This window comes from Psychrobacter sp. PSP (assembly GCF_024085615.1).
Classification (GTDB): domain Bacteria; phylum Pseudomonadota; class Gammaproteobacteria; order Pseudomonadales; family Moraxellaceae; genus Psychrobacter; species Psychrobacter pacificensis.
The window spans coordinates 1-40569 of sequence record NZ_JABLTF010000011.1; the positions used below are offsets into that span (position 1 = coordinate 1).

General features: G+C 40.6%; 33 protein-coding genes. 14 read left to right on the forward strand and 19 right to left on the reverse strand.

Annotated elements, in window-relative coordinates; all coding sequences use genetic code 11:
- The coding region (locus HL061_RS02725) for an IS30 family transposase (RefSeq protein WP_252962484.1) at positions 1 to 198 on the forward strand (198 nt) is incomplete at its 5' end.
- Positions 199 to 784: 586 nt separating this feature from the next.
- Here the strand turns inward: HL061_RS02725 and HL061_RS02730 are convergent.
- The 17 genes from HL061_RS02730 to HL061_RS02810 form a co-directional block, all read right to left on the reverse strand.
- Positions 785 to 2908, reverse strand: coding sequence for a DUF3987 domain-containing protein (locus HL061_RS02730; RefSeq protein ID WP_252962485.1), 2124 nt, complete (start codon positions 2906 to 2908; stop codon positions 785 to 787).
- A gap of 106 nt (positions 2909 to 3014) precedes the next feature.
- Complete coding sequence (locus tag HL061_RS02735; RefSeq protein WP_252962486.1) at positions 3015 to 3245, reverse strand: hypothetical protein; 231 nt, start codon at positions 3243 to 3245, stop codon at positions 3015 to 3017.
- A 4-nt stretch (positions 3246 to 3249) separates the two neighbouring features.
- Complete coding sequence (locus tag HL061_RS02740) at positions 3250 to 3822, reverse strand: hypothetical protein (RefSeq protein WP_252962487.1); 573 nt, start codon at positions 3820 to 3822, stop codon at positions 3250 to 3252.
- A complete protein-coding gene (locus HL061_RS02745; RefSeq protein ID WP_252962488.1) occupies positions 3815 to 4420 on the reverse strand; it encodes a hypothetical protein in 606 nt (201 codons plus the stop codon). Before HL061_RS02745 ends, HL061_RS02740 begins: the two co-directional genes overlap by 8 nt.
- On the reverse strand, positions 4407 to 4688 hold the full coding sequence (locus tag HL061_RS02750) for a hypothetical protein (RefSeq protein WP_252962489.1): 282 nt from the start codon (positions 4686 to 4688) through the stop codon (positions 4407 to 4409). Before HL061_RS02750 ends, HL061_RS02745 begins: the two co-directional genes overlap by 14 nt.
- A complete protein-coding gene (locus HL061_RS02755; RefSeq protein WP_240365799.1) occupies positions 4681 to 4956 on the reverse strand; it encodes a hypothetical protein in 276 nt (91 codons plus the stop codon). Before HL061_RS02755 ends, HL061_RS02750 begins: the two co-directional genes overlap by 8 nt.
- A complete protein-coding gene (locus tag HL061_RS02760) occupies positions 4953 to 5237 on the reverse strand; it encodes a helix-turn-helix domain-containing protein (RefSeq protein WP_240365798.1) in 285 nt (94 codons plus the stop codon). The genes HL061_RS02755 and HL061_RS02760 overlap by 4 nt, the downstream gene beginning before the upstream one ends.
- Before the next feature lie 2 nt (positions 5238 to 5239).
- Complete coding sequence (locus HL061_RS02765) at positions 5240 to 5470, reverse strand: helix-turn-helix domain-containing protein (RefSeq protein ID WP_240365797.1); 231 nt, start codon at positions 5468 to 5470, stop codon at positions 5240 to 5242.
- A gap of 198 nt (positions 5471 to 5668) precedes the next feature.
- Positions 5669 to 6223 carry a hypothetical protein gene (locus HL061_RS02770; RefSeq protein WP_240365796.1) on the reverse strand — a complete coding sequence of 185 codons (555 nt, stop codon included), beginning with the start codon at positions 6221 to 6223 and terminating at the stop codon, positions 5669 to 5671.
- A 148-nt stretch (positions 6224 to 6371) separates the two neighbouring features.
- A complete protein-coding gene (locus tag HL061_RS02775; RefSeq protein WP_252962490.1) occupies positions 6372 to 8348 on the reverse strand; it encodes a hypothetical protein in 1977 nt (658 codons plus the stop codon).
- Positions 8349 to 8744: 396 nt separating this feature from the next.
- The gene (locus HL061_RS02780) at positions 8745 to 9590 is read right to left on the reverse strand and encodes a hypothetical protein (RefSeq protein WP_252962491.1); all 846 of its coding nucleotides are present in this window, start codon (positions 9588 to 9590) and stop codon (positions 8745 to 8747) included.
- Positions 9583 to 11745, reverse strand: coding sequence for a hypothetical protein (locus HL061_RS02785; protein WP_156770956.1), 2163 nt, complete (start codon positions 11743 to 11745; stop codon positions 9583 to 9585). Before HL061_RS02785 ends, HL061_RS02780 begins: the two co-directional genes overlap by 8 nt.
- Before the next feature lie 161 nt (positions 11746 to 11906).
- A complete protein-coding gene (locus tag HL061_RS02790; protein ID WP_071001753.1) occupies positions 11907 to 12467 on the reverse strand; it encodes a hypothetical protein in 561 nt (186 codons plus the stop codon).
- A 233-nt stretch (positions 12468 to 12700) separates the two neighbouring features.
- Positions 12701 to 14326 (reverse strand): long-chain-fatty-acid--CoA ligase, encoded by a 1626-nt coding sequence (locus HL061_RS02795; RefSeq protein ID WP_071001754.1) that lies wholly within the window; start codon positions 14324 to 14326, stop codon positions 12701 to 12703.
- A gap of 198 nt (positions 14327 to 14524) precedes the next feature.
- Entirely contained in the window at positions 14525 to 16492 is a 1968-nt protein-coding gene (locus HL061_RS02800) for an alkyl sulfatase dimerization domain-containing protein (RefSeq protein ID WP_071001755.1), read from the reverse strand.
- Positions 16492 to 18252 (reverse strand): GMC oxidoreductase, encoded by a 1761-nt coding sequence (locus HL061_RS02805; protein ID WP_071001756.1) that lies wholly within the window; start codon positions 18250 to 18252, stop codon positions 16492 to 16494. The genes HL061_RS02800 and HL061_RS02805 overlap by 1 nt, the downstream gene beginning before the upstream one ends.
- A 109-nt stretch (positions 18253 to 18361) precedes the next feature.
- Entirely contained in the window at positions 18362 to 19795 is a 1434-nt protein-coding gene (locus tag HL061_RS02810) for a coniferyl aldehyde dehydrogenase (protein ID WP_252962492.1), read from the reverse strand.
- A 174-nt stretch (positions 19796 to 19969) separates the two neighbouring features.
- Here HL061_RS02810 and HL061_RS02815 point away from each other — a divergent pair, with 174 nt between their 5' ends.
- The 3 genes from HL061_RS02815 to HL061_RS02825 all read left to right on the forward strand — a co-directional run bounded on the left by HL061_RS02815 (position 19970) and on the right by HL061_RS02825 (position 22921).
- Entirely contained in the window at positions 19970 to 20989 is a 1020-nt protein-coding gene (locus HL061_RS02815; protein ID WP_252962493.1) for an AraC family transcriptional regulator, read from the forward strand.
- A gap of 810 nt (positions 20990 to 21799) precedes the next feature.
- A complete protein-coding gene (locus HL061_RS02820; RefSeq protein WP_252962494.1) occupies positions 21800 to 22285 on the forward strand; it encodes a hypothetical protein in 486 nt (161 codons plus the stop codon).
- 69 nt (positions 22286 to 22354) lie between these two features.
- The gene (locus HL061_RS02825) at positions 22355 to 22921 is read left to right on the forward strand and encodes a hypothetical protein (RefSeq protein WP_252962495.1); all 567 of its coding nucleotides are present in this window, start codon (positions 22355 to 22357) and stop codon (positions 22919 to 22921) included.
- A gap of 478 nt (positions 22922 to 23399) precedes the next feature.
- On the opposite strand, the gene HL061_RS02830 is transcribed toward HL061_RS02825, so the two are convergent.
- Positions 23400 to 23936, reverse strand: a complete 537-nt coding sequence (locus HL061_RS02830) for a hypothetical protein (RefSeq protein ID WP_223334636.1) — start codon at positions 23934 to 23936, stop codon at positions 23400 to 23402.
- Positions 23937 to 24102: 166 nt separating this feature from the next.
- On the opposite strand from HL061_RS02830, the gene HL061_RS02835 reads away from it, so the two are divergent.
- From HL061_RS02835 to HL061_RS14015, 9 genes are all read left to right on the forward strand, one after another.
- The gene (locus HL061_RS02835; protein ID WP_252962496.1) at positions 24103 to 26889 is read left to right on the forward strand and encodes a DNA methyltransferase; all 2787 of its coding nucleotides are present in this window, start codon (positions 24103 to 24105) and stop codon (positions 26887 to 26889) included.
- A gap of 56 nt (positions 26890 to 26945) precedes the next feature.
- On the forward strand, positions 26946 to 27560 hold the full coding sequence (locus HL061_RS02840) for a hypothetical protein (protein WP_252962497.1): 615 nt from the start codon (positions 26946 to 26948) through the stop codon (positions 27558 to 27560).
- An 83-nt stretch (positions 27561 to 27643) separates the two neighbouring features.
- Positions 27644 to 29845, forward strand: coding sequence for a DNA helicase (locus HL061_RS02845; RefSeq protein ID WP_252962498.1), 2202 nt, complete (start codon positions 27644 to 27646; stop codon positions 29843 to 29845).
- Entirely contained in the window at positions 29799 to 31190 is a 1392-nt protein-coding gene (locus HL061_RS02850; protein ID WP_252962499.1) for a GIY-YIG nuclease family protein, read from the forward strand. Before HL061_RS02845 ends, HL061_RS02850 begins: the two co-directional genes overlap by 47 nt.
- Positions 31191 to 31498: 308 nt before the next feature.
- Positions 31499 to 32959 (forward strand): DUF3375 domain-containing protein, encoded by a 1461-nt coding sequence (locus HL061_RS02855; RefSeq protein WP_252962500.1) that lies wholly within the window; start codon positions 31499 to 31501, stop codon positions 32957 to 32959.
- Positions 32960 to 33024: 65 nt separating this feature from the next.
- On the forward strand, positions 33025 to 34002 hold the full coding sequence (locus HL061_RS02860; protein WP_252962501.1) for a DUF4194 domain-containing protein: 978 nt from the start codon (positions 33025 to 33027) through the stop codon (positions 34000 to 34002).
- A gap of 11 nt (positions 34003 to 34013) precedes the next feature.
- The gene (locus HL061_RS02865; RefSeq protein WP_071001766.1) at positions 34014 to 37403 is read left to right on the forward strand and encodes an ATP-binding protein; all 3390 of its coding nucleotides are present in this window, start codon (positions 34014 to 34016) and stop codon (positions 37401 to 37403) included.
- Positions 37396 to 38682 carry a DUF3322 and DUF2220 domain-containing protein gene (locus HL061_RS02870; RefSeq protein WP_252962502.1) on the forward strand — a complete coding sequence of 429 codons (1287 nt, stop codon included), beginning with the start codon at positions 37396 to 37398 and terminating at the stop codon, positions 38680 to 38682. The genes HL061_RS02865 and HL061_RS02870 overlap by 8 nt, the downstream gene beginning before the upstream one ends.
- 381 nt (positions 38683 to 39063) lie before the next feature.
- Positions 39064 to 39282: a helix-turn-helix domain-containing protein gene (locus tag HL061_RS14015; protein ID WP_156770958.1), complete on the forward strand. Its 219-nt coding sequence runs from the start codon at positions 39064 to 39066 to the stop codon at positions 39280 to 39282.
- A 180-nt stretch (positions 39283 to 39462) separates the two neighbouring features.
- Here HL061_RS14015 and HL061_RS02875 read toward each other — a convergent pair whose 3' ends face one another.
- Positions 39463 to 40092, reverse strand: coding sequence for a hypothetical protein (locus HL061_RS02875; protein ID WP_252962503.1), 630 nt, complete (start codon positions 40090 to 40092; stop codon positions 39463 to 39465).
- A 315-nt stretch (positions 40093 to 40407) separates the two neighbouring features.
- On the opposite strand from HL061_RS02875, the gene HL061_RS02880 reads away from it, so the two are divergent.
- Positions 40408 to 40569: transposase (locus tag HL061_RS02880; RefSeq protein WP_252962504.1), on the forward strand; the 162-nt coding region annotated here is incomplete at its 3' end.

The following is a 40569-nucleotide window of genomic DNA, read 5'->3' on the forward strand; positions in this document are numbered from 1 at the left end:
GCCGATGCTTATGCGTCATGGCAGCGAGGAACCAACGAGAATACCAATGGCCTTATCAGAGAGTACTTGCCTAAGGGTTGTGACTTTAGACAAGTCTCTGATAATGAAATACAGGACATTGAGAACAAACTAAACAACAGACCAAGAAAACGATTAGGGTTTAAAACGCCTATGCAGGCGTTCTATAATATTAATTAGCGTTGCACTTGGTGTGTTAATCTAAGGGTTCTAACGTGTCCGAAAACTAGCCTTTGCATGAGATAGGCTCAAAACTGGGCGCATCTAAAACCTTAGGGTTTCCTTAGGTTGTTGAGCATTATAAAAAGGGCTTGGTATTGATCGCCTAACGTGTCCGAAAACCTAGATAAACCTTAACATTTATTAACATGCTGGCAGTCGGAAAACTGATTTGTCACAGATATTTGAGCCATTGGCGCGGGCTGTCATGGGTAGATGGTCGGATTTGAAATCTAAGCAAGGGTGTATCTTTACACTATAAAAAAGGCAGACGCTAAACGCCTGCCAATATAGTTTTATACCTGTAAAAAGTCGCTAAAGTTGCTAAAGTTCCCGTAAGCCTTATCAGCTATAGCCTGTAGCTTAGATTGCACCTGCTAAGGTGCTGCTAAAGTTGCTATAGTTCCGCTAAAGTTAGCCATTCTTAGCTAAAGTTTAGCAAGTTTAGCAATGCTTAGCAGCGCCCTACCTAAAGTTAAGCCCTTGACTGGCAAGGGCTAGATGAAGTTTAGCAAGTTTAGCAGCTTTTTAGGGTAGCTAAGGTTAGCTATTCATCAATAATTAGCTTTGGATTAATTAAAACTAAGCGCCTGCGCCCGTCATTCTCTAACCTAATATGCCCCATGCTTTCGAGATCATCAAGCAAGCCGTTAAGCTTCTTACCTCTTAGGGCATTGGGTGCATTCTGCGACACAAACGACTTATTCAAGATAGGCGGCTTCTTACCCCTCGCTTTATCCACTAGCCAGCTGCTTAGCTTCTCACTGTCGTTCTGCTCACCTGTAGGCGTTGCATCAAGGTAGCGTAGGCGCTCGCTGGTTGAGTATTCTACAAGCATAAAAGCGCGGGCAATATCATCAGTAGTGATCTCCTTGCGCCCCTCAAAGAATGCCATTAATGACGCTATACGGCTCGCATTCTCTGCCATACGTGAGGCATACGCTTTTAGATACTCTAATGCCTGCCCCTGTGCTTGGCGGTTCTCTATCGTCTGCATGTGCTTATAAAAGGTCTGCTCTGCACCCTCTGCCCATTGCATTTTTATGCGCTGTGGTGTGCCTGTGCTGTCGTTTGGTAGATGGGCTGGCAATGGGTCAAGTAAGCTCTGACAGCGTGACCAGTAGGCGATTAAATCAGGATTATCATACGGGCTGTCATTCCTGCGCTTTTCATCGTCCCATACTCGATGACCGCGCAAGTCCTCAGGGCAAGCAATCAAGGCACGGGCTAAAAAGCCTTGCCCATTCATTAAAGGATCAGTTAGTGCCTTCTCTAATATAATGCGTTGCCCCTGTAGTAATAGAGTCATACGCACGTTATGGGCATCTGTTTGCGGTGTGGCATAGGCGGACTTTTGCGATCTTAACCTTGATACTTCACCATCACTATATAGCTTAGTGATTGCAGATAGGGCACTGCCTGCGGTGTCACCCGTCATAGTATGACCGTTAAAGTATTGACCTGCTTCATCAGTGGATAGACTAGCGTTGCTCATTTCTCCAGCGACAAACCTATCTAGTATTGGCTCAATGGTTGCATCGTCAAACATAGTCTTAGGATTGTAGGGCTTTGGGTTGTCATCTAAAAACTCTGATAACTCCTTGCCCTTCAAACTAGCCTTGTCACTTTCCCATGCTGCCACATCGTCTAAGTAGCTGGCATATTGTTGGCGCTCATACTCTTTGATCTTGAAGTGAGTTAAACCCATTGCTTGCGTTTTGCCGCTACCGCTTTCGCCCTCTGTGATTAGAATAAGACTGGCGGGCATGTGACCGTGCCCCATCGGTGCATCAATGAAGCGTTGCCCCATGTGTGCCAGTGCGCCTAAAACGCATTGCCCTGCCATGGCAAGCGGTACTTGTGCATAATATGCCACTAACTCAATAACCCGTCTTAGCAGTCCTGTGAATGCGTTAATAGGGTATGGTGTCGGCTTGCTTGGATCATTGGCTAAGGGTTCAGGCTCGCCCCATATCTCAGCTTGTAGATCGAGTATGGTTGTATCATCAAGGGTTAATATCTCTCTATAGCTAAGCTCGCCATATTCTAAATGCTCTAAGAGAGTTCTAGCGCCAGTAATAACCCCTTTGACGTTTGCACCTTTAAACGGGTGACACGCTTTGTCTTTCTCGTCTAAGGTGGTAAAGATAGTCACGGGATAGGCTTCGGCAAAATGGCTGACAATGCCATTAAATAGCAGCTTATCAAGGCTCACCAGTAGCGTGACGTTATCCGCCATAAGATAATAAGCAAGCGTGACAGCATCATTTAAGTTATCAATCGCTATAATCTCTTTGCTACTGTCTAACGTACCAATGATGAAAGCTGACGGCTGCATACGATCAATGATAATCGGCTTTTGAGTGCTGTTAGGTGTGACACTGGCAAGCGTGACGGGTTGATCTTGATTGTTGTTTAATACTAGCCCTATCGTGTTCTCTGTCAGCTCTCTCTTACCTGTATCAATGCCTGTGGTTATGGTAATATCACTATCAAGGTGCAATAGCCTGTCTTGTATGCCTAACTGCTCACATAGGTTATAAAGATTAAGCAATATATTGTCATCTGCCAGCCCTTGCCGTGTGGCTGCATTAAAACGACCTATCATGTCTAAGCCTGCGCTCAATGCGCGGGCTTTTTCATGGGTGTTTGTTTGTAGTGTGGTGGTCATCTAGCCCCCCTTGCCTGCGTGTGGTTCGGCTGGCGCGTGGCTCTGTACTTCTTGTAGTAGCTTTTGCGCTTAGCGTGCTTACGGCTTTGCTTCGGTGGGTAAGTCTTCATAAACCCTCCTTTTCAGCAATTAGGCCAGCCAGCTCATCTTCAGAATAATGCTGAAAGTCTTGTGCTAAATATTGCCCTATGTCTGCAAGTTTTTGCGCTTTGTGAATATCACCACTTCTAAGATCATCTTTGATAGTAGTGAATAAAGCATCGAACCAATCTAAGTGGGTTTGTTCGCCCATTTTGCTATCGATATATTCTTGTCTTAACTGATTGATAGTTTTCATAGTCTTAACCCTCTACCTTGCCAAAACCAGTTTGTTCTAATGGCTTGTTGAGCGCATCAAGTCGGTAGTTAAGAATGCTATACCATCTATCGGTAGTGTCGTGTACAAGGCGCGCCATTGACTTAACTTGATTAGAGGAGATGTTCTCGTTGTAAATTAAGTAGAGTAGCTGACCAATATCGTGCATGACCTCAGCAGCGCCAGAAACGTCACAAGCGGTATCGGACAACATGCAAGACGACATTAAGATAACTTCGTTATCGTCTGCATCGGTGCAATCTATTGTTTTTATGCTGTGCTGGCTGCCATACAGCGCGTTAATGGCTTGGCGGTTGGCTGGCGTGTCATGGAATAATGACGGGGCGGCATCATTGCGGCTTACTTTGCCGTCATTGCGGTAATGGTATGTTTTGCCGTTGGTGGTAAAGCCTAAACAGCCGTATTCTTTATCATTGAATAGCTGATAAGTGCCATTGCCTACAGATGGGCATAGAACGCTGTCACCTGCCTTGAATGTGGCTGGTGTGCTGTTAGTAGGGGTTTGAGTGTTTGAGGTCGTACGGATTGAATTAGGCATGATTATGCCCTCCTATTAGATTAGTTAGTTTGTTGTCACCCATAAAAATAGGGTGACGGGTCTTAACTACCGCTAATAGACGGTTGAGCTTATTTACCGTAAAGGCTTTTGTATTAGGCTCTATCAACCCGTCATAGATGTTCGCACCAGTGACGGCGCTAAATATATGACGTGCCTGTATAAAGACAGACGTATTTTTATTCATGCCCGTAGTAGCTTGCTGATTAGTAGTCAGGCAAGTTTTAGGCACAAAAATAGCCAATGAATGACGGCTTGGCTTAACCGCTATTAGTTTAGTAGTGTGGTTATGATAACCGCTGTTATCATCAGTTGCAACGGCTTGTTTCATAAAAAAATGGGTAATCGCCCCTGTTACATCCTTTTTTTTATGACTCAATCTGCGTCGATATTTAGCGAGTTTTTCTGATTTAGCGGACATATTCATAACACTGCCATTAACACTCGAATTCCTGTCATTTAGGCTCAAATTTTGGCTATTTACACTCAAATTCGTATGATAAAGGCTCAAATTCGTGCCATTCTGGCTATCGTACTCCACGTCACAGAATGTTAGGTCGTTTTTGTTATCTTTGCTCATCTCTTACCCCTTCCACGTTGAACGCTATTTCTGCTATGCGTTTGGATAGCCCTTTGAGTGAGTCCACTTGTCTGCTACCTGTAGGTAGTGAACCGCGTAGAGCTAGCATTTTATTTTCTACTTCTACCATCTTAGTCAGACTATTAATGGCGGTCACATTGGCATGTAAAGTAATGATTAACTGATCTATAAATTCATCAGCTATCATCAAAAATCCTTCACCTTTTAACCTGTCCATAACTTCATTCACTAGGTCGTTATCACTCATGGTCTGTTACCTCCAGCTCAGGCAGTAAGATAAGCCCGTCCATCTGCTCGCTTAGAATGGTTGCCAGTTCACTGTTAGCGAGTAAGGCAGCCCGTATAGCGACTATTACGCCACGGCTTGCATCATCATCGGTGCTGATCGCGCTAAGTGCCATTGATAGGCTCTCAGCATCATTTGATAGGTCTTGTATGCGGTCATTAATGACAGACAAGTAATAGCTATCCACTGCTACTAGGCGCGGTTCTAATACATCGTTTGACTGGCTCATGGGTTCACCTCGCTGTTAGATAGTTCGCTTTCAAGTAATGTCTGTTCATCAAGCCAATAGACTGAAAAACGCTTGTCATTGTGCGTGACTATTTCGCTTTGAATAATTAGCCCTGCAGTTCTTAGATCATGAATGCGCTGCGCTAGGCATGTGATTTGATAAAGCCGGTAAGCATCCCAAGTAGTGATTGTTGCCCCTGTCATCAGGTGCGCTCTAACAGTGTCAATCTGTGTTTTAGGTGCTGGCTGGTTGGTCACTGGGGCGGTGGCTGTAGTAGTCATGATTAAGCCCCCTTGCTAGCTGAGTGTTGGCGTTCAAGCCATGCTAGTAGATCGGCGTTTCTAAATAATAGAATGCCGTTGATATCAATCGGTCTTGGGAACTTGTCAGCTTTCCACCATCGGCGAAGTGTCTGATGATGAACACCTACTAAGGATGCCGCTGTCTTAATGCGCGTCTGCCCTTGCGGATGTAACTGGGTTGAGCTTTGCGGATTGTTTGATACATTTAGCATATTGCTAACTCCTGTGTCATGCCGTTACTTGGCGTTGATTTGAGTTATCAGTATGCTAAAAGCTTAGCGGGCTGCCATCCTAGTTGGGGTGAGTTCGCATCCTAACTAGGGTGCCAGTTGATCGATTAGGAGAACATATAATTGAAAAAACCCACCGATTAGCGGGTGGGTTTTGGTTCTTAGGGTGCGGTTGATTCATTAGTAATCAATGCCGGCTATCGTTGCCATTTCATCAATACTCATATCTTCCCTAATTGCACACCGAAAGGCTTCGCCTATTTTGTCGTTACGATCTGCTATTTCTACGAGTATATTCAATCCAACAACACCTTGATTTTCTAAGTTTCTAGCTATCTGCTGCACATCAGCTTTCTTTGGTTTGTCCTCTTCAGTGTAGTAGCAATCTGTAAAGTCATGGCGGTAGGTACTTTCTGTAAGTATTTCGCTGTAAAAATCAATATCACTACCAGCTTCAAGTTTTTGATTATCTTGATAGGTAAGATATAGCTTAGTTATAACGCCGCTTATTACTACCAATGCCAAGCTAGTAGCAATACCAATAGCAAAAGACCTTCTAGTAATACCGCCTTTATTGTTAGGTACTATGCTGCCATCGAATAGGGCCCTAGGATCAAGAGTAGCAAAAAGTAAGTATTGAATTACTGCAAAGAAAATGAGCCATACACATGCACCGAACACCGCGGCCGGCAATTCATTGTAGGATGCAATATTGGCAAAAATACCACCTAACACAACTGCGAATCCAATAATCCATAGGACTTGAAATAGTCTTACTAAAAATGACTTCAATCTATTCTCCAGCGTAGTAGTTAAAATATAATGCCTGAAAAGCACTATAACCAAACTAAAGTGCTTTAAGCAATTTATATCTAACAAGTAATTAGAACGATGTTAACGGTGCATTATTGGCAATTTTCGTGCCTGCTACACTGTTATTAGCTTCTTGACCTGTCTTGGCACCTGCCGCCGCTGACAGTTTAGCTGCCATCTTTAGTAGATTATCCAATGCAACTTGTTTGTTTTCCGGTAGTTTGTTAGCTGCTAGCAGTAGGTTTTTGCCTGCGTTGGTGGTTAGTAGCGTTTTAGCTAGTGCTGCCATCCCTGCAATTTTTGCGGTTCCTATTGGATTGGACATAACACCACCAACCATAGCAATATCAGTCAGTCTTACTCCTGTTGGTGGATTTTCTTTGTACTGACCTGCTCGCTCGATATGACGCATGAGCTTAACAAGTCCGTCCATTTGTTTCTTATCATCGCCTTTAAATATATTGCTATACGGATCGCTCAATCGCTCAAACTCTTTTGCGAAGTTAGCAGGGCTAAAACTACCTGTGCTTTCATTCGTGGCTTTATTGATAGCCTCATCTGCCATAGCAAAGCGTAACGCTGCTTGTCCTTTTGGGTCTAATGCTTGATAGAAGTTGTTAGCTCTATCGCCTTGACCTGTTTTAATAAATGCTTTGTAAATCTCATCAGGCTTATTACTATCCATTGCATTGGCAATAGCCTTGTCCGCACGCTTCATAGCGTTTTTGTAGAACTTGTCTGCGCGTTGATATGCCTTCTTGATAGCCGTGTTGCCTGAGTTTAGTGCAAACTCTGCAATATCGTCATCAACTGCTTGGCGTAAATCCCCCATAGTTTTTGATGCCGCGCCTTTGCCGCTTATCCCTAGCTCACTTGAGAGACTACCAAGTCTTGATCGTAATTGACGCATATTGGCAAAATTTTTAGGTTTTGAAGTATCAGCAAGATTCCTTTGAATGTCTGTAAGCTCTCGAACAATAACATCATCAGGCGATAAGGATGCCGCTTGTTTATCAAGCGTTTTTGTTAGTGCTGACTGCGTATTGGTAGGCGTAACAATATCATTACCACTCGCTGCGACCGCTTCATCAACCTTGTCGTAAAGTTTTGATGCAATCTTGCTCTCACGGAATGCGCGAACCTCTGCGCTCGCCTGTAGTACGCGCCCTGTGTCGTCACCTGCTGTCTCAACGATGTTCAGCACACGCGCTGCGTTTCTATCACCTGCTGCGGCTGCTTGTCTGATAGTTGGCAATGCTTTGTAGTCTGTGTCAGCCATAACAGCTTTAAGTTTACCGGTGATTTTACGTGATGCAGCCTTCGCTTGACTGTGTTGCCCCTCTCTAAACTTGCCCATACCTACTATTGGTATGCGCTCGAGATGCGTTTCTGTGTTCTTAATAACGCCGCCACCCTTGATATCACCCACTGACGTTCTAACATCAAACTGCTTGCCGAGATCGTCAATTTCTTTGTAAGCTGGGGCAAGATTGCCACGTTTGGCGTTAACAGCCTTCGTTACACCCTTGCCTACTGCTCCAGCGACCTTTTCACCGACACCTTGCCCGATAGCGCCACCTGCTGCACCTACGCCCATATTTAACAACCTGTCGTCTGTGTTTTCTGCATATTGAGCTGCACCAACCGCTGCACCTCTCACACCCTGGTCGGCCATTCGAGCGCCGATCGTAGCACCTCGACCTGCCGCATAGATTGGCAATGTTGCTGCAATCTCAGCGCCGCCGCGCACCCAGTCACCGCCAGTGCGACCTGCAACCGAACGCGCACCGTCTGTGGCTAAATTTGCTTGCTGATACTGTTTGTTATACCGCTCTGCTGCGTTGGTATCAAGGTTTGTTCCAAGCACGCTATTAGCGACGCTGTTAGCCTTATCACCAAATTGCTTGTTCATTTGCCAAATACCAGAATAAGAATCTGCCAATCCCATTGCTGCGCTGGTTGCGTACGAGCTTAGCTTATCGCCTATTGAGGCGTTTGGGTTTGATTGACCTGCAACACGGCTGCCGGGTGCACGACTAGGGTTCAAATCAAATATCCCCATAACATCTTCAAGGGGTGTTTGCGACCCTGCCTCTTGATACCTTTCAATTGCTGTTTGCAGATTTTTACCTATATTGTCTTTGCGCTTTAGTAGCTTAATAGCGATTTGCTGGTCTCCAAGACCTTGCTCTCGGTACTTACTGAGCTATGCTGAAGAAACCGTAGAGGTAAACTTGGTAAACTAAGCGTATTAATCGGAGTTTACCATGACCAAGAAAGTAAGAACCTACAGTGACGAATTTAAAGCAGAAGCCGTTAAGAAGATAGCCTTAGATGTGTATAGCTCATGGTTGCAATCTCACTTTGGTCGGTGGATAAAAACTTTGATGCTAGCGCATCTAGGTCTTTTTTTCACCTTGCATTTGGTATTGCACTTCATGTGTTAATCTAAGATTAACTGTGATAAATGCGGTTTACTTTTATCTTTATTTTGTAGTTTTAGCTTCTTACAAATATCACTGATAATGGTTTCAAACGACTTCACATTTTCTTTTTTTAACTTTTTATCTTTTAGCGCGTATAAAAAGCAAAGTGTCATATCATCAGGTATGTACTCTACATAGCGCTGTAAGCTTGTAGCAGATACATCCTCTGAGGTATGACTTTGCGTATAAGAACAACCGTAATTGTCATCATCAATACTGAGCAAGATTAGCGCCAAACTCTCGCTGCTGACACCTGAATCTGGTAATTCATCAGTTGCTGGTAGCTGCAATTGATATATGTCACGTTCGCCTAGGAGCCATTGATACAGTGCTTTTAACACATCTATGTCATTCAATCCCCCATACATCACGCTACAGTAGAGCACTGACTCAATCAAATCATTGTTTGAGAACCTTCTTTTCCGTTGCCATATCTCAATTATTTGCTGGCTAGCAAGGCTTACTTGAGCACCACTTACCATCCAATCATAGGATATTGTTAAATGATCACGCTCTGCTATGACTGGCACAACTGGTTCATCCATACTCAGTTCATGAGCTTTGTTATAACTCCGTATGTATTCTAAAAATCCTTGTCTGGCTAAGTGATAGCTATGCGCAGTATCAAAATGCACCTCAAGTATGCTACCAATGGTTTGATAGTATTCAGTTAGGTCTGTTCCTGTGGGTATGTGATTGTCATCAACATAAGACGCTATCAAAACTTTCGCCTCATTTTTGATACTCTCATGACTTTTGCTTTTATTTTCTTCTCTTAACTGATGAGCAACGGCATTATCCATATATATTCACCTCAACTTGTCGTAGATTAAGCTCAACTGCAACTTTCTCTAAGTCAGCGGATAACGCTTTTAGCTCATTAATGGATAATGACGACATGGGATGCATAGCCTCCTGATCTGGATGTTCATGACCATATAGGGCGCAGATCAAATGCTCAGGAGACTTATTCGTTAGTAGTGAGCGTAATTGATGTCTAAGCCAATTATCTTGATGACTAAAAAAGTGTTTTATCTGATAGCGAACCTTACTAGGCGTAATACCGGTAAAGCCTTTTGGATTTTGGCTAAATAGCTGAATGAGTGGCTGACTAGAGTTCAAAATGTTATTTATAGGAAATTGATCATTGGGATATATAGAATTATGCATGACCGCAAATTGCTTGATATATTCAATATAATTTTGAATCGCTATGATTAAGAAATCACTAAGAGGAATAAGCCTTCCCTGCCCTTGTCCCTGACGTTCTTCTTTATCCGATACCCATAACAGCCGCTGCCTAAAGTCAAACTGATTTAAAAGCCCAGGTGCGTGCTTTACGGGTCTAATCCCAGTCTGAATAAAGATGATATGCCATAGCCAGATACCATAAGCATTGAACTGCTCAATATAACGGTCCTGCCTTATGCTTACGTTCCGCTTTAATCGACCGTTATAACTCTCAGTTGCTTCAGCAAGCTCATCAAAAAATCTTTGGCAGATATCAATATTTAAAGTCATGTCACTACCAATATATTTTTTATAACGATTGCTTTTCGTGCTAGACATACTAAGCTGTCGCAGCTCACCTTGGCTGTCCGCAGTACAGTATTCGGTCAATAGTTGTATGGCGCTGTAGTAAGTCTTCTCTAAGCTTATTGTCTCAATACTGGTGTAGTACAAGGGCGAGCTGTGTTTCACATCAACTCCAGTAATCATGTCGGCATGTAATGACTCTTGCAGCTCATTCTTTATAACTGTATATAAACAAGCGTCAATATGCTGATTTGATAACACCGGTAGCTCTAGTTGCACTTTCAAGCTTGCCAGCACTTCAGACACTTCATCGCCATCCACCGAAAACTTATTTTCAATAACTGCTTGTAGCCTCGCTGGCAGAGGTAATTTAAATTCATTATCATGGCTTTGACGATGTGGCAATAAGTGGCTTCTACGATTTGAAGTTACGTTAATAGTATTACTCATAGCATAACTATCAGCAGCCGAACCGCTCTCATGACTCAACCACTTGCGCTGACTTTTATCCAACGCCAGCTCATAAATCACGTCTTGGACCTTCCGACCACTTAGCATTGATAGTAATATAACGGCATAAACCCGACGCTGTTTATAGCTGACAACGCCAAAAATCTGCCACACCCGAGCAAATAACATCTGATAGCTCAGTAGACTTAGCTGACGTAAATTAGTAGGAAAATAAAACTGGTTACGGCGGGCATGTCGATAGTTGTTTTTTAGCTTCCATTGCTGTAATTCTGAGGATTTAGCGGTTGTCCTGGAAGGCTTAAAGTCATTGTCTAGAAGCGCAGGCGGGTCATCATCAGCAGTATTTTCAGCGTCCGCCACGTTATCATTTTTATGGGGTTTGCCGAATACTGTTGCTCTTAATGGTTCATCAGTACAATCAAGGTATCGCTTATTAGTGTGTTCTTTGCTAAATTTATTGTTTTGTGAGTTGGTATAGGTTTTACCCACAAACGCTTTATTATCTGCAATCACTTCATAGGCAAGTCTTATTTGACCAATTTTACCCGCCAACTTTTGATTAACCACTTTGCCTGACTCTTCATCACTTCTTATCTTAGCTTCATATACGCGTAATGCTTCTAGTGCATTCTTCAGTGAAGCACGTTGAGCATGGATATCAAACAGTTTTTTAACAATCTCAGACTGTGGGTTATTGTCCTTTAACCCCATCCTTAGACGCACACTTAGCTGACTGACTTTGGCAGAGTGCTCATCCTTACGTATAGCAATCATTATAATTATCTGCAGATATGCACTCATAAACTGCCATGCTTCATCATCCCTACGTGCTTGGCCATACATCTGGTAAAACAAGACCAGCATATAAGTGACTGCCCAAGCCTCGATCTTTTTCTCTTTGACGACTTCCCTGGCAATAGCTTCACATTCAGACGATGCAAATACTGGCATATCTATGTTGGCCTGCTTACCAATATGTAGGCAGAAGCCTGGATTAATATAAAGAGTATTAATAATCAAGGTTTGTACTTTTATACAGTACGGTGAATCAAGTGGCACTAGATGATCTAAAACCCTCTGTAATTCGCTGTTATCAAACTGCTTTATATTCATTAGGGTGCACCACTCAACCAGCTCATACTTTGAGGAATACCTAGAACACGCTCTTCTAGTGCAAACTTACATTGGCGATATTCATAACTACTCTGGCTAATACCTGCAAAATGGCAATACTCCCTTACAGTCAGTTGCCTAACCCCCATAAGCTGACATATTACACTTTGAGGTGCAGTGCTTTTAAGCGCTTTAAACAAATCAGGATGATGAATGCCTTTCAAGAACATCAAGTCTATGACCTCCATCCATGCGAGCTGCTGAACGTCTTTAATACTTTCAGGGATTATCAAGCATGGATAATCCCTATTATTCTCGAACCTTAAGACCTGATCGACTCTTTGGAAATCATTAAAGAAATAGAAAGTACCGCTTCCTCCATCAACCAAGCGCAGTGGTGGACGGTAGAAGTTATCCAAAAACTTCGTATTGATATAAGTCGTTTTAGGTCTCAATCTCTGCCAAACACATAACGCGGCTCTAGCATACGGATGTACATACAAATCATCCTTACTAGGATTGGCAAGCTTTTGCCCAACCTTAAGTTTATTATTTTTCATCTTTTTTACAAAAATAGTGAATATAATTCATGTTATCTAATGAACACTTAGGTGTCAAACGCTTTATTATTGCGGTCTTAATATCATAAAATAATTAGTATTATTAAGTAGTTAGTATTATTTTAGGCATAAAAAAACCTCTTGAAACTATAAAGAATATAGCTTTAAGAGGTTGTTGATTTTTATACTTTTATTAGCTGAGAAGGTTAAACTTGGAGTTTCATGCCTCTTAGCTATTCAAATAAAATTCGACTATACTTCTCACGTAAATCCTTTTTTACCATTTTTCCAGTACCGCTAATTGGAATTTCATCAACAAAGATAACCTTGTCAGGTATCTGCCATTTAGCAATTTTTCCCTGATAAACCTGCAGAACGCATTCTTCTGTAGCTTGATTCTCGCTATGTTTTTTTACAATTAAAACTGGGCGTTCATCCCATTTCGGATGCACAGCAGCAATTACAGCTGCCATCGCAACTCCTGGATGTTCTAATGCAATATTTTCAAGTTCAGCAGATGAAATCCACTCACCTCCTGATTTGATTAAGTCTTTGGCACGATCACTTAAACTGAGATAACCATCACTATCGATTGAAGCGATATCGCCTGTATCAAACCAACCGTCTTCAGTTAGTAAGGCCATATCTTTGTTATAATAATGCTCAATAATCCAATGTCCTTTAATCTGTAGGTGTCCTGTCTGTCGTCCATCCTCAGCTAAACGATTAGTTCCATTTTCTTCGTCTGTAATACGGATAGAAACACCAAAAGGTGGGCGCCCTTGAGATAAACGGATCTTAAGCTGTTCATCTTCAGACAATTCACCATGCTTTGCCTTCAACTGATTAATCGTACCTAGCGGACTTGTTTCAGTCATTCCCCATGCATGAATAGTGTCACAAGCATAGCGATCCTTAAATTCTGAAATAATTGATGGTGGACAAGAAGAACCACCCACGACAGTTCTTGTTAAACTCTTAAGCTTGGTAGCTGAAGTTCGAGCATATGTTAAAAGCCCTTGCCAAATCGTTGGTACACCCAAAGCCATAGTAATGTCATAACGATCAATGAGTTCAACTAAGCTTTTGCCATCTAAATCTGGCCCTGGTAGTACTAAGCTACATCCAACCATTGCAGATGCATAGGGAATACCCCATGCATTTACATGGAACATCGGAACTACGGGAAGGACAATTTCGCGTGAAGATAAACTAATAGTATCAGGGAAGCAGGTTACAAAACTATGTAGAACCGTTGATCGATGTGAATATAAAATTCCTTTTGGGTTCCCTGTAGTTCCAGAGGTATAACATAATGAACTTGCTGTATTTTCATCAAACTCAGGCCACTCAAAACTTGCTTTTTGTGCTGCAACTAACTCATCATAGAATTTTACGCCTGGCAAAACCTTAGTGATCTCAGGATCTGCTTCGCTCATACAAACAAAGTGTTGGACGTTTGGAATCTCTTCTTGGATAGATGCAATTAAAGCCACAAATGTCTTATCAAACATTAAAACCTTATCATTCGCGTCATTAATAATATACGTCAATTGCTCAGGAAATAGGCGTGGGTTAATAGTATGACATATCATACCTGAGCCAGAAATTGCATACCAAGATTCTAGATGACGATGGTTGTTCCATGCTATTGTAGCTACTCTATCATTCGGTTGTAGGTTTAGACTTTTTAATGCATTTGCATACCTTTTTGCATTTTTAGAAATTTCTAGCCATGTGGTTTCAACGATGTGACCATCCACCTCTTTAGAAAAAATCTTTGTATCGCCATGGTAGTGTGCAGCATGTTCAATTAAACTGCTAATCAGCAGCGGTTTAAACATCATATTTCCTAACATATAAAATATCCTTATTTCAAATAACAATCAGCCATTTGATATTATCTGCTGTAATAAAGTGCTTCGCTCAATACTACAAAGCAGTTTAAAAAACAGCTATGAACATACCCATGAAAAGCTGATAAATATCACTTTACGAAAACCATTACTATGAACTATCTAAATTTTATTAGTGAACTTAAGTTATTTTTCACCTTATTAAGGTGTTGCCAGATTAAACCCATACTCAAAGTCATCTAGCATAGAGAAAAACTGCTGAACCAATTTTAAATCACCTTGGTGCTGTACTTTCCCCTGTGCCACTAACGTCTCAAAAGAGGCTGTTTTTATTAACAATTTATTAAAATCTTCACGATTTAAAGTGAGAGTCAAATCAGCATCAGGTGCTTGAGTATTAGCCATCACATTTAAATGTGAATTCTTTAATTCTAAGGCGATCTTTTCATTGCGATCTGGCAGTACAAAGTTGATTTTAAACGCTTGGTCTAGCGCACGCTCAGCATTTAAGCGCACACCCATGTAGTCAAATACCAACTCTGTATCCATCGCTATTACGAGGTCTGGACCAACTTGAGTCGTTTTGACCTCTTTAGGCACACCATGACGTAATTCATAAGCTGCCGATAGATAAGCATTTCGCCATCCTGCACTTTCAGCCTGATAGCCTAGTTGTTCCAAAGTGTCTGCTTGTAAGGATTTTGCTTTTATGTTGTCAGGCTCTGCAAATACTAAATGATTCATCAGTTCTGCAACCCAGCGATACTCACCACGGTCAAAAGCCACTTTCGCTTTTCTTAATAACGCTTCACCACCACCCGCCAAAGCCACATAGTTCTTACCTGCCTCTTCTGGACTGAGTTTGTTTAGGGTAGCTGGATTACCGTCGTAATAACCTATATATTTATTGACTACACCTCGCACATTATGACTGACTGAACCGTGATAACCGCGGTTATACCACTCTTGGTCCAAAGCTTTAGGCATCTTAAATTCGTTATGAATTTCGTTAATTGTTACCCCACTATTTGCTAAATGTAGGCTCTGATCATGCAAATAACCATACATGTCACGTTGCTTTTCCATGTACTTCACAATATTTTCTTTACCCCAACGCGGCCAATGATGGGAAGCCATTAACACATCCGCCTTCACCCCAAATTTTTGTAATGCAACGTTGATGCTTTTACTCCACATAGAGGCATCCCGAGCTGCTGCGCCACGTATGGTGTACAAGTTATGCATACCTGCGACGGTGTTTTCTGCCATCCATAAGGTTTTAAACTGAGGGAACCATGTATTCATCTCTGATGGGGACTCTGTATTTGGTGTATTTTGGAACACCATTTCTACACCATCAATATTTAAAGTTTCTTGATCTTTTTCTACGATATAAGTTGGCGCAATCAAACCCACCAAACCAGTAGGCACTCCTTTACCTAAAGCTGCATCCACCACGCCATATTGATTTTTAGGTATCATGATGCCGTATTGATATGAGCCACGCCGCGCCATAGCATTGCCTGCAAGTACACTTTCCTTAACGACATGCTCCATAAAATCACGTGGTGCAATGACTTGCACCTCGCCTTTATCTACCTGATTTTTGCTGATAATGCCTTCCACTCCACCAAAATGATCCACATGAGCATGACTATAAACGACGGCTTTAATTGGCCGATCTCCTAAATGCTTGGTCACCAAAGCATGTGCGGCTTTTGCTGTTTCTGGAACGGTTAGTGGGTCAAAAACAATCCAACCTGTATCACCTTGAATGTATGTAATATTGGTCAGGTCAAAACCACGAACTTGATAAATTCGATCGGTTACCTTGAAGAGACCATAGTTCATATTGAGCTTGGCTTGACGTTGTAGACTTGGATTGATTGAAGCCATGAACTTACCTTGATCCAAAAAATCAAATTGCGCTAGATCCCAGACAACCTCTCCTTTTGCGTTTTTTATTTGCTTCGACTCAGGCTTTGCAATTAGTCCTTTAGCAGCAAATTCAAAATCCTGTTTGTCATTAAATGGCAATTGTGATAATACGGCATAGTTTTGCTGCATAGTAAATTTACTTGCAGGTTTACTACTCAAACTATCGTCTGCTTGTGCAGCCCCTATTATTAATGTGCCCGAAATTGCGGCTACTAAAATTTTCTTAATCATTATACGAACTCCTTTTCTTTTACTCGGTTTAAGTCACTTGCTAAATCTCCTATCCCTTTGATATGAGAGGTTTGTCCTACAAGCGGTTCACTGAATTGAATACGTTTAACCTTAGAAGCTTTTTCTTCCGAAAACACAGGAATCTGACTCATGGCAAACTCTGAGAGGGCGGTAATGGTCAAAGATGGGTTAACTCCTAGGTTTCCTGGAATGATCGATCCATCGAGCACTCGCAAATTTTTATAACCGAAAACCTCCCCTGAAAAATCTACGACACCATTGGAAGCGTCGGTTCCCATTGAAACCCCACTCATGATGTGCGCTGTCGTTGGTGTTCCTAGTAGGACTTCACTCAATGACGATCCTGGTTCCCCGCCTAGTTTTTCAGCATATAATCGAGTTGCTTTTTCAGCTGATGGAAAAGAGACTGTCAACGGGGTGTCATTGGCTTTTTGTACAGCAGTAATGCCATTTTTAAAAAAGCGATACCATTTGCGTCGCCACTCTAAATGAATAAAAGCCTCAGATTTTTGCATCACCAAAAACAAAATAGAACTACGAGCTTTGCCTTTTGGACGCAGCATTCTGCCAGTCTTTAACGGATGAATTAAACTATTAATCAAGAACTTCACAATCCTTATAAACCTAGGTCCTGTGACCATCGGCACGTAAGGCACATATAGCCAAGTACCATCTGAGCCTTCTCGGAATCGATTGACTTCCATATTGGTATTTTCATCGACAGATATAAATGAGCTAATAGCGACTCCATCGTCCACTTTTTCACGGGTGTCATTGGCAGTGGTTAAGGTTTCAGAGTTAGTGCGAATCTCCTGTCCTAATTCGGATGAGATGTTTGGCAGCGTTTTATATTTATCCCGCATTTTGAGTAACAACGGCACTGTGCCCATGACGCCGCCAGATACCACAACCCCTCGGCTACGTAATTTATACTGGCGCACTTTTTTACCAAGCGTTTCTTTCACAATAAGCTCATAGCCATCACTACCATCGTAATTTAACGGAATGATTTTGACGACTTCAGAACTAGGGCGTATCTCAACGCCATTACGCTCGGCAAAATACAAATAATTCTTCATTAAGGTATTTTTAGAGTTATATCGACAGCCAATAATGCAGTTGCCACAATACTGACAGGTTCGACGATCTGGACCGTCGCCATTGAAATAAGGGTCTTTTACAATCTTGCCTCTCTCACCGTCTGGTAGCGGGAAGAATACTCCAGTGTTGACCGTTTTGTAGCTGTCACCGTACCCCATCTCTTGGCCGACTTGTTGTAAGGTATCATCAGCGATGTTGGTATAGGTATTTTTGGCAGTGCCAAGCATCCGCTGTGCTAAGCCATAATATGGTAACAGCGTCTCTTTCCAATCGCTACGCAGCCGCGTCCAAGCCTTAGACTTAAAGACTTCATCATCAGGGATAAGATGTACATTGGCATATATCTGCGATCCACCGCCAACGCCTACACCATGCACGACAGTGACTTTGTTGGTAAAACTCATCTGCAAGGTACCTTGCATACCTAATTCAGGTACCCATAGGTAGTTTTTGGTATCTAAGTTGGTTTTGGGAAAATCCTGATCTTCTCGGCGCAATCCTTTTTCAAGGACTAACACGCTATTACCTTTTTCACTTAGGCGTAATGCACTGACAGAACCGCCGAACCCTGAACCAATAATGATTTGATCAAAATCAAAATGTGGCTCTGACTGTGGTTTAACATCCTTATTTAACATGCTATTAACTCCTTTAATAGTTTGCGTTTTGTCACTTAGTTGATACAGATAGTTTTTCGATAATTTAAAGATTGAAGTGTAGGATTGTATTTGAGTATGGCTCTCTACACTAAGATTTGGCATGGGTCAAAAACTTCAGAACTCGATCGGCAAGGTTACCGTAGGGCGGTGCCAAAAACTTTAAGCTTGAAAAGCTAGCTTGATAAAATACAGGTCGCATCTTTGAGAAGTTTAAAAATCCTTCGTAACCGTGATAATGGCCCATACCGCTAGCGCCAACTCCGCCAAACGGCAAGTCATGTTGACCGACATGAAATAAAGCATCATTTACCGATACGCCGCCAGACATCACGTTATTGATATAAAAGTTAACTAGAGCTTTATCTTGGCTAAACGGATAAAAGGCTAACGGACGATCGCGCTGAGCGATGTAAGTGACGACCTCTTCAGGCTGAAGATAAGTCTTAACCATCAGAATCGGACCAAAGGTCTCTCTAGTATCAATTTCCATCTCATCAGTACTATCAAAAATCAAAGTCAGTGGAAATTTACGCGCTGAGCTATCTGCTTGTTGATTATTTAAGTTGATGACTGTAGCGCCCTTATTTTCTGCTTCCTCCACACAGTGGCACAAACGCTGAAAGGCGCGATCATCAATAATTGAGGTATAGTCTTTATGATGAATATCAGGGACATGCTTTCCTACCCACTCACTAGCCGCTTGGATAAAGTGATCTTTTTGTGACTTATGTACAAATAAATAATCGATAGTGGTACAGATTTGCCCAGCATTGAATTGTTTGACGAACATGAGGCGCTCAACTGCTTTTGTCAAAGGATAATTGGGATCAATGACCGCAGGTGATTTACCGCCTAGCTCTAAAGTGACTGCTGTTAAATTCTCTGCCGCCGCTGCCATAACCTTTTTGCCTGTAGCGCCAGAACCGGTAAATATAAGATGATCAAAAGGTAGCTTAGAGAAAGCAACACCTACCCCGCCCGTTTCGTCAAAAATCTGTAGTTTTTCAGGTTCGAAATACTGCGGAATCAGTTGAATCAATAAAGCAGCTAAGTGACGCGAGTTCTCCGATAGTTTGACCATTGCTTTATTGCCAGCAGCAAAAACGGCTGAAAGCTGAGAAAATAGTAAATTAATAGGAAAATTCCATGGCACTATTAAGCCAACAACGCCTAAAGGTTGCGGGATCAGGCGATTTTTTGCACCAAAGTACATGCTCAAGTCCACTTTGCGCTTTTGTACCTTGGTCCATTTTTTTAAATGTTTAATACTGCTATTAATGTCATCTGTTGCCGTAATAATTTCAGCTAGCAAAGTCTCATGTCTTGAACGATTACCATAGTCCTGATTGACGGCTTCAATTAATGCTTCACGGTGATCATTAATAATTGCCTTTAAACTTAATAAATGCGCTTTTCTGACTGCAATGCTTTCGATACCTTCTATAGTTGCACAGTTCTTTTGCTGTTGTAGGCAATCGTGTAATTGACTTTCTAGGTCAATAGAATCGAAGTTGGCTTTCATAAAAACTTCCTTTTACAGCCGGTATGAGGTTGATTCAATGAGGTTTTAATGGATAAGTTGAATCTTTATTCATTTACTGTAGCAAAACCTACTTATCACTTCTTGACATTTTAGGACAAAAAATTGATTATATAGGACATTAAATTAACTACTTGAGACAAAATAGAGGGTGATATGGGTAGCTACATCAGAGCGGCAGGTCTAAACGGTTTTGAAGAATTGGTTCGCAGCTATGGAAAAGACCCTACAAATATCTTTGATAGGATAGGCTTAATACCTTCTGTGATACGCGAACCAAATTCTCTGATTGATCATGATAAATATATTAATTTATTAGAGCTGGCAGCGATTGTCTGTAACGAGGAATGTTTTGGTTTAAAGCTTGGCGCCAAGCAGAGTATCCAGACGATAGGGTTGATTGGCGTCTACATGTCTAAACAAACTGACATAGCCAAAGCATTACTTGTGGCACAAAAATATATTTATAGTCATGCTGAAAGTTTTGTTTTCCAGATCAATGAGGTCTCTGATAAATTATGCGAGCTTGATGTAGTGCGTCAAAATACACAGAACATAGATAGAGCACAGAAATCACAGCTATCTATATGCTTAATTTATAATATTTTAAAAGATTTAATTGGTCCAAAATGGCGTCCAGAAAAAGTAAGATTAAAACAAAATCCATCACCTCAATCAAAAAAGTTATTAACCCAAGTATTAGGATGCCCGGTCGAGTTCAATACCAAAAAGAATGCGATATATTTTTCTACTGTTTATTTAAGCTACAAACCGCACTACTTTGAAGATAATTTGGTGAATCAACTGATTGTGCAACAGCTAGAAAATGAAAACAGTACCTGTACTCATGATGATATATTTTTGATAGAAAGCTCTATGAAGATGCTACTAGCTACTGCTGATTGTAGTATGGCAAATGTTGCGTTATGCGTAGGACAGCATCCCAAAAAAGTCCAACGTCAACTGAAAAACGAAGGGACTACTTACAGAGACTTATTAGAGGAAGTGCGAAAAAAGGAAGCAGTGCGAATTATTAATACTGGCGACGTCAGCCTAACGGACGTGGCTTTTCAGCTGGGTTATGCTGAGCTGTCTGTTTTTAGCCGACAATTCAAAAGCTGGTTTGGTATTACGCCAACAGAATGGAAGGACAGCTCCAAGGTATTAGTAACATAGTTAATTATGGTTTAACTACCCATATGCGCTCCTAACTTAGTTGACCACTAGAGTTATGCCTGTTTTAATACATTAGCGATTTGGTTTTCGCTAAAACATGTCTTTTTCATAGGTGAATCATACTGCTAGCTTAGCAGTTAATCTCTATTTCTAGCTTCTATTATTTATATAGTGCATAGGGCTGGACTATGAAACTTAATTTTCTTATGTGACGCTATTAATGTCGAATTTTGATATAAGACGTTTTAGGTCTCAATCCCTGCCAAACACATAAAGAGACTCTAGCATACGAATGTACATACAAATCATCCTTAATAGGATTGACAAGTTTTTGCCTAACCTTAATTTTATTATTTTTCGTCATTTTTATAAAAATAGTGAATATAATTTATGTTATCCAGTAATAACGTAGGTGTTAAACGCTTTAGCGTTGTGGTGCTTAAAATTGGAGAATAGCTACTAGTTTTAGATATTTCAGATTATTTTAAACACAAAAAAACTTCTTAAAGCCACAATTGATATGGCTTTAAGAGGTCATTATTTTTTAGAATTTTACTAGATGATGAGCTCAAAGATGGGGTCTTGGGGTTTGGGTTTTTACTTTATTATTTTTGTTCTTAACCTCTTAAGCTCTGAAACCGACTAATAGCCTTAACTACTAAAAACGGGGATATGCATTAGGAATTCAAATTCGATTGGCAACCGTTCATCGGTTAGAAAAATAATCAGTATTTCAGACGCTATAATCAACTCATCAGCAAGGCTATCATTTACTTTGTCTGAAATTAAAAACCATAAAAGGATATAGTCATGAAGCTCAAAAAAACACTGATGGTTACTCCATTGTTATTACTTTCTATTAATGCTATTGCCGGCATGGGTGATATTAATGGTAACACCAAATGCACCATCGTTGACTCTATTAGTAAGAAGAAGGTTATTGCAAAGTCTTGTACTTACGATGGTGCAGTAGGAGGGAGCATGAGTTATGCCATTAGCCAACTAAATTTTAAACTGCCTAATGGTAGTACTTATCGTACCGTCAATAATGCTACGTTTGATTTTGATAAAAATGGAAACGTCCAAAATTTAAAAAAAAGTATCTCAGTCAATGGTAAAGCAGCTGAAATAATAAATTTACATCATAAGACATTTAAAAAAATTTCTGATAAAGAAATAGAAAGTCGCTATGAAAAGAAAAGTCCTAATTTTTCTGATGTTTTACAATGTTTCAAGTACATCAAAAAAGACACTGCTTTCTGCGTACCTTATGAATTTATTAGCAGCATCTCCTAATAATTATTCGGCTATAATGCGTTCTTTACTCTCTACTTTAACTACCTATATTTATCTACTGGAGCACTTATGAAATCCGTATCTATAACTTCTTTGGCCTTATTAACGACTGCATCTTTACTATCTACTATTACTCTAGCTGCTCCTAACTCTTCTAAAAGTGTCAGCAGCTATAAAAGTAATGATATGGTCCATGTATTTGGTTGGATGGAAGATGCTTGTTCTGGTGAAAAACCGCCTTATAAAAAGATTGCTGCTAAAGACACAGCATTTATAGAGAGTATTAGAGGTCAAAAGGCCTCTGGAGACTTTGTAAAGCCGAAGGCGAAATGGTTATCAGAATATCGAAATATGATAAAAGATGTAAAAATGAAGAAAGGTGAACCATACACTGAATATCGGGTTATTTTTAACAAAGGCGTTACCTATCGCGGTCAGCCTCTAGAGGAGTATAAATTCAGTTTTATACCTGAGTCATCAGGTGGTGAAAATGTTTTAAAGTTTGCACCGACTGCGACTATACCTACCATTATGCCGAACTTTCAAACTCGAACCATGGAATACTGGGGTGAGATGGAAAAAAGAGGGGCTACTTACAACCCTAAAAATAAAACCGTCACCTGTGAGTTTTGGTAAATAGATTTTTTGAGTAGTGACTTCTGCTGTCAAATCCGTAGACATTAGCTTGAGAGATTATAATTTTAAAAAATTTTGATCTGATGTTTATTTTTATTAAAGTATAGTTTTAAAACTAACATCGATAGCGAAGAATGGTTCAATGCTAGAGTGTAGTCGATACACTCTAAAAATGTCATAGCGCTACTGGGATGAATTTTGCGCAGCCTCTAGGAACGCAGCACGCAAGTAAAATTTATACCAGTAGCGCGTTTAAATCCATAACAGTTTTACATTCAGCTAACTATAGATCAAATATTAATTTAAACTATACCTTAGCAGATGGCACGTACCCCAAAACCATGGTGTTCAAAATATTAATAACATCTCCATATACCATTAATTTATTTACTCTGATAAGTCTAAAAACCCCTACATACTATTACTTGTATAGCATAGAAGGCTGAGGTATGAAATCCACTTTTCTCAGGTGATGTTGTTAATATTGGGGTTTGCTTTGATACAGATCGACTGTACCTTTCTCACCCTCAGAATGATTCATTTCCATTTCAGGATATAGTCGTCTAGTCAGCTCATAAATCTCATCCTCTGCCTTCATCCCTCGCTTATCAGGGTTTGGATAAGCCGCAGCAGTAAGTATCAATCGGGGTAGCTCTAAGTGATGAGAAAACATCCTTGCAAGCTCTTTTCTTAAAAAATCAAGCCAAAACGACACCGTCTGTGCAGGCGTGTGTGGATCTGGCGTACTATAAGTAAATAAATCTGCGTTAAGACAGTAGTCCATGCGAAAAGCAACCGCCATACGATCATGCAACCACTGCAAAGTTCTATGATCAAAACTATTCAGCTCATCTCGCAAGTCACTAAGTTCTGTACGGACATCAACCACCCTTTCGGCATGGCGATGCTTATCGATAGCAAAGTCAATGATGATTCGTAATGCTTCTCCGTAGCTGTCATGCTGGATCATTCCTATACGAATAGAATCTCCTTGAAACTCAGTACCCACTATCATCGTTAATCCCTGTTGATAAACTTGTAGCGTATTAAATTAATAAGCAATAAAACACTATATCCACCCTATTTTTCAGAACACTTAAGCCTTCAAATACGATAAGATAGCGCTATAATTGCACATTAGCCTGCTAATTTATACCCGTAATTCATCGAAAGAGACCTCCATGGCATTTAACCAAACCCAGTTTTTTGAAGATTTAGACAAATTAACCACCAAAGTCATTGATAAGAATAAAAAAGACGACTTTATCTTTGATTTTCTAAAGCTACTCGATGTCTCGAAAACCACGATAACGGCACTTAAAAAGAACGATAGCCGTTTTAACGTTGCCGCCAACCCTGAAGCTGGTGAGGTTGCTAATAAGCATCGCATCTACTTCAAGCCTGTCGCTGAAGGCCAAGACCTTGCTAAAACCCTAAGTGAGGTGATAAGCAGTCCAATCATTAATCAGCACAAAATCCGTATGGTAATGGTGACAGACTTCAATACAGTACTGATTAACGACACTAAGTATGATGAGACGCTTGACTGCGATTTTGCTGATCTTTATAAGAACTACCACTTTTTATTGCCACTTGCCGGCCTAGAGCGTGCGCGTGAGTACTCAGAGCACCCAGCCGATGTGCAGGCGTCAGAGAAAATGGGGCGTTTGTTTGATCATATTCGTAAGCTCAACGAGTTTAATACTGCTGATGACTTACATGCGCTTAATATATTTTTGACGAGACTACTGTTCTGCTTTTATGCCGAAGATACGGGTATCTTTAAGCCAGATCAGTTCCATGATGTGATCGATGGCACTACCAATATAGACGGTAGCGATGTCGATAGCGTCTTATATGAGCTGTTTGACATTCTCAACTTACCTGAGTCTAGCACCGAGCGCGATGCCAAGCCCACTCACCTAAGTGCATTCCCCTATGTGAACGGTAGCTTATTTGAATATCCCTTTGCCATCCCGGAGTTTGATGCACGCACCCGCCGTATCTTGTTAGAGTGCGCACGTTTGAGCTGGGCCGAGATTAACCCCGATATTTTTGGCTCCATGTTTCAAGCGGTGATTGACCCTGAGCAGCGTGGCAGCTTAGGACAGCATTACACCAGCGTCAGCAATATCATGAAGGTCATACAGCCATTATTCTTAGATGAGCTACATGAAGAGCTAGATACAGTCATAGCATTGAGTCATGACAATCGCCATAAGAATAATAAAGCCGAACGTTTAGATGCCCTACTTAAGCGTATCAGCCAAATCAAAATATTTGACCCAGCGTGCGGGTCAGGCAACTTTTTGATCATTGCTTATAAGGAACTGCGTAAACTAGAAATCGATATATTAAAGGCACAACGCGATTTACTAGGCTCTAATGACAATCTATTAGGTCTAGGCTTTGATAGTGTGGTGAGCTTGGATAATTTATACGGTATCGAGTATGACGACTTTGCCAGTCAAATTGCGCGTTTGTCACTCTGGCTTGCTGAGCATCAAATGAATGTGCTGTGCAAGCAGGAGTTCGGTGTATCCCAGCCAATGCTGCCGCTGAAAGACAGTGGGCATATTGTGTATGGCAATAGCTTACGGTTGGACTGGAATGAGGTCTGTCCAAATAACGGCAGTGATGAGATTTATATTATTGGCAACCCACCATTTAAAGGGAATGTAAAAAGACCTGAAAGTATGAATCAAGATATGGCTATTGTCTTCAAAGGTTTTAAGAAGTATAAAACCTTAGATTATGTCACCTCTTGGTTTTGGCGTGGTGCTGACTATATTAAAAATAGTTCTGCTAAACTTGCATTCGTTGCTACAAATTCAGTAGTGCAAGGTGAACAGGTAGCAATGCTCTTTCCATATATATTCGACCTAGGTATTACAATTAAGTTTGCTTACCAAACATTCATTTGGAAAAATAATGCGAAAGATAATGCAAATGTTCATGTAGTTATCATAGGACTCTCAACAAACAATAATGAAAGTAAAGATATTTACATAAATATTAAGGGTAATACTAGTAGAAAAACAGTTAAAAACATCACTCCTTATTTGTTTGAGGGAGGCAATATAGCGATTTCTAGACGTAGTAAGCCACTATGCTCTGTTCCTCCAATTTCTAAAGGCAATATGCCTTATGACGATGGAAATTTATTATTAAATAGTGAAGAAAAAAATGAGTTGATTCTCAAAAGTCCTGAAGCAAGTCAATGGTTAAGAAAAGTCGTTGGTTCTGATGAGTATCTAAATGGTAAAGATAGATGGTGTTTATGGTTAAAGGATATAGATCAAAATGAAATAAACTCTATTTCTTTGATAAAAGAAAGAGTAGAAAAAGTACGGGAATACCGTTTAGATTGTGATGATGAAAGCGCGAATAAACTAGCAGAAAAGCCTCACCTGTTTAGAGAAACAAAAAATCCAAATCAAGCTATTCTAATACCTAGTGTAAGTTCAGAGCGTAGAAGATACGTACCTATAGGCTTTATAGATGAGCAAACAATAGCTACAAATTTAGTTCAGATTATAACTAATAGCTCTTTATATGATTTTGGGATATTAACTTCGATTATTCATAACGACTGGATGCGCCTAGTTGCTGGCCGCCTAAAAAGCGACTATAGATACTCAGGTACCATCGTCTACAACACCTTCCCATTTCCTGATGTAACTGATGAGCAGAAACAGCACATTAAAAATCTCGCGGAAGAAATCCTACTTGCCCGCGCCAGCAATGCTGGCATGACTCTAGCAGAGCTATACGATCCCGATAAGATGCCTGATGATTTAAAGCAGGCGCATAGCACGCTCGACGATGCGGTGGACAAGCTGTATCGCCCACAAGGGTTTGCCAATACCGAAGAGCGCTTGGCGCATTTGCTGGCTCGTTATGAGCAGCTTATCGAAGCGGAAAAACAGAGCAAAGCTAAAAAGAAAGCCCAAAAGACAGGTAAGTAGCGTCCTTTAGTATTTATGCAAAACAACTTTAAACCCTTTATAAAGAGCGTTTCATTATGGTATCCAAAATCTTATCAAGCGCAGCAATTGCTGCCCTACTCATGTTTTCTGCAGGTCAAGCATCAGCTGCATCGCAAAGTGATCTCATATCGCTAAAAGGCAAAAATGGTCAAGATCTTCCTGAAGGCGATATGTTTATATTGTTTGCATGGATGGAGGATGGCTGTATCGGTGATGGGCCCATTTATAGCTCTATCAATGAACATCATAATAAATTCATTGATAGATCGATGAAAATGAAGACGCTTGCAGAACCGAATGCAAATGGTGATATTTATGAATTTTCTATAGCTCCGCGCTCTCAATGGGCCCCTGGTTATAGCCCGCTGATGAAGGATATTAGCATTCATACTAATTATGAATATACCGAATACCATATTAAATTTGCAGATGGTGTCAAATACCGCGAACAACCTATAACAGAGTATCAATATAAGTTTAGACCTGAGTCAGAAGGTGGTGCACATGTCCTGAAGTTTGCCAAGAATGCAGACATGCAAAGCGTGTGGAAGCATTTCAAAACACGTCAGACATCACACTGGATGGACGGTGTCTTTGATCAAAAGGCTGAGTTTGATCGTAATGATAATACGATAACTTGTGTCTATTAACTTCACACTATTGCTATGACAAATGAGCTTTATTGTTACGACGCTACAGCCTTACAAGCATCTCTACCTATAATGAATCGACTATGACTGCCACTGTTAATATCCTAAATCAAAATTACGCCCGCACGGGTCAAAGTAAACAGAACAACGAGCTTGGCATGCGCGAAATGCAGGCGCGTGCATTCGAGAAGCGTAATAGCCAGTATTTGCTGATTAAGTCGCCGCCGGCCTCTGGTAAGTCACGTGCCATGATGTTTTTGGCATTGGATAAACTTATCAACCAAGGTATCAAAAAGGTCATTATTGCCGTCCCAGAGATGAGTATCGGTAAATCCTTTAAATCAACGCCGCTGAGCGACTTTGGATTCTTTGCCGATTGGGAGGTGGCAGACCGCTATAACTTATGCTTAAGTCTCGCTCAAAGTGATACACGTAAGACTGCGATATTCTCAGAGTTTATTAGCCAAGATGTAGATGACAGCGCCCTACCCCAAGTATTAGTCTGCACCCATCATAGCTTTCGATATGGTTTTGACAAAGTGATTGAAGATGGCGGCAGTATTGAGCTATTTAACGATGTGCTGATCGGTATTGATGAGTTCCATCACGTGTCAGCGGATGACTCTAATCGCTTGGGTGCCATACTAGATGGCATTATGACACAGACTAGCGCGCATATTGTGGCAATGACGGGTTCATATTTCCGTGGTGACTCAGTGCCCATCTTGTCAGATAGCGACGAAGAGAAGTTCGATAAGGTAACTTACACCTACTACGAACAGCTGAATGGTTATGAATACTTAAAATCATTAGGGCTCGGCTATCACTTTTATAAAAAATCATTTTTTGATGCCTTAGATGAATGCTTGGACACCAGTAAGAAGACCATCATTCACATTCCTAACGTCAACAGTCTCACTGCTGAGACAGACAAGTATGAGACCGTTGGCCGTATCATAGATGTCATTGGTGAAGTTGAGTCTCGCGATGAAGAGACTGGGGTCATCACCGTACGCGCACATGACGGTAAGCAATTGCTACTCGCAGACCTAGTGACTGATGACGCTATGCGGGCGAACACTCAGGCTTATTTAGCTGATATTACCTCTCGCGATCAGATGGATATCATTATTGCTCTTGGCATGGCAAAAGAAGGCTTTGACTGGGAGTATTGCGAACATGTATTGACCATTGGCTATCGAGGCTCGCTGACTGAAGTGGTGCAGATTATTGGCCGCTCAACACGCGATAGCAAGGGCAAACACCATGCTCAATTTACTAACCTAATCGCTGAACCAGAAGCAGATAAGTCTGAGGTGACAAGCTCTGTTAATGACTTATTAAAAGCCATTACTTTATCGCTACTGATGGAGCAAGTGCTCAAACCTAACATCAACTTTAAACGTCGTAGTGAGCTGGATATATTAGGCAAGGCCGACTTGCCGGCAGGTACCATTATCATTGACGATACAGTAAACCCGCCCTCCGATCGAGTCATGAAGATACTCAACCAAGACCGTGATGAGATATTGGCGCAGTTAGCCCAAAATACAGAGAACATAAAAAAGTATATCGCTGCTGAGACCAATAACGTAGAAACAGAAGCCGTATCAGATTCCGTCATCCCTAGTATTATTCGTAGTAAATACCCAGCGCTGGAAACCAATGAGGTACGGCAAGTACAAGAAGGTGTCATGCAGTATATGGCTATTAACCGCCAAGGTGGCGTGGTTGAAGGTAAGGATATTCCTGAGGATGCGGTCATCGAAAATGAGCGTTTTTTTATTAAGCAAGGCACTGAATATGTCGATATCGCCACTCTAAACGCTGAACGGAAAGGTCAGCTCAATGAAAGTGACATTATTAAAGAGCGCCACCTGCCAGCTGACGCAAAAATTTACAACCCTAACACCAAATCAAGCAGCAGTAATGACTCGAACCCTAGCAACGGCTTTGTGAAGGTTGGTAGTAAATTTGTCAACGTGAACAACCTTTCTATCGATCTTGTGCGCTCCGTCAACCCCTTTCATGATGCGTATGAAGTTCTCTCTAGGACAGTGGACAAAGAAGTCTTGCAAACCATTAATGACGTTGTGCATGCCAGCCGTTCTACTGTTACTGAGGAAGAAGCGGTTCTGATGTGGCCAAAGATCGTTGCATTTATGAAAAATAGAAATCGTCAACCTAGTAAAAACTCAGAGGACGCTATCGAGCGACGTATGGCTGAGGTTATCACTTATGTCAGAAACCAAAAAGCAAAACGAGAAGCCAATAGTCATGATTAAACTCGATGAGATCTATCAAAGTCGTGAGTACAAAACGCTAGACGATATTTTTATCAATGACAGTACTGGCCTACTTGATGATGTTAAGCCTACTACCAAAAGCACAGATACTAATAGTGTTTTAGCGCAGCAGTTTAACGACATAAACAATTTTATTGATAAGCATGGACGCCGTCCCAGTAGCAGTGCCAACGATATTAATGAAAAGATACAAGCTCGCCTGTTAGCGACTATACAAACCAACCACGCAGACTCGCAAGAACTGCTAGCTTTAGATAGACATGGTTTATTAACTGCTCAAAGTACGGCCGCTACCCTATCTGACGACAAACCGACACTCTCAGACAAAAGTATAAGTCATAAGAATAATGAGTCTGAAAAGACAAATAGCGCTGGCACTGAAAAAGCTGAGCCGGTAGTTGAGGCTATTAGCGAGCTTCCTGTTATTAATAGTCTAGATGATATTTTCAACAGTGATGACCTAGGACTTTTTGACAATATTCACTCTGAAATCTTAGTCAATGACCATCAGAGCAATACACGTGCCAGCTACGATCAATATAATGACGAAGATATAGCCAGTCGGTTTGAATGTAAGGACTTTTATAAATTTGAAGCAACCTTTGAGCGCATATCTAAAGCCATTCAAACGGGTGCTTTTACTAAAACTAACTTTTCATCAGTGAAAGATATCAATATTGGCAGCGTATTTGTTTTAAACGGCATGCTTTGCTATGTGGCTAATATTTATAAAGCAGAGGCCAGAAAGAATACCCGTAGCCAAGAGAGATTACGCTTAATATTCTCTAATGGTACAGAGTCCAATATGCTCACACATTCATTGGCTACTGCTCAATATAAATACGAAAACAGCTACCAGTTATTAATCACTGATCCTGACTGGATGGACGATGAGCTCGCCAAAAACTTTGGGGACGAGCGACAACTTACCGGTGTCATTTATGTTGCTAAGCTGGCTGAGACCCCAAGTGATTTAGCGCACTATAAACATCTGCACAAAATTGGCTTCTCAACCCTTACAGGAGAAGCGCGTACTAAACACTCGATTAGGGATACCGCTTTCTTGCAACAGCCCGTAGATATCATAGCTGAATGGCAAGTCTATGATGCCAATGCTCGTAGTGTGGAAAGGGTCTTGCATGCCTTCTTCTATGATCAAAGAGTCAAAGTATCTTCAAAAGCAGCAGATAATAATCTTTACAAGGCGACAGAGTGGTTCAATGTTCCCCTTGATGAGATTGAAAAAGCCATTAACTTAGTTATCGCCGGGGACATTAAAAACTATCGCATGGATGGTGCGGCTGGCAAGGTGGTTATGAAGTGATGGGCGCTTGCAGCATTAACTTATATCCATATGTTTAAAAGTTATCAGATGTGATTACCTATAATATTACGGGTCTATAAATAGTATTTATAGAAATACTGATTATCAACCACAATATGAAAATACTATGGTGATAATTCATCTAAGCCTGTTTATATAAAGCTAGCACTACAACTTGCTAATCATAATATTTGTCAGGTGGCTTTGTGAAAATCGGGGTTTGATAATAATAAAAATAGACTGACAAGCATATTTGCCATATTAAATAAATTTGGGGTTAATTTCCTCTATCCGATAAGGAGTCTATTGTGAGTTTTCAAGGTCTATCTGCTAAGTATCGGCGCTTATATCAAGAGCATGCAGGATGGCGATTGATGCGAGCAGACAATGCACCGCACATAATGGCGTTTATCTCTGATCTATTCAGTGAACGTAGCGAAGTGCCCTATAACCGAGCTAAATTACTATTAGAGGCGCAAATTGAACACAGTCGTAATCTTGGTATTTGGGAAACCCAAACCAACGCTACTACTTACCTTAATCAATGGATAGCTCAGGGCTGGCTTCGTGAACTTGATGATCTATTGACCAAAACTGATGCAACAGAAATGGTGATACGCTTTTGTCATGGGCTAGAAGAACGTAGTATTGGTGTCAGTGCCTCACACTTGCGTATCGTACAAGAAGCTGTTCGAGATTTTGTGGTCGTTACCAATGAAGATACTGATAGCCGAGTTAAGTTACTTGAAGAAAAAAAAGCAGCCATTCAGCGTCAAATAGACGATTTGCAGGCAGGTGTGGTACATACGTTGAGCGACAATGAACAGCGTGAATATATCCGTGAAATATACCAGCTTGCGTCACAACTCACCGGTGATTTTAGGCTATTAGAAGAACAAATACGTAAACTTGATAAAGACGTTCGCATACAGATGATCGACGACGCTACTTCAAGAGGCAATCTGCTAAATGAAGTTATGAAACAAGAAAATGTGTTATCAGAGACCGAAGCTGGCAGTGCTTTTGAAGGTTTTTTTCAACTATTATGTGATTATAACCGTGTCACAGAGTTTCGTGAGCAATTGCAGTATGTCTTACAAACACCAGCAGCAAAGCATTTAAGCTTACATCAACGTCAGTTTTTAGCAGATTTGATAGCAGAACTGAGCCGTGAGAGCGAAAGAGTACTTCGCATTCGCAGACGTACCGAACAAGAATTAAGAGCCTATATTGAAAGTGGCGCAATGAGCGAAAACCGTACCGTAGGCAAACTCATCAACAAGCTTGAGCAGTTGGCGGTAATCTTACGTAATGAAGAGTGCAACTTAAAATCAAACACCTCATTGTCATTGTCTGTGGGTAAGATTGAGTTGTCATCTCCAGACTCAATCAGACTAAAACAACCCGATGAGCAGCTACAAATGGGCCTCACAACACCTCATATTAATAGCCGTGAGCCAAGCGTCAAGATGCTTGCGAGTCTAAACTCAGTTAAAGTGCAAGAAGTGGCCATAAAAGTAAAGTCTATGCTCATGCAAAACAGTCCACAAACCATTTCTCAGCTTATTCATCAACTACCCATTAGTGAAGGGCTTGAAGAATTAGTTGCTTACATTCGTATTGCCCGTGCTGTAAAAGCTACTGAGCTTGCATCAGTGGAGGAAGTTATCATCAATGACCATCAAGGCAATATGTTACGTGCCAGCATACCAACAATGCTACTAACGCCTTCTTTATTCCCTGAAAATATTGAAGACTTATCGCTGTAACCATACCTTCTAATAAGACTAATTATAAAAGACTAATGACAACGGACTGAATATAGAGGATTAGAATGAGTGTATCCAATCATTTTTTTGACATGGTAATTGGTACCAACAGTGACACTGCCGTTAGTAGTAATCACGATAAGGCATCTACATCAACCAATGAGAACGAAACTATTAGTCCTGATAGCGAAAGTGTTAACGATGAGTCTGCGATTAAAAATACTATGCTAGACCCTATGCCTGGCGATGCCAGTCGCGTCTTAGTACATATCATGCGCCATGGGGTTATTTTTCATGCGCAAAAACCTAATTTATATCATTCATTATGCCGATATCAGTCGATGATTCAGCGCCATTTGTCTGAGGTCTACTTAACCTTAGTTTTAGATGAGCGACAAGGTATTGCTTTTATTGCTCGTTCTGATAGTGAGACTGCAGGCAACAGCCAAGATAGCTTTGATTCAGCAAGTACAAGCAACCCTAAAGACCTGTTAGCAGATGAGCTTATAGATAGTAATGATGATGAGCACACTCACTCGCTGATTAGCAAACGCACACTGAGCTTATATGACACCTTGATATTGTTAATGTTGCGAAAATATTATCAAGAGCGCGAAACCAGTGGTGAACAAAAAATCATCATCGACATTGAACGCCTGTCATCGCTACTCATCCCTTTTTTACCATTAACTGATCATACCAGCCGAGATCTTAAAAAATTGAGCGCGCGACTCAAAGAGCTTAGCCGTCGCCATTTATTAAGTAGCATTCGCGGCAATGATGATCGTTACGAGATAACGCCTTTGATTCGTTATGTGGTCAGTGCTGATTTTTTAGAGAGTATGCTGGGTGAATATCTGCGCTTGGCACAAGGTACAACAAATACAGAATTAGAGTCACCTACTTTTGAAAATGACGATTTCGAAGATAAAAAATATTCTCAAGATGACTCCTTAAACAATCAATCTACAAACAAAGTAAAACCCGAAAAAACTTCCAATAATCAATCTATAGATAATCAGTCCGATTTATTTGGCGAATGAGGATGAATATAATGCAACAATCATCAAATGACGCGACTCTGAACATCACGCCACTTAGCCAAATACGCTTAGCCAAACTGTCTGTATTTAATTGGGGGTCATTCCATGGGTTACATACGGCAAATATCGACGTGGAAGGAACCCTCATCACAGGAGATAATGGCTCAGGAAAGTCCACCTTAATTGATGGATTAATGGCACTGCTCATGCCTGCTGGCAGAGCGACTTTTAATGTCGCAGCAGCACAAAATGACAAAAGTGACCGCTCACTAATCAGCTACATGCGTGGCAGTTTTGGCTCAGCGCACGATGGTATCAACACTAAGGTAAAAAGTAAGCGCGATAAAGGTGTTATTACAGGACTATCTGCTGAATATCTCAGTGACGATGGTCAAAAAATGACTTTATTGGCACTATTTTGGACGACTGTCGCTAGTAACTCGTTAAGTGATGTGAAAAGACTGTATGTAGTCGCTCAAAAACAGTTGCCACTGTCAGAGGTCTTAGATCAGTTTGCTCAAGGCAATGTCCGTAAATTAAAACAATGGTTAAGCATGCAGCCAGAAGTAACTTGCTGTGATGATAATTTTGGCGACTATCAAGAGCTGTACCGACGCATGCTCTATATGGACAACCCAAACGCGCCGGCCCTTCTCTCGCGAGCGCTGGGTCTAAAAAAGATTGATGACTTAACTGAGCTGATTCGTACGCTGGTACTTGAGCCAAGTGGCGTTCGTGATGACGCCAAAGAGATTGTGAAAGAATTCGGTGACTTGGTTGCCATTCATACTCGCCTGCAAGATGCCAAAGAGCAAGTTACCCACCTTGAACGCTTACCAAAGCTTGCTGATGATATCGTAAAAACACAATTAGTTATTAATGACACTTCTAAGCAAAAACAAGCGCTGCCGATCTATTTTGCTCAGTGCTACGCCAAACTATATCAGCAAAAGCAACAGCAGTTGTCACAACAGCTAGAGCAATTAGAGCGCGATCTTGCGCAAATCGAACAACAAGAGCGTGATGCTACTGAAACAGTAAACCGCTGCCGTGATGAATATATGAACCTCGGCGGCAATCGCATTGATAGCCTAAAAAAAGACATCCAAGCTACTAAAGATACCCTTAACCGCACCAATGCGAACGCCTCTCGTTACCAAATACTATGCCGTAACCTAAGTATTAAAACCACTTTAGATGAGCAGACTTTTCACAGCAATATTACTCAAGCCAATAATATTCAAGAGCATCTCGCTGAGCAAGAAGCAGACCGTGAACGTGAATTTGGTGACTGCGCCATTGCTTTAAATGAAACTGAGGAACACCATCGAGAGCTATCAAATGAGATTGAAGCACTTAAAAGCCAACCTAACTCAAATATTCCACCGAAGTTTAACCAACTAAAAGACGCAATTTCCCGTAGTTTAGGCATTGATCCTAATACACTCATGTATATCGGTGAATTGGTCGATATAGAAGAAGATGAACAAGATTGGCAAGGCGCTATCGAGCGAGCACTTGGAGGATTAAAAACCACATTACTTGTACCAAAAGAGTATTACTCGCTTGTTACTAAATGGCTTAATAGCCAGCACACAGGATTACATGTCCGTGTACAAGTAGTATTGGATAATCAACAAGCTAAGAGCCATACTGCATTTAAAGCTGACGGTTTTTTATGTAAGCTAAAATGGCGTACTCACTCTTATCGTGACTGGCTCAAAACATTTTTATCTCGTTATGATTTGCTGTGTGTGGCTAACACCGAACAGCTCGACCGCACTGCTTTTTCAATGACTCGGCAAGGATTAATTCATAAAGAAAAAGGCCGCTTTGATAAAAAAGACTTGCAGAGTATTAATGATAGGCGTCATTGGCAACTGGGCTTTAGCAACAAAAACAAGCTCGCATTGCTGCAAGTAGAAATAGAGCAGCTCAAAACAAAGCTGCAAGAAGATAGTAAACACTGGAAAGATGCACGCGCAGCCATGCGTAGTGTCAGTGAGCAAATATCCTCATGGAAGAAGTTAGAGGAATTTGAATGGTCACAAATCAATGTACCGTATTGGCAACAAAGACTGGAGCATGAGGAACATGAGCTAAGCGCTATTGAAAACGCCCAAGGCGATTTAAAACAAGCTAAAGTACGCTTTGATAATGCTGAAGAAGCTTTATCTAAAGTCGCTCAAGATAAAAAAGAGAAGGTGCGTCAAAACGGTGCAAAAGAGCAAGAGTTATCATCTGTGCAAAAGGAGCTTGATAGATCTAAGAGATTAGCTGAAGTAGAGTTAGATGAGCAGGTAAAACAGCAGCTAAAGGCGTTGGTTGGTAATATCGAGCTTGACAATTCTAGCTATCAAACGCAAATAACCAAACAGCTTGAAGAAAAAATAAACGAAAACCAAAGTAGGCTCAACAAATATACTCATACAGCTATCGGCATTATGAGTAGCTATAAATCAAAACCACAATGGCAGGCTTATACGGTTGAATGGGAAACAGGGCTGAATGGTATGGATGACTATATCGCCCATTTGAACCAATTAAGCAATGAGGGATTACCTGAGTTACTGGATGAATTTAAAAAACGCTTAAACAAACATGCCACTCAATCGCTGGCACGTCTAAGTAATCACTTATCTATGGTGCATGACGATATTCGTCGGCGTATTGGACATATCAATGAGGTATTAAAGAAAACTGAGTTTAGGCAAGACTCTCATCTTAAGCTCAGTTTAAAACGTGAAAACTTCTTGCATGTACAAACCTTTAACCAAAAACTCAATCAGGCCCTCTCTGCGGTGAACGACGATAACCATACAAGAAGGTTTTACCTACTTAAAGAGGTCATCGACATATTGGATAAAGCTACTAGCTCCACTTCGAGTACTACCCTTGAAAGTTTACGTTTATTAGACCCTCGCTATCAGCTGGCATTTTTTGCTGAAGAAATTGATAACGATACACAAGAGGTCTTGGACGTGCTCAGCTCATCAAGTGGCAAATCGGGCGGCGAAAAAGAATCTTTTGCGGGTATGATTGTTGCAGCAAGCCTCGCTTATGTGTTAACGCCCGATGGCTGTGATATGCCAATATATAGTACTGTGTTTCTGGACGAAGCTTTTTCAAATACTGCCGAACAAGTTAGTCGCCGCGTACTAAAAGTATTCAAAAAGCTAAACATTCATGTCAACTTAATCACCCCATTTAAGAACCTAAATTTGGCACGTGAATCTGCCAGAAGCTTACTGATTGCTGAGCGTAACCAAGAACATCATGAAAGCCGATTATGCGAAGTTACTTGGAAAGAAGTGGATAACATCCTGGCAAAGAATAAGCTTGAACAGTTCTCCCAAGACAACCAAGAAATTGCAGAATTAGGTATTGAGCTTCATGACTAAAGAGATGATAACTACAGAAACACCAAATTGGGGTTTGATGCCTGCAGCAGTCATCACACAACTAAAAAAGCGAGAGTGGGACAATCTACCACGCCTTAAAGCCCGTTTAAAAAATGAAAGAGCCTTCCCTATTGTCATAAGCCTAAAGCCTCCCAAAACAGGTAATGAATTACTCAACCATACACTGCATTTCCACGAATTTGTGCAAGCGTGGCGTAATTTTGCTTTCGCTGATATGGTGCAATGGCAGCATAATAGCTTTCGACATTTTTCTGAACAGACCCTTCCTATCACTTTAACTATTCCTAATATTCAAGCACTGTCTGAAATATTAGGCGCATCGGCACGCCAGCAGCTTAAAGACTGGCAAAAAAAACTAAGCTACCTTCATACCGAAATCGCTAAAGGCATGACAATGTCATCTGCTAACAGTACAAATAAGATTGCAGATAGCTGGCACGAGAATTTATTTTTTGCTCTCATTGATATGTTAGAAGTTGTTGATAACTTGAGTGCTGATGATCTAAAGTTACTGGTCGCGCTTATACCGCAATTAAAAAAAGGAATGGGTGCCGGGCTATACTTGCGCGCTTTGCCAGTATGTTACGTTGATACCAAGTTTATAGAAACCTATCACAAGCTTATCGAGACCTTATTGGAAGCTTTTTATCCTGGGCAAATCAAAGAACAAGGCTTAGCTTATTGGCTCGGATGCTTGGATAAGCCTAAAGGCTGGTTAATGGTACGACCTTTGTGCCCTGATACAAGATATGCTTTATCTGGCTTGCCTATTTTAAGATTACCGATACATGTTCTACATAGCCAAGCGCTGCCTGCTAAACATATTTTAGTCGTAGAAAATGAGCAATCTTGCTTAGCACTCTCAGAAACAGAAAATACTATTGCAGTTGCAGGTGGTGGTAAAAATATTAATTGGATGAATGCTGGCTGGTTACAGAAAAAGACAGTAGCGTACTGGGGCGATATTGACTCTGAAGGTTTAATGATATTAAGCCGCGCCAGAGAATACTGTCCAAAGTTGACCGCTATCATGATGGACGACCAAACGATAAAACAGTTTATCAATCGTATGGTAGATGAGCCGGACTCTATAAATCATGAGCCAACACACTTAACTCATGACGAGTTAACATTATTTACAGAATTGCGCCGAGGAATATATGGCTTTAAGAGATTAGAACAAGAAAGACTTCCAAGCGAATATATTAAACAAGCATTGGAAAAGTGGCTCGATAAGCCTACTCCATATTCTTCATAATTGCTATTTAGCTTAAAAGATCAATTATTTGAGATTTCGCTACGATTGATAATATCTTTGCTAATTTATTTCCTTATCGTAGTTATGTCTCAAAATACTTAGCCTCTAAAACTACTGAAGTTACTCATACTGATCTACTCTCCCCGTAGCAATTTTTTATTTTTAGAAATTGTAACTGATATGTAAGTTTAAAAGTAAACATAAGCAAAAATTAGAGTTTTTGCTTATATCCACACTTTATAGTAGTTTTTTTTCATTGCTATTTATATTTATTTAATTCTAATCATTGTATTGTTGAATGACATTAACAAAGATGAAGATTTAACTATGTATATTAAGAAAAAGAAATGGGCTGATTACACACATGATGAGCTCACATTAATGAAAGAAACTGTAGCGAATGCATCTGCTGACACTCCATTTTCGCCTGAGTACGCAGCGGCCTATCTAAACAAATCCGTGAACACTCTGCAGTATATGCGCTGTCATAAGTCTGATGCAATAACGTACAGTAAAACTGGTGGCCACATTGTATATCGGCGTAAGAATTTGGATGCTTATCTGGATAAATGTGAGAAAAAATGTACATCTAATTTTTGATTAGTGACAATAGTTACTCTTTAGCTCTTTCATGAATAAACTCATATTTCATAAACTTATTTTAAGGTTAGAAATAGGCATATAAAAAAGCTACTTACATTTAAGTAGCTTTTTTATTTCAAGTCAGAGAGCCACACTAACTACAGTAACGTTTAATTAATTGTAAATAACTTATAAAAATCAAGTTGTAAAGAAAAAATCCTCACCGACCAACTCACCATCCTCTAGGTAATATACACCCGAAATATTTAACCTTTTTTCAGTTGATTTGGTACCTCCGTACATCGCAATCTTCTCTGAAAGTATTGTCCAGATCACTCTACATCCAGTGCTTTTTTGCAGCTCTTCTAATGCGTCCTTTTTCACCATTAGGTTGTTACCAGATTCATTACCATAAAAAGAAGCGTCGAACATCACTAATTCATCATGCTTATCAACCCATGAACCAGAGAACTTATCATTTTTTAGACTCAAAGTTTCGAATAATAATCTAGCAGGTGCACTGATGTTATAGCCTAAATCACGATTTTTTATCCCTTCTGAAATATGACTTTCTGAACAAACGTAAACTTCACCTAAACTATCTTCATCTGAACCAACTCGGCGTTCATATATGTTTTGCCACCCAGAATTACCATAATATTCATTATCATAGATTTCAAGTAAAGGTGACCAGTAATACTCTAAGTTGAATATATCGTTATACCTCTCTACAGACTCAGGCATCCATCGACCCATAAAGTTTTTATTCTGTATATTTGATACGACCAGATCAAAGTCTTCATTTTTTACCAAATATGCGTTGATCATATACCATACACGTTGATATGAGCCAGAATGGTCACCATCACCTAACTTCTTATTAGGCTCAAATTCAATATGCCTATCTAGGGATAACCAGTCTTCGTTCTGAAAATGGTTTAAGATGACTTCTTTTGAATCAATTAAATCATTTTTTGAAACTACCCAATTTTCAAAATCATCACTCCACCCATTGTAATTAGGGGGAGTTATAAGACGGATGTTAGTTGAATCAGGAGGTATGAATGTAGGGTCAATATGAGCTATGCTGAAGAAACCGTAGAGGTAAACTTGGTAAACTAAGCGTATTAATCGGAGTTTACCATGACCAAGAAAGTAAGAACCTACAGTGACGAATTTAAAGCAGAAGCCGTTAAGAAGATAGCAGACAATAACGGTAATGTTTCAGCCACAGCCAAGCAACTTGGCATAGCGATGCAAACGTTATCGAACTGGCAGAACAAAGCCAATCAAGGCAAGCTTATT

What these genes read in the sequence shown, in the direction of transcription:
- HL061_RS02765 (WP_240365797.1), bottom strand. Translation starts at nt 5,470, where the DNA reads ATGCTAAATGTATCAAACAATCCGCAAAGCTCAACCCAGTTACATCCG.
- HL061_RS02845 (WP_252962498.1), top strand. Translation starts at nt 27,644, where the DNA reads ATGACTGCCACTGTTAATATCCTAAATCAAAATTACGCCCGCACGGGT.
- HL061_RS02760 (WP_240365798.1), bottom strand. Translation starts at nt 5,237, where the DNA reads ATGACTACTACAGCCACCGCCCCAGTGACCAACCAGCCAGCACCTAAA.
- HL061_RS02865 (WP_071001766.1), top strand. Translation starts at nt 34,014, where the DNA reads ATGCAACAATCATCAAATGACGCGACTCTGAACATCACGCCACTTAGC.
- HL061_RS02780 (WP_252962491.1), bottom strand. Translation starts at nt 9,590, where the DNA reads ATGGATAATGCCGTTGCTCATCAGTTAAGAGAAGAAAATAAAAGCAAA.
- HL061_RS02805 (WP_071001756.1), bottom strand. Translation starts at nt 18,252, where the DNA reads ATGTTAAATAAGGATGTTAAACCACAGTCAGAGCCACATTTTGATTTT.
- HL061_RS02840 (WP_252962497.1), top strand. Translation starts at nt 26,946, where the DNA reads ATGGTATCCAAAATCTTATCAAGCGCAGCAATTGCTGCCCTACTCATG.
- HL061_RS02740 (WP_252962487.1), bottom strand. Translation starts at nt 3,822, where the DNA reads ATGCCTAATTCAATCCGTACGACCTCAAACACTCAAACCCCTACTAAC.
- HL061_RS02730 (WP_252962485.1), bottom strand. Translation starts at nt 2,908, where the DNA reads ATGACCACCACACTACAAACAAACACCCATGAAAAAGCCCGCGCATTG.
- HL061_RS02810 (WP_252962492.1), bottom strand. Translation starts at nt 19,795, where the DNA reads ATGAAAGCCAACTTCGATTCTATTGACCTAGAAAGTCAATTACACGAT.
- HL061_RS02835 (WP_252962496.1), top strand. Translation starts at nt 24,103, where the DNA reads ATGGCATTTAACCAAACCCAGTTTTTTGAAGATTTAGACAAATTAACC.
- HL061_RS02785 (WP_156770956.1), bottom strand. Translation starts at nt 11,745, where the DNA reads ATGCCAGTATTTGCATCGTCTGAATGTGAAGCTATTGCCAGGGAAGTC.
- HL061_RS02735 (WP_252962486.1), bottom strand. Translation starts at nt 3,245, where the DNA reads ATGAAAACTATCAATCAGTTAAGACAAGAATATATCGATAGCAAAATG.
- HL061_RS02830 (WP_223334636.1), bottom strand. Translation starts at nt 23,936, where the DNA reads ATGATAGTGGGTACTGAGTTTCAAGGAGATTCTATTCGTATAGGAATG.
- HL061_RS02745 (WP_252962488.1), bottom strand. Translation starts at nt 4,420, where the DNA reads ATGAGCAAAGATAACAAAAACGACCTAACATTCTGTGACGTGGAGTAC.
- HL061_RS02800 (WP_071001755.1), bottom strand. Translation starts at nt 16,492, where the DNA reads ATGATTAAGAAAATTTTAGTAGCCGCAATTTCGGGCACATTAATAATA.
- HL061_RS02875 (WP_252962503.1), bottom strand. Translation starts at nt 40,092, where the DNA reads ATGATCAACGCATATTTGGTAAAAAATGAAGACTTTGATCTGGTCGTA.
- HL061_RS02860 (WP_252962501.1), top strand. Translation starts at nt 33,025, where the DNA reads ATGAGTGTATCCAATCATTTTTTTGACATGGTAATTGGTACCAACAGT.
- HL061_RS02795 (WP_071001754.1), bottom strand. Translation starts at nt 14,326, where the DNA reads ATGTTAGGAAATATGATGTTTAAACCGCTGCTGATTAGCAGTTTAATT.
- HL061_RS02850 (WP_252962499.1), top strand. Translation starts at nt 29,799, where the DNA reads ATGTCAGAAACCAAAAAGCAAAACGAGAAGCCAATAGTCATGATTAAA.
- HL061_RS02870 (WP_252962502.1), top strand. Translation starts at nt 37,396, where the DNA reads ATGACTAAAGAGATGATAACTACAGAAACACCAAATTGGGGTTTGATG.
- HL061_RS02750 (WP_252962489.1), bottom strand. Translation starts at nt 4,688, where the DNA reads ATGAGTGATAACGACCTAGTGAATGAAGTTATGGACAGGTTAAAAGGT.
- HL061_RS02815 (WP_252962493.1), top strand. Translation starts at nt 19,970, where the DNA reads ATGGGTAGCTACATCAGAGCGGCAGGTCTAAACGGTTTTGAAGAATTG.
- HL061_RS02825 (WP_252962495.1), top strand. Translation starts at nt 22,355, where the DNA reads ATGAAATCCGTATCTATAACTTCTTTGGCCTTATTAACGACTGCATCT.
- HL061_RS14015 (WP_156770958.1), top strand. Translation starts at nt 39,064, where the DNA reads ATGAAAGAAACTGTAGCGAATGCATCTGCTGACACTCCATTTTCGCCT.
- HL061_RS02755 (WP_240365799.1), bottom strand. Translation starts at nt 4,956, where the DNA reads ATGAGCCAGTCAAACGATGTATTAGAACCGCGCCTAGTAGCAGTGGAT.
- HL061_RS02790 (WP_071001753.1), bottom strand. Translation starts at nt 12,467, where the DNA reads ATGAAAAATAATAAACTTAAGGTTGGGCAAAAGCTTGCCAATCCTAGT.
- HL061_RS02820 (WP_252962494.1), top strand. Translation starts at nt 21,800, where the DNA reads ATGAAGCTCAAAAAAACACTGATGGTTACTCCATTGTTATTACTTTCT.